The following is a 57,671-nucleotide window of genomic DNA, read 5'->3' as shown; positions in this document are numbered from 1 at the left end:
GAGTGTGAGCAGGGCAATATTGATCGTACTGGACAGCTTTGGCATTGGCGCCACAGCCGATGCGGCGCGTTTCGGCGACACCGGCGCCAACACCTTATTGCATATCGCCGAAGCCTGCGCCGCTGGCGTTTGCGATAGTCAAGGCAGAGCAGGGCCACTGCGGCTTCCCAACATGAATCGGCTGGGCCTGGGCAAGGCGGGGGAAGCCAGTTGCGGCGTTGCGGCGCCGGGGTTGGAGTCGACGCCCGCCATACTTGGCGCCTATGGCTTTGCGGAAGAGCTGAGCTCCGGCAAAGACACGCCTTCCGGTCATTGGGAAATCGCTGGCGTTCCCGTGCTTTTCGATTGGGGCTATTTCACCGATAAGCAGCAAAGTTTCCCACTGGAGTTGCTTGACGCCATTGTCGCAGAAGCCGGTCTGCCCGGCGTGCTGGGCAACGTTCATGCCTCCGGCACCCAGATTATTGTGGATCTGGGAAAGGAGCATATGGCGACGGGCAAGCCGATTTTTTATACCAGCGCGGATAGCGTGGTTCAGATCGCCTGTCATGAAGAATCCTTTGGCCTGCAACGCTTGTATGAGCTGTGCCGAATCACCCGCAAGCACATCGATCCCTATAATATCGCCCGCGTCATCGCGCGTCCGTTTGTGGGCGCCTCGCCGGAAAATTTTCGTCGCACCGGCGCTCGCCGTGATTTCGCCACGCCGCCCCATAAGCCGACGCTGCTGGATAAGCTGAGTGTTGCCGGAGGGGAGGTGGTCGCCATTGGCAAAATCTCCGATATCTATGCCGGCAAAGGCGTCAGTCGTTCGGTCAAGGCGGACGGGTTATGCGCGCTGGTGGAAGCGACCCTGACAGCGATGAACGAGACTGACGGCGCGACAAATGAGCAAGACACGATGATTTTCACCAATCTGGTGGACTTCGACATGCTTTACGGCCACCGTCGCGATGTCACTGGCTATGCGAAGGCGCTGGAAGATTTCGACACGATGTTGCCGGACATCCTGGGCGCCATGAAAGATGACGACCTGCTGATTCTGACGGCGGATCACGGCTGTGATCCTACCTGGCCCGGCAGCGATCATACACGGGAGCATATTCCCATCCTGATGTACGGTAAACGCGCGCCACATGGCTTTATCGGCGCCAGAAAGACGTTCGCCGACATCGGTCAGACACTGGCGGAATACTTTCATCTTGGCCAACTGGACTTTGGCGATTCCTTTCTCGCGCCAGCGGCCCAATAAATTATCCCCGGGCGCCGGGATGTGCGCCCATCTGTTTCACCTCATCACATAAGGAAGACGATTATGGCCACTCCTCATATCGCCGCTAATCCTGGCGACTTTGCAGATACCGTTTTGATGCCGGGCGATCCGCTTCGAGCCAAACACATCGCGGAGACTTATCTGGCGAAACCCGTGTTGGTGAACGATGTACGCGGCATGCTGGGGTACACCGGTGAATACCGTGGACGCAGACTTTCCGTCATGGGGTCAGGCATGGGCGTACCCTCCATCTCCATATACGCCCATGAGCTGTATACCCAGTTCAACGTGAAAAATATCGTTCGCATCGGCTCCTGCGGCTCTATTCGCGATGAAGTGAAAGTGCGCGACATCGTTATCGGAATGGGCGCGGGAACGGACTCCTTGGTGAACCGCGTGCGCCTCAATCATTACGATTTCGCCGCCATAGCCGACTACGATTTGCTGGAGCCGGTAGTAAACGCCGCCCGGCGTCGGGAGACGCGATATCATGTCGGCGCTTTGTTCACCACAGACCTGTTCTACGCCGCCGATCCCGGTCTAACCGAACGTCTCTCCGCACATGGCGTCAAGGCGGTGGAGATGGAGGCCGCCGGACTCTATGGCGTGGCCGCGGCGTGTGGCGGCAAAGCCCTGGCGCTTTGCACCGTCAGCGACCATCTGTTAAGCGGTGAAAGATTGAGCCCGGAAGAAAGACGCACCAGCTTCAACGACATGGTGGAAATCGCCCTGGAAGCAGCAGTTAGCTTCTAGTCGCCTAGTTAACAGGACACCCACTTTTACACCAATCGCACTAGTAGGACACCCACCACTAAGGTGCGATGGGCCCCCATGCTTGTGGGGGCTCAGCCATGGTGTTCTTAACAGGACACCCAAATTTTGAGTGTGACGGAACCCCAGGTTTTTGAAGGGGTTACGGTCTCAACGCCAATAACGCAACGTTAGCAAGACACCCATCGTAAACCCCGTCCGATCCGGTTTCCCAAGGCTTGCCTCCAATCCAGCTAATTGTCTATCCCTAAAAACTCAATCCCAAACCCACCCGTTCGCGCTGAGCTTGTCGAAGCGCTTTTACTGGGTGTCCTACTATCTCTTACTAACTCCTACTAACTCTACTACCTTCCGGTCATCATCAAAACCACTGAACGGACACCCACTTTTTGTGCGCGAAAGCATCACGGCGCGAACAGGCGAGCGCTTTAATGTTCTTCGGGTTTCAACATCCCCCTTGCTTCTGCTAAACAGAGAGGTAGCAGACAGGTAGGGAGAGCCGCATTGATGCTGAAATCGCTGAACTTTAAACATCTTTATTATTTCTGGGTGATTGCGCGGGAGGGCTCGCTGGTGGCCGCCAGCAAGGAACTCAATCTGGCGCCGCAGACTCTCAGTGGGCAATTATCCTCCCTTGAGGAGTCACTGGGCGGCTTGTTGTTCAATCGCAAGGGACGGCGCATGACGCTGACCCAGCTTGGCCGACTGGTCCTCAGTTACGCGGACGATATGTTCCGGGTGGCTGGCGAGCTGCAACAGGTTGCGTTGCTGGTGACCAGCGGACGCTCCATCAGTCTGGCGGTGGGTATTTCCGCTTCGATCCATAAACTGTTCGCCTATCGCATGTTGGAGCCGGCCTTGCATCTGGATCGGGAGGTCAAACTATCTTGCCGCTCTGGGACCGTTGAGCATTTGGTGCAGGAGCTGCTGAGTTATCGCCTGGATATTGTGCTGGCGGACCGCTTACCGCCCTTGCAACGCGACAGCCAGACCCACTGGCGCGAGTTGGAAAGCTCCAGCATCAGCCTGTTCGCCAGGCCTGATCTGGCGCGCACCTTGCGCAAAAACTTCCCCCTTAGCTTGGATGGACAGCCATTATTAGCGATGACTCTGGAGTCGCCGTATTTTCAGCAATTGATGCGATGGCTGGGCGATCATGGGGTCAAGCCGGTCATCAAGGCGGAAATTGACGACAGCGCATTGGTCAAAGTGTTCGGCGCTCGCGGCCTGGGCGTATTCGCCGCTCCGACCGTCATTTGTGAGGAAGTATTGCGGCAGTATCAAGTGGAGCTGGTGGGCAGCATCGAAGCGGTGACTGAACGGCTGTACGCCGTCACACGTAGCGCCCGCTCAGGTAATCCGGCGGTGGAGGCGATTTGTTTGCGTCGTTCGGCGTCTTGAGTATCTAAAAAGGCTTTGAGATCGAAAAAACCGTATTAAAACGACGTTTAAAACTGCTTTTCTCGATCTGTTAGCTTTGCCAGACTGAAACCGAAGCAAGCAACAGGTAAACGTTATGATGAAAGCTATCCACAAATATCGTCTTGAAGGGCCGCAAACCGCCAATCGTATCATGCTGCGAGAAGGCAGCCGGATTGTTCGCTCTGAATATCTGGTGACGGAGAAAGCGGTGTTTATCTGGGTAGAGGAACCCTTGGCGGTGGAAATACCTTCGCAACCCCGGCTGTTTTACGTGGTGATGTCAGGGGAACCGGTGCCAGAGAACTACTGCCACCTTGATACGGCGCTCGACCCCTTTGGACCTGAAGCGTATCACGTCTTTGAAGCGCCCGAAGCAAGTCGTAATTTGAGCGCAGCCTGAACCGTCACAAAGCGTAGAACGGACGGCTGAATGACGTTTAACTTGCGCGGCGATAGAGGAGAAGGTAGTACTGAACGCTTCGACTAATATGGGTGTCCTGGTAAGTGCTGGTAAGCATTAGTAAGCGAGATATAGTAAGCCGCTGTATCAATCCCAGGCGCCAGGAACACCGGGAAGGACGAGGCCGCTACGAACCTTATGAATCGCCGCAAGTTTATTCTCGCCTCGTCGCTGCTTGCGGCGGCGGGGCTGGGAGTCTGGAGCTGGCCGCGTCGCTGGCGCTATATCGTTATTCACCACAGCGGCGGCGCTTCTGGAGATATCGCGCTTCTGCAACGGGTGCATCGAGAGCGGCAGCCTCACGATCCCATTCATGCCATTCCTTATCACTACGTCATCGGCAACGGTCATGGACTCGCTATGGGAGAAGTGGCCAGCGACTGGCGACAGGAATATGACATCTGGGGCGGGCATCTGACGCTGAATAATCTGACGCGTAACTTTCTTGGCATTGGCGTCTGTTTGATTGGCGACTTTGAAAAACGCGACGTGCCTGAGCCTCAGTACCAGGCTTTAGTCAAGCTGACCCGGACATTGATGACCCGCTACGACATTCCCGCCGCGAATGTCACGGGCCATGGCATGACTCCGGGGGAGTCGACGCAATGCCCTGGCTCACGTTTTCCCATGAGCCGTTTCAAGCAGGATATCGCCTGAGGCTTGCGCGAGCATGGCGTCATTACGTTTTCCAACTATGCTTGAAGTATGTTTGTCCGCCGATTGATGCCGTTCTGCCTCATGCTCATATCTGGAAGCCGCGCATCCCGTCTATTGGCGTTGCGCCTGATGTTGCTCGGTTGTGTTCTCGCTCTCAGTACAACGTCCACCTATGCCGCCCGCAAAATGGTGCTGGTGGTGTCTTCTCAAGTGGCGGAAACCGAACAGGGTCGCCAGTACAAGCTGTTCTATACCGAAGTGTTTCGCCGCCTCAACTTGGAGTTTGAGATGAAAACCTTCCCCTCCAAGCGCTGTGGCGCGCTGGCTAACTCTGGCCTGGTGGACGGTTTGCCCAGCCGCGTGGCGGGGTATGAAGCGGCGCACCCGAACCTGATAAGAATCAACGCGCCTTTGTGGGAGGTGAGCTTTACCGCTTATGCGTTGTCTCCCGGTTTGCGGGTGAACGGCTGGCGTAGCCTCGCTGGACAGGGTTTGCGAGTGGATTGCCGCTTAGGCGTCAGGAACTGTGAGGAAGAACTTCCTAAAATCAAGCAGCTGGGCCCGGTGGAATTCGTCGCCAACGCCAACCTGGGCTTGCGCCGCCTGCAGGCGAGGCGGACGGATCTGTACATCGATCTCGACTTTGTGGTCGATCCGTTGCTGCACGCGGAGGAGTTTTATCACGCCAGCATTCACAAAGCCGGTGTGCTGGAAAGCGTCCCGACCTATTTGTATGTGCACAAGCGCAATCAGGACCTGGCGCCCGCTCTGGAGGCGACGTTGACGGCGATGCGGAAAGAAGGTCTGACCGCACAGTTCAATCCCATGGCTACATCACAACCCCCTGAGTCGCCATGATTTAGATAAACAGGTCTGGACTTAAGAAAGCCAGTTAGCGATCACAATCCTTATTTTTCCATATCTAAGCACTACCAAAGAGCAAAGGACTATCGTAGTCTGGCTTTTACTTTCCCTTCTAACTCTATGATATATATGGACTCCATATGAAAGAACTGTATGTCGTCACTCACACCGAATCCCAACATCATGTCGACAAACGGGTGGGAGGCTGGTACGACTCTGAGCTGACAGAAAAGGGCCGCAAGGATGCAGACGAGTTAGGACAGCGCCTGCAACTCTTGGATGCGCACAAGGCGGATATTTATTCATCGGACCTGAAACGAGCGGCGCAAACCGCAGATCGGATCGCTGCAGCGATCAACTCAACCGTTGAGCTGACTTCGCAACTGAGAGAAATGTCCTACGGCGTGGCCGAAGGGCGACCGCAACAATGGCTGGATGAGCGCATCGTTCCTGTGGCGGGAGACAATCGCTTGGATCATACCGTCATCGACGGCGGCGAAACCAAACGAGAATTCGTCTCCCGCATCTATGATTTTCTCGACGGCCTGACCCTAGGGGACAAAACTATCATCTCCACCCACGCATACGCCGCCACTTTCGTTATCGCCTGGTGGATCAAAATGCCGCTGGAGTCCGTTGGCTACGTCAATTTCAATGTCCAATCGGGCAAGATCTGCAAACTGGTTGAGGATGACGTGTTCAAGAATCGAACGGTGGCGGGCCTCAACCTGTAACCCCTGCTGCTTATCAGGACACCCATCTTAAGGTAACGATGATTAGTCGAGGCATACCAGCGATTAGCCAGAAAAAGGGGTCTCATCTATTGTTATAAATAGGTTTAAGCTATGTTGTTAATCTATTGAATATAAACAATTTAAACTGTCAAGTATGGTTCATTGAGCCTGATAGCTAAAATGCCGCTCTAACCAGGACACCCACTCTTTCAGCGGCGGCAATTCAAACTCTTCCGCCTTGCCTAACTCATCCAGTTCCCTCAGGCGAATGGCGTCATGAAAGGCGGGAGCAGCCTCAAACTTGCGGCATTGCTCTTCGGTGAACGGACCGCCTTGTTGAGACAAGGTGGCCTGGCTGGCGATGGATAATCCTTTGGCGTACTCAGGCCGGGTCGCCACCAGATAACGTTTCGCCTGCACATGCATACCGATAGGCCTGATCAGGCTGTCCGGCAGTCCGTATTCCCGCAGCCAGGACTCAGCGAGACTATCGTGATGGATATAGCCCCACTGATCCCGGCCGGGCAGATCGAGATCTTCCGCCAGCAGGTGTCCGACATCGTGTAGAAAGGCGGCTCCGATGAGCGCGTTTGAGCCGCCTTGTCGCTGCGCCCACCAGGCGCATTGCGCCATGTGTTCGTATTGAGTGCAGTGTTCGCCGTAGCTTCTGTTTCCATAAAGGCTGAACAGGCGCTCAAGTTCGGTCAGAAATTGATGACTTATCATGAATGCGCCTTGTCATCTCGTAGCGACAGGATTTCCCAGCTCCGCTCAGCGGCGATGCGTCGCAGCACCGGGTCGGGATCAACCGCTACCGGGCGGCGGACAGCCTCCAGCAGCGGCAGGTCGTTATGGGAATCGCTGTAAAACGCGGCGCTGTGATAGTCCCAGCCCTGCTGCGCCGCCCATGCCTGCACCCGGATGACTTTGCCTTCTCTAAAAGTGGGTGTCCCGATAAGGGCGCCGGTGATGACGCCGTCCCGAGTCTCAATGTCCACCGCCAGCACATGCTCCACGCCAAGGCGCGCGGCGATTGGCTCTACCAGATGCGCGCCGGTGGCGGAAACGATGGCGATAGGGTCGCCGGCGCGGCGGTGCTCTTCCAGAAGAGCGCGAGCGCGTGAGGGGATCATGGCGTTAATGAGGGTGTCCAGATAAGCGTGGATCAGCGTTTGCAGTTGCGCTGGCGGCATTCCCACCAGTGGCGCGAGGGTGTAGGACATGTAGGCGTTGAAATCCAGGGCCCCGGCTTCGTAGTCGTCCATAAAAGCCTGATTGCGCTCCAGGAAGTTGGGCGGCGTGGCGATGTCGTCCCGGGCGGCGAGAAATTCGGAAAAGGCTTGCGCGCTGTCACCGGCGAGCAGGGTGTTATCAAGATCAAAAAGCGCTAAGGGCATAGAAAAACCTAACATCGTGAGTCATAAAAAGAACAAATATTAGCCTGAGACTTTGCCTTCACGGGCTAAAGCGCAACGCAGTCGAAAGGCGGGATCAAATGGATTGACGTCGTGGGCGTCAAAACGATTCGGGTCATACAGGCTGGCGTTGGTAAAGGGCCTGGCGCCGCTGATGAGTTCGGCGATCAGACGTCCAAAGCCGCCGGATGCGCCAACACCGCCGCCGCAGCATCCGGACGTCAGCCACAATCCAGGGATTTCCAAGGCGCCGATCAGGAAACGTCCGTCCGGGGTGTAGCTGGATACGCCGCTGACATAGGCGGCGATCCTTAAATCGTCCAGCATGGGCAGCCAACCCTGGAGGCTTTCATAGCCGTCTTCCAGGGACGCGAGACCATCGCTGTCCTGATCAAAACTAAAGCGATGGATGTCCTCCGGCAGTTGCTCCGGCGAACAATGCACACGCTGGCGGTCACGCAGTCCGAATAAGAGTCCGCCAACTTCCGGGCGCGCATAGGCGTTGGCGTCAGGCAGAACCAGGACCGGCGTATCCGGCTGGATGCGTGCGTCCGGGGCGGAGATCCAATATTGACTGCGCACCGGCGCCATGGCGGGCGCCAGTCCTAAAGGGCGCAATAGCAGCGCGCTCCAGGGACCGCCCGTCACCACAATCTGTCGAGAATAATAGCTGACGCCATCAGCGCACCGTACGCCGCAGACGCCTTGACTGTCCGTCAGAATTTCCGCGACCTCGGCATTGAGCTGTAACCTGGCGCCGCAGCGACGAGCATGGCGCAGATAGGCGCTGGCCAGTTGATAGGGGTCGATATAGCCGTCTTCGGGGACGAATACCGCTACGGTGTCCTTAGGCGCCTGTAACCAGGGGAGGCGCGCCTGCAAATCATGGGTGTCCAGATAACGGGCGGCGCGGTGACGCTTGGTCGTCTCGTCCGCCAGGGCGTGAATTTTGGCGCTGGCGGCGGCGCTGACGCCTGCGTGCAGACTGCCGCAGGCGCGCAGGTCCAGGTCTTCCTTCAGGTTGGTTTGCAGACGTTCAATCGCACGCCAGGTTTCGTCGACCATATCCAGCCCTGTGGCGTCGCCGCGTGCGCGTCCCAACAAGGCGGCGGCCTGGCTGGTGGTGGCGCTGGCGGGCGCGCGTCGATCCAGCAACAGGACTTTCTGTCCTTGCGCGCTTAAATAGTCGGCGCTGGCGCATCCAAGGATACCGGCGCCGATGACAATGACGTCAAAATGTCTATTTGTTGTACTCATCATCTTTCATCAATCACGTTAACAGACCTTACCCAAGCGCCACGGCGACCAGCCCGCATACGGTGGTGAAGACGCCCGCGACTTTGGGGGGATAGAGTTTTTCCTTGAACCCCACCGCCGCCATTAGCACGCCCAAGGGAATGCTGACCTGACGAAACGCCACCACGTAGCTGACGTTGCTGGCGAACGCCATAGCCAGAATCACCAGCGCATAGGCCCCCGTCATAAAGGCGGCGGTACCCGCGCAACGCATCAAAGAGTGACGCAGTAACGGCTTCAAGCGCTTCCGTTCTTTGCTGACGACAGCGATCAACAAGGACATCCATAGCGCAGCGCTCAGGCACTGCAAGGTGACGTAGACCAAAGACACCTGGAGCGGGTCCGCCCAGGGCCGTCCGCTGATGGGATCGAGCAGTCCTCGCATCTGACTGGTGGCGGCGTCGTCGACAATGGAGTATCCGGCGGTGGCCAACGCCGCCAGCAGGGCGAAGGCGGTGGTGCGGTTGCCGTAGTTGGACCAGCGCAGGTCGCGGAAACGGGTCATGGGGATAAACAGACACCCACCTACAATCAACGCCACGCCGACTATCGCCTGCGCACTGATGCTGTCGCGTTGACCGAGAGCGAAGGCGGTCAGGCAGACGATAATCAGCGGCGACGAGCGCGCAATGGGGTACGCAATGGACATATCCCCGGCTTGATAAGCCGCCGCCAGAGCGCTCAAATACACGGCCTGACACAAGCCAGTCGCCAGCAACAGCAGCAGAATCCGGGCGTCAAAGGCGGCGATCAGTTGTGTATGCGCGAACAGAATCGGCGCAAACAGCAGAAAACCGAACAGGGTCACCAGAAAGAAAAAGGCGATGGTGGGGCTGGACTTCTTACCATAGAAGTTCCAGCCCGCATGGGCGACAGCGGAAATCAGCACCAAAACCAAAGCCGTCCATGTCACCTTAGGGAAACTCCCGCTGCGGTTAAGGTGACGCCCGCCAGACCGGTCGTGTCCGGGCCGTGGCCTTGCGCCAGCCAGCGTTCGATATACTCTACTGCGGCGGGCAGATCCGCCACGCTGCCGATAATGACGTGGGCGCCGCCGCGACGAAAACGCTCTTGCGCCTGTTCCCGCAGGACGGTTTTGCTGGCGCTGTCCAAGGCGGTCCAGTCTTCCTGGCTTAAGCCGACTTCATTGCCGGAGGTGGTGACGCCGATGGTCCACATGCCTGCGGCCAGGCCTTCTTCAATGCCGGGCAGGGTGTCGTCGACTTTGATGCAGGCGCGCACGTCGCCGACGCCCAGCTCCAACGCGTTCTTCAGACTCATGTGAGGATAAGGGCGTCCTCTGGGGACGTCCGTTGCGCACACATTGCTGCCGGGACGATAGCCCTGGGCTGCGGCGATGTCCGCCAGAACGTCCAGCATGTCGCGGTTATAGCCGGTATTCGCGCCGATTTTGATATTGCGTCGCTCCAGCCAGGCGACGGTTTCCATCAGGCCGGGGATAGGGCGGGCGCATTCGCGAATGGCCTCGATCTGCATGGGCACGAAGGCGTGATACAGGCGATCTATGTCCGCCTCGCTCGCCAGCGCGCCGTATTTTTCTCTCCAGGCTTCGCGCACTCGCGGCATGGTCAGGATTCGCGTGATGTGCTCACGCTTCTCCGTCCCCATCGGCTCACGGGCTTCCGCCAGAGTGATGGGAATTTCTTGCTCGGCGAACAGATTCTGAAAGGCGCGAATCGGCGCCATCGAGCCGAAATCGTAGGTGGTGCCGGCCCAGTCGAAAATGACGGCTTCAATGGGGCCGCGGTAAAAACGTTGATAGGCGTAACTCATGACAGTGAGATCTCCATAGCGATAAGGGTGTCTTTGACGGCTTGCAGCAGGCGCGCCACTTCCGGCGTGTCGATTTTGCCGATGCAGCCGATGCGGAAGCTTTCGGTCTGGGTCAGTTTGCCCGGATAGATCACGAAGCCCCGCTGCTTCAGTTCCTGATAGAAGCGTTTGAAATCAAAGTTGGGATCGTCAGGCGATAAAAAGGTGACGATGATGGGCGACAGCCAGCGTTCCTCCAGTAGGGGCTGGAAGCCCAGTTGGCGCATGCCGGCGACGAGTTGATCACGGTTACGGGTATAGCGGGCCAGACGTCCGGGGGCGTCGCCTTCCATCTCATATTCCCGCAGCGCCTGAGCGAACGCCGCTACCGTATGGGTCGGCGGGGTGTAGCGCCATTGACCGGTTTTCTCCATATAAGCCCACTGGTCATACAGGTCCATGCTCAGCGAGTGAGCGTTGCCTTTGGCCTGTTCCAGCAGGTCCTGGCGAATCAGCGCGAAGCCAAAACCGGGTACCCCTTCGAAGCATTTGTTGGCGGAGGAAATCAGCGCAGCGTAGCCCAGTCGCCTGGCGTCCGCGGGCAGGGCGCCAAAGGCGCTCATGGAGTCGATAATAAACTTGCGGCCGGCGGCGTTGACCACTTCCGCGATAGCCTCAACGGGATTCAAAATCCCGGAGCTGGTCTCGCAGTGCACCACCGCCACGGTGGTGATGCTGGCGTCCTGACGCAGCAATTCCGCCACGGCGTTCGGGTCGGGAGGCAGGTAGTCGCCGGTGTCGATGCAGACGTAGGGGCGCTTGAGGTAGTCGCAGATTTTGGCGATGCGTTGTCCATAGGCGCCGTTCATCAGCACCAGCAGCTTGTCCTGCGGACCAAGCAGGGTGCCCAAAGTCGCCTCCACGGCGAAAGTGCCGCTGCCCTGCAAAGGTACGCAAACATGGGTGTCCTGGGAATTGGCGACGGCCAGCAACTTATCCCGCACCGTCTGGGTGACCTGATTGAAGTCCTGATCCCAGGAGCCCCAGTCCGTCAGCATGGCTTCTTTTACCGTGCGTGAGGTGGTGATCGGCCCGGGGGTGAGCAGGTAATAATTGGGTTGGTTCATTAATGAGCCCTCAAAAAACGAAAGAGAAAATCCTGGGGACGCCATCGCGGTCTTCAGGCGCAGCGCCATTTTTGGGTGCGTCGCAGTAACAGGCCGCCCAGCAGCCATTGCAGAAGCTTGGCGACCAGACAGGTCAGCATGATCATGACCGCCATCGCCGCCGCAGGAGCAATGTCCCCGGCGTCGTCCATGTTCAGAACGGACACGGACGCCAGCATGGTGTTGTGGGAATACAGAAAGATGACGGCGGACACGGTGGTCATGGCGTTGACGAACAAATAACCGCCAATCTCCAATACCGCCGGCAGACATACCGGCAAAGACACGCGCCAGAACGTCAGTAATTGCGGCGCCTTCAACGAGGCGGACACGGCCTCGAACTCGGGATCGATTTGTTTCAAGGCGGTCACCGCAGTGAGATGACAGACGGTGTAAAAGTGCGCGATGGTGCAGATCACCAGGATCGCCATGGTGGCGTACAGGCCATTCAAAGGATTGGACGGCGCGTTGAAGAAAAAGATGTACGCCAGACCCAGCGCCATGCCGGGCACCGCAAGCGGCAGGATAGCGATAAAGTGGAACAGGGCGCGCAAGGGGCGGAAGCCTTGCAGCTTCTCCACCAGATAGGCATTGAAAAAGATGAAAATAGCGCCGAAAAATGCGGTATAGGTCGCCATTCGTATGGAATTCCAGTACGCCTCCCAACCGCCGCCGTCCATCAGGTCGAACTGATAGTTCTTCAACGACAGACTCAGGTTATAGGGCCAGAATGTCACCAGTGAGGCGTAGATCGCCATGGCGATGACGCCCAGAATGGTCGCAGTCAGCAGCAGCATAAAAAGCGTGCAGCCCCTATCCGCCCAAGGACGACAAGGCGGCGCCCAGGGGGCGGCTTTGGAGGTCAGCGCAGCGGATTGGCGTCGCTGCGCCCAGCGATCCGCCAGGAAAGTAAGAATCGCCGGCAGCAATAAAATCACGCTCACCACCGCGCCCATCTGAAAGTTCTGCTGACCGATCACCTGCTTATAGATGTCCGTGGCGAGCATGTTGTATTGGCCGCCAATGACCTTCGGTACCCCGAAATCCGTGATGACCAGGGTGAAAACCACGAAGGCGGCGCTGATCAGGCCGTATTTGGCGCCGGGCAGGGTAACAGTAAAAAACGTGCGAATGGGCGACGCGCCTAATGCGGAAGCGGATTCATACAGGCGTCCGTCGGTATTGGACAGCGCCGTCACCAGAATCATCAGGGCATGGGGAAAGGTCCAGAAACAGGAGCCGATGACAATGCCGATCGGACCATAGATGCTTTCTCCTAACAGCCAGGTTTTGATAACGCCCTGATTGCCGAACAGATACACCAGACTGATGGCGGGCAATAACGAAGGCGCCAGAATCGGCGCCGCCAGCGCCATACGGAACGCGCCTTTGCCGGGCAAGCGGGTGCGGGTCAGCGAATAGGCCGCCACAAACGCCAGGGTAATTACGATGACGGTGCTCAATAAGGCGATCGTCAGCGAGTTGCCGATAGACGCCACCAGCGAGGGGGTATTTGCGTAGGCGATGAAGTTTTCCAGGCCGATAAAATCTCCCGCCCGGTTTTGCAGACTTTTCGACAGCAGGGCGTACAAGGGGGCGGCCACCGCCGCCAGCAACGCCAGCAGACCAATCAGCATCGCGCCGCCAAGCGCCCATTCGTCGCGGCTGCGACGTAGTGTGATGGACGGCAGGATGACGCGGGGGCGGGCTGGCAGGCTCATGGTCGCTCTACTCATGACGCCTCCGCGAACAGGCGCAGGCGATCACGAGGCAATTGAAACTCCACGGACTGGCCCTGACGCAATCCCAGCTCCGCCATCTCATTCATGGAAATATCCGCCACCAGTACCGCGTTCTGGCTGTCCAGGGCGAGGCGCGAACGGACGCGGGAACCGAGAAACTGGATGTCCAGCACGCTACCGCTGAGCACATTGTGGCGGTCGCCGTTCAGACGCAGACGGATATCCTCGGGACGCACAGCGATTTTGACCGAGGAGGACTCCGACATATCCGCGGCGCGGGCGCACTGCAATGTCACCGGGCCCGCCTGCAGTGAGTGATTGGGGCCGACGCGGCCGGGCAAAAAATTCATTTCTCCCACAAACTCCGCCACAAAAGGCGTGCGGGGATGGATATAGATATCCTGAGGGGAGCCGACCTGCTCAATGCGGCCATGGTTCATCACCACAATGCGGTCCGCCATGGTCAACGCTTCCTCCTGATCATGGGTGACCATAATGGTAGTCACACCGAGCCGCGCATGCAGCTGCTTGATCTCTTGCCGCAAATGCGCACGCACGCGGGCGTCCAGCGCAGACAGGGGCTCATCAAGCAGCAATAAACCCGGGGAAGTGGCCAACGCCCGCGCGAGGGCGACCCGTTGTTGCTGCCCGCCAGACAGTTGCGAAGGATATTTCTCTTCACTGCCGTCCAGGCCCACTACGCTCAGCAGCTCACGCACCCGCTGGCGACGCTCATCCGCTTTCACGCCTTGGGACTTCAGGCCGTAGCCGACGTTATCCGCCACGGATAGATTGGGAAACAGGGCATAGGATTGAAACACAATGCCAAAATCACGCGCTTTCACCGGCGCGTGAGTGATGTCCCGTCCGCCCTGCTTCACTTGTCCCGCACTGAGGACATCCAGTCCAGCGATAATGCGTAGCAAACTGGTCTTACCGCAGCCTGAAGGTCCCAGAAAACAGACGAACTCGCCTTCATTCACGGACAGCGAAACAGATTTCAACGCCTGGAAATCGCCGAAGTATTGATCGATATCGGTCAACTGCAGATAAGTTGCGGGGGACTTGGACATCTTTAATTACTCTTGTTCTGTCTATCAAAATTTAACCGGCGTCCGCTGAAACTAAATGGACACCCACTTTTAATCCCAAACCCACCCGTTCGCGCTGAGCTTGTCGAAGCGCTCTTATGGGTGTCCTGCTAACTGCAGTCATCATCAAAGTCATTAAACGGACACCCACTTTACGCCGGGTTTGTCGGCCGTCCTTCGACAGGTTCAGGACGAGCGGCGGTGTTAAATGGACACCCACTTTTAATCCCAAACCCACCCGTTCGCGCTGAGCTTGTCAAAGCGCTCTTATGGGTGTCCTGCTAACTGCAGTCATCATCAAAATCATTAAACGGACACCCACTTTACGCTGGGGTTGTCGGCCGCCCTTCGACAGGCTCAGGACGAACGGTGGTGTTAAATAAACACCCGTTTTTAATCCTAAATTCAGCGCGAACGAGGTGAGCTTTTAAAGTGGATGTCCGGTTAAGAACACACCTTCGAAACAACTGTTTATCCCTAAAACTCAATCCCAAACTCGCCCGTTCGCGCTGAGCTTGTCGAAGCGCTCTTATGGGTGTCCTGCTAACTGCAGTCATCATCAAAATCATTAAACGGACACCCACTTTACGCCGGGTTTGTCGGCGGTCCTTCGACAGGCTCAGGACGAACGGTATTGGTGCTTAAAGTGGGTGTCCTGTTAGCTGTTAGCGCTGACTACTTGGCTTCGCTTTTGCCGTCGAAGCGTTTCTGCCATTCGGCCAGGATGCGTTCGCGGTTGGCGGCGGCCCAGGTGAAGTTGTTGTCGATCATCAGGGCTTCGGCGTTTTCCGGGAAGTACTGCACTGGCTTGGCGACACCGGGCATGGCGACGACAGCGTAGCCTTCGTTGTAGGTCTCATTGGCTTTGCGGGAGACGGTCCAGTCCACCAGGGTTTGGGCGGCGTCCATTTTCTTGGAGCCTTTCACGATGGCGGTGGCTTCCATGTCCCAGCCCAGGCCTTCCTGTGGGAAGATGATGTCCAGCGGCGCGCCGTCTTTCTTGGACTTTGCAGCGCGGAAGGCGAAGGAGATGCCGATGGGCGTTTCGCCGGCGGCGGCCATTTTGCAGGGTTTGGAACCGGAGTGGGTGTAGCGGCTGATGTTCTGGTGCAGGTCGCTCATATACTGCCAGCCTCTTTCTTCGCCGAACATCTGCAACCAGCTGCTCACGTCCAGGAAGCCGGTGCCGGAGGAGTTGGGGTTAGGCATGATGATATGGCCCTGATATTCCGGCTTGGTCAGGTCTTTCCAGGATGTAGGCTTGGGCAGATTGAGTTTCTCCGCTTCCACGGTGTTGAAACACACCGCCGCCATCCAGGCGTCCATGCCGGTCCATACCGGCGCCGCATTGTTATCGCGGAATTTTGGCGAGAGGGCGTCATAGCCTTTGGGCTTGTAGGACTGCAGCATGCCTTCGTCGTTGAGCAGCATCAGGCTGGTGGCGGCCAGGCCCCAGACTACGTCCGCCTGCGGGTTTTCTTTCTCCGCCAGCAGTTTGGCGGTGATGATGCCGGTGGAATCCCTCACCCAGTTGATTTTGATGTCAGGATGCTCTTCATTGAAGCGCGCCGCGTATTTCTTTAGGTCTTCCGCTTCGATTGCGGTATATACGGTCAATTCAGTGGTCGCCGCCTGGGCCGCCAGGGAACACAGAGCTGCGCCGGCCAGGACGCTCACACGCTTCAACAGATACTTCAACGTCATTTTCAGTCTCCTTGGTGAGGGTTGGAGGTTGCTTCTGGTCTATACCAGAAGTAACGGTAGCGACTGAATGTTGCAGAAAGGTGACGTTTTGAAGAACTTTGTGATTAACCGGCGTATGGATGCGCCAGAGCAGGGATTGGCCGCCATAGCGAGGCGGCTGGCTTTTCAGAATTTTTAGTCGATTACGTCAATTTGGATCGTCACAGCGTCGTGACGCCAGTATTCGTAGTCCAACTCCAATACCCGGCCGGAGGCGTCGTAATTGGTGCGCTCGATATGGAGGCCGGGCAGACCCGCCGCGGCGCCCAGTTCACGGGCGGCGTCTTCCTGCAGGGCGGTGGATTTAAACGTCAGGTTCATGCTGTGATAGGCCTGCCCATACTTGCTGCGCAGCAGGTGGGTTAGAGACTGTGACATGTCTTCTTTTTCGATGCCGGGCAGCAGCGCCGTGTTGATATAGATATGCTCGATCAACACGGGACGCCCGTCAATGGAGCGGCGGCGTTGCAAGAACAACAGGCGCGCGCCTTTGTCGACTTTCATCAGCTCCGCCATGCGCGCATCCGCAGGATTGACGGTGACGCCGATCAGGTCGGTGCTGGGCTCAAAGCCCTGACTGGACACGTACTCAATAAAACTCTGCCGCCGCGCCGGGTTGTACACCACCGCCGGCGGCGAGACGAACCAGCCGCGGCGATTCTGGCGATAGATCAATCCCTCGGCCTCCAGTGTCTGCAATCCCTGGCGTACGGTCATGCGAGTGAGATTGAAGCGTTCCCCGATATCCCGTTCAGAGGGCAGCTTCTCTCCGGGCAGGAGCGCTTGCTGGCGGATCAGATAGCTGAAGTGCTGTTGCAGGTAGCGGTAATGGTTGTCGATCTGCTTTTCCATCAAAGATTCTTCTGGTCTATTCCAAAAATACGACAAGGCTATTGAAGCTATATGACGATTCTATGACGGTCCGCCGAAGGTCAACGCCGCTAACCGGTGAGTCGACGTCGCTCTTTTCCGAATTCAGCGTTTCCGTCGCTTTTTGACTTTGTTTGCGAAGCTTAGCAGAAACCACGGGCTATCGTCGCAACCGGAAAAGAACGATCAGAAGGCGGTAAGGGAACTAGCGGCGCTGACGCCTGTCGGAAGTCTCAGCGTCGTTCCCAAGACGCGGTAACTCCAAGTGGAACGTTTTAATTTTCAAGGAAATAACGCATGACTGTTAATGCAGAACGAGTGGGCCAGGTGATCCGCAACGGCGGGCTGGTCTGGTACAACGCAGCCAACGAAAAACTGGTGTCCAAGCAAATCATTCAGGCCCCGCAACGGGACGGCATGATGGACAACTTCACCCACGCGAAAGTGGAGTTTGGCGACAATGAGGTGCTTCTGAAGTCTGTGCCGGGACCGGAAGGGGCGGATGCGGTGAACATCAAATATCGCGACCGCCAGGCGACCTTCGCCGACCTGGAGGCGCCCGGCTATATCTATTCCGACAGCTTCTCCGGCTGCGTGTTCTATCTGTTCCGGGGACCGCTGGGATACCTGCACGCGGTGCACGCCTATCGGGGCGGCGGCAGGCTTGCCGACCCCACCGAATACTTCAAGGCCCGAGGCGGTAAGCTGCTTTATAAATGGGACAGCCTGGGCAAGTTGACGCAGGACGAACTGATGAGTTACCAGACCGGCGCGGTGCTGGCCTGCGTCAGCCGCGACACCATCGACGTATTCGCCTTCGCCACCAAGAACCGCGAGGTGAAACGACTCATCGATCACACCACCATCCCTGGCTGGGTGGCCAGCGCCGGGCTGCCGGTCTGATCCCGCGTTGAATTGAACCTCACTTTTTGCGCCGCTGTGTTAGCGGCGCTTTTTTATCAGATTTCCCGCGCCAATTTCTCTGCGCCGCCCAGGCATTGTCTGACCTGGTGCGGTTCTTGCCCCTGTTCATGGTGAGTTAAGGGCGGTTTTGTTTAACCATTCCATCAGGTTACCGCCAAGTTCTTGCAACCCCCGTACTGATTACGATTCTCGTACTTAGGGACAGACTTCAGGAAAATGATCATGGCGACAAAAAAATCCACATCCGTTAAACCAGGTAAAAATTACAAAGAAAATGTAGGGAAGGGCGGAGAAATACATCAAGAGTCCCGAAGCGCGCCTGTGCTCAGGTCACCGCAAGGGACGCCGATTGCCGACAACCAAAACTCTCTGCGCGGCGGCGCGCGCGGACCGGGCTTGCTGGAAGACCGGCAACTGCGGGAAAAGCTGTTTCATTTCGATCATGAACGCATTCCTGAGCGGGTAGTCCATGCGCGGGGGTTCGGCGCTCACGGTTACTTTGAAACGCTGGATACCCTGGATGGCGTGACCTGCGCCAGTCTGTTCAAACGCAAAGGGCTCAAGACGCCGGTGTTCGCGCGTTTCTCCACGGTGGCGGGCAACAAAGGCTCCGCCGATCTGGCCCGCGATGTGCGCGGCTTCGCCGTGAAGTTTTATACCCTGGAAGGCAACTGGGATTTGGTGGGGAACAATATTCCCGTATTTTTCATTCAGGACGCGATGAAATTCCCCGATCTGATTCACGCGGCGAAAGCGGAGCCGGACCGGGGCTTTCCGCAGGCGCAAACAGCGCATGACAATTTCTGGGACTTTATTTCGCTGACCCCGGAAAGTATGCACATGGTGATGTGGATCATGTCCGACCGCACCATTCCCCGATCCCTGCGCTTTATGGAAGGCTTTGGCGTGCACACCTTCCGGTTTATCAACGCCGCAGGCAAATCCACCTTCGTTAAGTTTCACTGGAAGCCGGCGCAGGGAATGCAGTCCGTGACCTGGGACGAAGCGCTGCGCATTAACGGCGCCGATCCGGATTACCATCGGCGCGATATGTGGAATGCGATTCAGTCAGGCGACTATCCGACCTGGGAACTGGGTGTTCAGCTGTTTGATGAGGCGTTCGCCGAACAGTTCGAGTTTGACGTGCTGGACGCCACCAAACTGATCCCCGAAGAACAGGTTCCGGTGAAAATTGTCGGCAGAATGGTGCTCAATAAGGCGGTCGACAACTTCTTTGCGGAAACGGAACAGGTCGCCTTCTGCACCCAGAATTTGGTCCCCGGCATTGATCAAAGCAACGATCCGCTACTGCAGGGGCGCAACTTTTCTTATCTGGACACCCAACTTAAACGTCTGGGCGGGCCCAACTTCACCCATATCCCCATCAATGCGCCCAAGTGTCCGGTGCACAACTTCATGCAGGATGGACATATGGCCATGCACAACCGCGCGGGACGCGCCAACTACGAGCCGAATAGCTGGGGAGGCGAGCAGGGCGGGCCGCGCGAGGATAGCGAAACCGGCTACGTCAGCTATCCGGAACCGATGAAGGGGGAGAAAGTCCGACAGCGCAGCGAAACTTTCAGTGACCATTACAGCCAGGCCAACCAGTTTTACCGCAGTCAAACCGACGTGGAGCAGGCCCATATCGCTGACGCCCTGGTGTTTGAATTAAGCAAGGTGGAGCGTAGCGACATTCGGGAAAGAATGGTCTCACACTTGCTTAATATTGACCGGGGACTGGCGAAAAACGTCGCCAGCAAATTAGGGATCAGTACTATGCCTAAACCGGCCCCGGCGGCCAGGAAACCCATTATGGACTTACCTGTTTCAGATGCGTTGAGCATCAATAAAAGCTCACAGCCGACGCTGGCTGGGCGCACGTTTGGCGTTTTTCTGTCCAACGGCGCCGATAACAAGCTGCTGAAAAACTTAAAGCGTCTGCTTAAAAAAGAGGGCGCGGATTATGACTTGATCACTCCCGCCATTCAGGGGACGACATTAAGCGATGGCGAAGTCATCACCGGCGACGAAACCTACGAAGGCGGTCCCTCAGCTTTGTACGACGTCGTCGTAGTGATTGTCAGCGACGAGCAACGGAGTTTGTTCACCACGACGCCAGCAGCCAGACATTTCATCGAAGATGCATACCGGCACAGCAAATACATAGCGTACTCCAGCAATCTGCAAGAGACCGTGGAACAATTGCTAAACGGACGCGAATGCGACCGGGCCATGTTCAGCCTGTCAAAAAAAGCGGATATAGAAAACTTCCTGACCAGCGCCAGAGCCCTGCGTTATTGGGACAGGAACGACGGATAAACATACGGGGAGAAGGCGTTTAGCCTGGTCGCAGCAATGGGCCAGGCTTTTTTAATACGTGATGATGACGGCCGCTTGTCCCCAAGTAATGCGTAGAACGGGGAAAGTACTTTGTTACAAAACAAGCGATTAGTTAATGTATGGACCAGAGAGCGGAGAAATAGTCCAGTGGTGGTTATAGGTAGGTTAAATGCCTTCAATTAACTGTAAGTGTGGTGAAAAACTGGGATACGGTGACATACCAAACCCAATTGAATGGTTGGCGATTTCCGATGAAACCTATGATGGTTACGCGGGAATGATCGATTCCGAAACCTTATACCAAGAGATGAAAAGCATCCTGAAATGCTTCAAATGTGGACGATTATGGGTGTTTTGGGATGGATTCAAGTCAGAGCCTGTTTGCTATGCTCCAGAGTGACAATTTAATGTTGCAAAGAAATCAGGCGTTATCCAGAAAGTTCGCTCAAGAAAAAAAGCGCACACAGACTTCAAGAAATTCCCAAAAGCCTGTGTGCCGTGCGCTTATGCGGTGGCTATTTTGTCCGCATCAAATTGTTTGAACACGTCTTTGATCATGTCCTTGGTGTCGCTGGTGTAGCGGACGCCGACCAGGACAGCGCCTTTTTTGATGGCGTCTTCGTAGTATTTGATCTCGTGCTCAGGGATCGCCAGGCCGATGGCTCCGCCGATCAGGCCGCCCACAGCGCCGCCGGCTCCGCCCGCCGCCAGAGCAGCGACGAAGGGGCCCGCCGCCAACAGGCCTGCGCCCGCTGTAGCGACTGCGCCCACTGCGGTCAGGCCGCCTGCCACCGCCGCCAGTACGCCGCCGGTGGTTGCGCCAACCGCCACGCCTTCGGGCAGTTTGCTGTGCTCGGTCAGGGCGAAGCTGTCTTTGGTGAAGTTGCTGTTGGTCACCAGTGAGATGTCATCTGACTTGATCCCTTTGTATTCCAACATATGAATCGCCGCGCTGGCGTTAGTGGGAACTTTAAACATACCTGTAATTACGTCGCTCATGGTCATTTCCTCTAATCAATATCCTGTTTGAAGGTTTACTACTCATACTGTCAATAAGGCTTGAGCAATCGCTGGGCCAACCTCTTACAAACCTTGAATTCAAAGGGGTGAGGGCCGCACAGGGTATTTTTTTTGTCAGTAAAAAGAACCGGTTACAAAAGGTCCGAGCGTAAGCCTTGCAAAAACTGTTGAAAGAATTACGCATTTTTCCCGCTGGATCTTTTGATGCTTTAAGCGTCTTTTATTTGTCAGAAGGGGATCTGCAAATACCGGTGAAACGAGCCTGACTTATGCCGGTTATAGGCTTTTTGAGTGATTACCTTATCCGTAATGATTGAGTATGTTATGAAAGCGCTTGCATTGTCGCTCTCTCAATAAACTCGGGCGATCAGCAGAAATCAAAAGCTAATACTAAAACCGAAAAATACGCCGCAAGCGCCTTCCATCCGACCAGCACGACAAACATGACCTTAAAAGGACAGGTGATAATTATGGCTATCAAGCTCAAACACATTGTATCGGCAGTCGCGCTGACCACCGCCATGATCGCCGCGCCGGCGATGGCTGAATTCAAAGTTGTGGGATACTTTCCAACCTGGCAGGGGGACGTAAACAGCATCCCCTACGATAAAGTCACCCACATCAACTATTCCTTCGCCATACCCACCGCCAATGGCGGCTTGCAGCCTCTGGAAGGCGGGGAGCAGCGCTTGCGCACGCTGGTGCAGCGCGCCCATGGCGCCGGGGTGAAAGTGCAGATCGCCGTGGGCGGATGGAATAACGGCGATGATTCCGCTTTCGCCGCGCTTTCCGGCAACAGCGGCAGTCGCGCCAACTTTATCCGTAATCTGATGAACATGGTGGATGCCTACGGCCTGGATGGCGTGGATCTGGACTGGGAATACCCGGAAGCTGGCGCCGAAGCCAATAACTTCAAAATTCTGATGCGGGAGCTGGGCGCAGCGCTGCACAGCCGCAACAAGATTCTAACTGCGGCGGTCACTGCGTCGGACTTTCCCGGCAGCGTAGACGCAGACGTCATCAACAGCGTGGATTTCCTCAACCTGATGGTGTACGACCTGGGGTATCCGCATTCCACCTATCAACACGCGCAGAACGCGCTGACTCACTGGAAATTCAACGAAGGCCTGCCTCAGCACAAAGCGGTGCTGGGCGTGCCGTTTTATTCCCATAAAGACTGGGTGGCCTATAAAGACGTGATCGCCCGCTACGGCGCCGGCGCGGCGCAACGGGATGACGCTGGCGGCCTCGACTATAACGGACAGCCGACTATCCGGGCGAAGACTGAGCTGGCGCTGTCAGAAGCGGGCGGCGTCATGTTCTGGGAAATTTCCCAGGATACCCGTGACGATACCTCTTTGATGAAAACCATCTGGGAGACAGTCGACGGCGGTAACCCCCCGACCCCTGGCGGCATCACCGTTCAGGCGGAGAACTACTCCTATATGAGCGGCGTGCAGGTGGAACCCACCACCGATGCGGGCGGCGGCCAGAATGTCGGCTATATCGACGCCAATGACTGGATGTCCTACGCGGCGGTGAATATTCCCCAGGCGGGGACTTACACTGTGGAATACCGGGTAGCCAGCTTGAATGGCGGCGGCAGACTGCAACTGGAGAAAGCCGGAGGCAGTCCGGTGTATGGCAGCGTGTCGATTCCCGCCACCGGAGCCTGGCAGAACTGGCGTACGGTGCAGCACAAAGTGAACCTGCCCGCCGGACAATTGCAATTCGGTATCAAGGCGCTGTCCGGGGGCTGGAACATCAACTGGTTCAAGGTCAGCAAGAGCAATTAAGCCTGAGTTGTCCTGAGGCCTTGCAATAAAGGCCTCTAAACCTTGCGCGAGCGGCCGGTGGCGGCTCGCTCTTTCATATCAGACTGAATATACACGCGGTCGGTCGTGCCCATGCTGGCGTGACCGAGGTCGTCCGCCATGTGCTTGAGCGGACGGTTGGCGATGTCCTGGGACGCGCCAGTGTGGCGCAGCCAGTGGGTGGTGGCTTTGCGCAGCTCCTTGGCGTCATTTTCAAAGCCGTCTTTCATCATACGGTGATAGGCCAGCTCAAAGGCCTCCCGTACCAAACGGGCGATCTGTCGACTGGTGAGCCCGCCGCCGCCGCGCATTTTCTGTAGCAACGGCTCCTTGTCGCCGGGGGAAGGCGACGCAGTGAGGCCGCGATGCTCGCGGTAGCGACGGATGTACTCCCACATGGCGCTGGAAACAGAGACATCGCGGATCTTGAGGCCTTTGCCGAAGGCTTTGAACCACCAGTTACCGTCATGGTCCTTCCACACATGCTCCCACATGGGTGTCCATTTAGGGCGGTCGGAGAGTTCGGAGATACGCAGGTACAGAGATTTCAGGCAGGCGATAATGAAGATAGTGCGCTCATAGCTCGGCTGCTCCTCGGCTTTTTCCTTCAGGGTCTCCAGCACATATTCCCATTGCAGTTCAGACAGGCGCTTGATCTGTTTCACTTGCGCGTCCTTGATCAGGTAGGGCGAGGCTTTGCGGATACCAGGGATAGGGTTGCCGAGAACGATGTCCTCCTGCACCAGATGATCATAAAACACGCTGATGGCGGAATAGGCCAGGGCGGTGGCGCTGTTGCTCAGGCGGTAGCCTTTCTTTTCCGGCTGCAGAATGTCCTTTTTGTCCTTCTTATCGTTCTTCGCCGAAGCGACGGCGTCTTTGCTGTCCGGCTTGGGATCGTTGGTCGAACGCGCCGCCTCCCTTATCACGAAAGGCCGCCACAGCGGATTGCTGCGAAACAGGCCCTGTCCGCCAATAAACTCAAAACGGCGCACGCTGCCGGAGCCAATCCAGCCTGTTGGCGGGGCGTGCAGAAAGTCAAAGTAATTCTCGATATGAGAGCGACGAAGCTGGGACACCGCTTTACCTTCCACCGTCCAGGCCCACAACAGATAACGCTCCACCTCATTGCGGAAACTGGTGAAAGTCTTCTCGCTTTTGCGGGAGTAACTCTTCAGAAAACGCTGGGCGCTGATGAAGTCCTCGTTGACGCCGGGAATGGTTTCCTTAAGCCGAGCGAGGAATTGTCTGCTGTCCGGGTAGTCGTCCAGCATGGCGAGGCCAAGAGGCAGCTTGACGAACTCGCGGTGGGCGTCAAAGAGGGGGAAAGCTGGAAAGTCGGGAGCGGACATACGTATGGCTGACAACTAAGCTGATTTATGTTCAATAAAAACAATAATATAAAAGTTATATTTAATGTTGGTTATGACTTTTTGGCGAGGGGATGGCGCCGCAAGATTGGCGTTATTCTTTCATCACCTGCCACTCCACTTCCTGAATATCCAGGGTTCCCAGAGTAAGCTTGCACTTGGTGGACGGCTTGCCGCCATAACCACAGGCGGGAATCTTATAGGTCGCGCCATTGTCGTCCAGACGAAAAGCGGAGGCGGCCAGGAAGCGAACGCCGGGATTGGCGGCGATGATATTCTCTTCCGCGCAATAGGTGGCTTTTTCAGGGTTTATATCTAGAAAAGTTCTAAGTTCGTTCACTAAGTCACTGTATTCAGAACCAGAAAGTCGATAAACACTGACCAGCTTTTTGGACTTCGGGAGGATGCCCACCATCACCGCGCCGGTTTTATTGGGGTTTCTTTGCGCGCCCTTCGACATGGCTTTAGAGGTGGATTTAGTACTCTTTTTTTGGACGGTGACGAAGCCGTCATTCTCCGCGGCTTCCTGCTCCGCACTCTGAAAACTGCGCGCCGCCAACGATATTTGGCGGTTGAGCTCCTCGCGCAACAGGCCTTTTTGCTCGTCGGACAGGCTACTGAAGCCGTTTTTCGGTGTGTAGGTCTTTAAGAACAGATCTTCATCAAATGGCATAAATACTCCTTATCCATGCGCGGGAACGGTGATTGGGCGGGCTTAAGCGCCCCAGTGGCTATGCTTGCTTTCACGAAAGGGAAAGAGCAAGCATAGCGGAATGATGAAACGGCGACAATTCAAAGTTGGAAGATAACTGTTTTATAAACAGATAGATAAGCTGGAAACTTAAAGTATGAATGAAACTGGTGGTTAGGCGATTGGGTGTATAGTCGCCAACCTTGCTCTGTACAACTTATAAGCGTTTTCGTATTCCTCCACAGCTTCTTGTGTTGGCGATACGGCGGCGTCTTCATCCAGTTTCACAAAGCGCTGGCACAGGTCATGCAGGAGGATGTCGTCGCCTTGGGCGTGCGCGTCACACCAGGCCGCCTGAATCGCTCCGCCCAATGCCGCACTCTCGCCAACCTGGGGGCAAATGACGCGGGCGTTCATCATGTCCGCCACCATTTGACGCCATAACCGACTTTTCGAGCCCCCGCCGATCAGTCTGATTTCCTGGCAATGGATGCCGGATGTCCGCAAAAGGTCCAAACCGTAGCGCAACCCAAAGGTGACCCCTTCCAGCGCTGAGCGGCAAACATTGGCGGGGTGCAGGTTCTGCATATTCAGGCCCAGTAAACTGCCTGTCGCATCGGGGAGCGGCGGCACGCGCTCGCCATTGAGGAACGGCAGCAGGGTGACGCCCTGAGCGCCGATGGGCGCTTGCGCCGCTTCCTGATTGAAACGGTCCAGATCGTAACCGAACAGACCCCGCACCTGGTTAACCACCGCCGTCAGATTCATGGTGCATATCAGGGGCAGCCAGCCGTCGCTGGAGGAGCAGAACGCCGCCAGGGATGGGTGTCCTTGTTTTGGCGGCCGGTTTGAATGGGCGTAAAGCGCGCCGGAAGTGCCCAGGCTGAGGGTCACCACGCCTTCATCTATATTGCCTGTGCCAATGGCGCCCATCATGTTGTCGCCGCCTCCGCTGGCCACCAACACGTTATCCGACAGACCTAACAAGCGGGCAATGGCGGGGCTGACCTTGCCTACGGGCTGCTGCGCCTGCAGTAACGGCGGTAAGGCGCTGGCCAGGCGCCCATCGGGGGCGATGAGTTCGAGGGCTTCCGGGACCCAGCGCCGAGTGCGGATATCGAAATACCCGGTCCCCGAGCTGTCGCCGTATTCGGCGGCGATCTCGCCGGTCAGCCAGTAGTTGAGGTAGTCGTGAGGCAGCAGAATATGGGCGATGCGTTGAAAGGCGTCCGGTTCATGTTGACGCAGCCAGAGCAGCTTGGAGAGGGTGTAGCCGGTGGCGAGTGTGAGTCCCAGAAGTTCAAGAGAGCCTTGTTCCCCACCCATCTGCTCCAGCAACGCGGCGTTTTGCGGCGCGGTTTCCGTATCGCACCACAGCTTCGCCGGCCGAATCACCTCGCCCTGAGAGTCCAACGCTACCAGTCCGTGCTGCTGTCCGGATACGCTGATAGCGCGAATATGACGGCTGTCGACGCCAGAGCGCTCAAGCGCCTGCCGGTAGCTGTCGACGAAGGCCTGCGTCCACCAGTCGGGATGCTGCTCGCGGCGGCCATTGGCGTCGCTGATCAGCGCATGAGGCGCGTAACCCTCTCCCAGGATGACTTCCCGCTCCGGGTCCAGCACCACCACCTTGGTTCCCTGAGTCCCACAATCCACGCCTACGTACATACCTGATTCTCCTCGGTTTCCGGCTGCAAGCCATTGATCGGCCACGGACAATATGACAGGGAGTGTACGCCGAACCCGCCGGCAATTGCGAATGCGGGACGTAGTTGGGCGGCGGTTTGTTGGGTGGCAGTTTGTTGGATGGCTGTCTGTTGGGTAGCCGCTTGTTGGATGGCGCTGCGCTTATCCAACCTACAAAGAAGGAACAACCTATAGCCAGGTAGGTTGGAAAAGCGCAGCGCCTTCCGACGGCGAAGGTCCGCTCACCACAGCGCCTCGTATAAATACTGTACGGCTCACGGAAAGAGTTTCGCCGTTGGCCCCGCTCATCCGGCCTGCGCGAATGGGCAGCCTACCAAAGATGACGGTTTGTTCTATGATTGAAGTGTCCGCCGTTGCATACAAACTGAACGATAGGTCAATCATTTGAGGTATGGCGTTATATGTTCTCAACCAAGAAAAACAAACAGCAACAACACGACGCCCATAATCTGGCCAAAGCGTTGCAAGCTGAACTGGGCAGTATTGCGAAGTCCTGCGCCACCATCTATTTCACGCCCGTCGGGGAGGTTCTGGACGCCAGCGAACTGTTTCTGGCGAGTGTCGGATATAAGCTGGACGAGATCATTGGGCGACATCATCGCATTTTCTGCGCAGAGGACGTTGTCGATAGCCCGGAATATCGCCAGTTCTGGGCCGATCTGGCCAAGGGCGTTCCCAAGCGGGGGACATTCAGGCGCCGCCACAAGAACGGTTCGGACGTGTGGCTGGAAGCGACTTACATTCCTATCGTACAGGACGGACAGGTAATGCGCGTCATGAAGGTGGCCAACGACGTTACCAAAGATCATGAGCAGTCCGCGCATAATCAGGCTTTGATCAAGGCTATCGATCGCTCTAACGCTGTCATTGAGTTCAAGCCGGACGGGACTATATTGAACGCCAATAAAAACTTCATCAGAGCGTTAGGCTATAGCGACCTGAAGGAAATCAAGGGCAAGCACCATGAGATATTCTGCCCGGACGACTTCTACAGAGAAAATCCCAATTTCTGGCGCGAGCTGGCGAACGGCGAAATCAAAAGCGGCTTGTTCCTCCGCATCAGCAAGCAGGGGCGTTCCGTCTGGATAGAAGCGACCTATAACCCCGTATTCGATCATAGGGGCAAGGTGGTCAAAATCACCAAGGTCGCCAGCGACGTGACGGAAAGAATTGAACGCCAGTTAGCGGTTCAGAAAGCCGCTGAAGTCGCCCACAGCACTTCCGTGGAAACCGCACAGGTCTCCCAGAAAGGCGCGCGCATCCTCAGGGAAAACCTGGCCAACTCCGAGAAGATTTCCACGGATATCGGTCGTTCAGCCAAACTCGTCGAGGATCTGAATGAGCAGTCCAACCAGATCTCCAATATTGTCACCACCATCAAATCCATCGCGGAACAGACCAACCTGCTGGCCCTCAACGCCGCTATCGAAGCCGCGCGAGCAGGGGAGCATGGCCGGGGCTTCGCCGTGGTGGCGGATGAAGTGCGCTCTCTGGCGGGCAGAACGACCAAGTCGACGGAGGAAATCAACCAGATGGTGGATCGCAATAACCAACTGGTGCTGCAGGCGGGCGACAGCATGGTCGAAGTGACGAAACAGGCCGGCAAGAACGCGGACCTGATCGCGGAAGCCTCCCGAATCATCGAGGAAATTTTCAAAGGCGCGGAATACGTCTCCCAAGTAGTGGGTGATCTGGTGGACAACTCCAGCGAGTCATAAGTGAAACGTCCTGCTTCGTTGCGGGGACATCTTTGGAGCGACCTTGAAGTGCTGCGTGAGGCGTGAAAAGCCATGGCGAATACGGATGACAAATGGGCGGCGGCGTCGAGTTATGAAGCATTCATGGGGCGTTGGAGCCGACGCATCGCCTTAGAATACGTGTCCTGGCTGAATGCGCCGCCTGGACTGCACTGGCTGGATGTAGGCTGCGGTACGGGAGCCCTGACCCGTACGATTTGCAATGTCGCCCAACCTGCCTCTGTCCTCGGCTGCGATCCCGCAGAACCCTTTATCGCTTTCGCCCGAGAACAGACGTTGGAGGCACCGGCGTCATTTATAGCGGCGGGAGTAGGGAATCTGCCACATCGTCCTGAAGGATTTGACTGCGTCGCTTCCATGTTCGCACTGAACTTTTTCCCGGATACCGACGCCGCTATTCGCGAAATGCAGACCATCGCCGCCGCCGGCGCTATCGTCTCCGCCTGCGTATGGGACTACGCGCAGGGAATGGAGTTTCTACGCTACTTCTGGGATGCGGCGACAGCGCAAGATCACGCCGCGAAAGAACTGGACGAAGGCTACCGTTTCCCTCTCTGTCATCCCGAGAAACTCATCGAACTGTTCACCAAAGCCGGCCTTGATGACATCCAATGTGAAGCCGTGGAAATTCCCACCCTTTTCACCCACTTCGACGACTACTGGCTCCCCTTCCTCGGCGCAACCGGACCCGCACCGACCTACATCGCCTCCCTCTCAGACGATCTAAGAAACGCCATAGCGGACAAATTAAGAGAAACACTCCCCATACGGCCAGATGGAACCATCCTCTTAAAAGCAAAAGCCTGGGCGATCCGGGGTGTCGTGCATCGAGCCAGACAGGATGAAGGGTCGTAGGTTGGAAAAGCGCAGCGCCTTCCAACAAATGAGGTTACGTGGATTCAGCTGTCGGATGGCGCTGCGCTTATCCAACCTACATTTGAATTTTAATTGCGGCGTTTAGTCTGGAGACCTTGTCTGGAATATTATTTGGTTATGTCCAGGAGTATGTTCCTTTTGACTGGCAAGGTATTAAATAATTAAAAATCTATTTCATGTAGGCTGAAATCTCCTCGTTCCACATCACGGAAGAAAAGCTCCAGTACAACCTTAACTGTATGAAACGCAATGTTATCCAAAGGAATATCGCTTTTTTTGAATAGTTGAACTTCTGAGCTTTCGCTAGTTGGATGGAAGCGGCTGTCTTTTAGCTTTGCGAGGTAAAAGATATTTACGTGATTTGCATGAGGCGAGTTTGTAATTGCGAAAAGCTCTTCGGCGGAGATTCTTGCTCCAGTCTCCTCAAAGGTCTCTCTCTCGGCTGCATGCCTCGTCGTTTCTCCATTTTCCATAAAGCCTGCGGGTAGAGTCCAAAGCCCGGCCCGAGGTTCTATAGCTCTTTTGCAAAGTAGTACGGAGTCTTCTTTGTAAACAATGCAACCAGCGACGATGTTAGGGTTTTGATAGTGGATAAAATTACATTTATCACAAATAAAGCGGTTGCGATTATCTCCCTCGGGTGATCGCCATCTCATAGTTTCACCACACTGTGAGCAAAACTTAATCTCCATTACTTCATACCTGTTCGCGCAGAATCCCAGCATTGAGTCTGATACTTCATCAGCATGCCATTAAGTTCGTCTAGGCTGACGAGAGGAACCTTATACCCACATGTAACAGCTACAGCAATCTGTTTTCATTGGCGAAGTTGCTATTTTTTACCAGTTTGTGGGATTGCAGACGCATGACTCTAGCTCACCCATGCCCACTCAATGGCAGTGGCGGTTTGTTGGATAGCCGCTTGTTGGATGGCGCTGCGCTTATCCAACCTACAAAGAAGGAACAACCTATAAGCTAGGTAGGTTGGAAAAGCGCAGCGCCTTCCGACACCAGCTTTATGGAAGAGCAAGAAGCCGGATAGCGCTTTGCTTATCCGACTTGCTCAAATGCTCCTGCCGTTCTCTCCGTTAGGCCAACACGGCCGTTGTGATTTCATACCAGGGGTAAAGTTGTTTGCCTTGTTCGGAGATGTCCTGGTAGGCGAGGGTGAGGGTTCCGCCGCTTACCCGGCCGATGACCGTGGCGCGGGCGATGTCGGTCATGTATTTGGCGGGTTCGGCAGGGCGGGCTCTGCGCAAGAATGCGGGACCAGTGGTTTTTGCCGGGCGGGCGGGGACGGCGTCTTTGCGTCTTATGGAGCCGTATTGGGTGATATTGCTGTTCGCATTGGAGCGCACGCCGGCGCCTTGCGCCCAGGCGTCCAGGGTTAATCCGGTGGCGCTTTGCAGGGGACACAGGAAGTCGCTGGTCTGGCGTAAGTCGGCGGGTATGTCGCTGTAGCCGCCGTTGAGGTGAAAGACTTCGCCTTTGTTACGATCAAAACCAACAGAGCAACCGGACAACGCGGCGGTGACGAACCAATAGTCGGCGCCTTCCCGGTTCAGCTTCAATTTGGTGACGCCGCCTTCCTCCCATGGCAACCACTTTACGGTTCTGGAGTTGGCGCCATCGCCCAGCTCAAAATTGAAACGAAGCGGCGATTCCGAGGCCTCAATTTTGATGGCGCGCTGGCCCTTCGATGTAGAGCCGGGGATATCTACAAAGTAGGGTGTGGTATACAGAGGCGTTGTATTTCTAAGTGAGGCCATCACTCTTTCCAGTTCATTCCACATATTTTTTCCTTTCTTTTCCTTGTACCTATCAACGAAACATTTTGTCCTGTTTTGTTGAGTCTAGTTAATTTCTCATGGCGATTAATTTCAGGCTTTAAATAATGCGATTTATAAACCGTTCGCCGGCCAGTTCTTCGCATTACATTTTTGTAGGGTGATGAAGAATGCAATAGCTGAGTAAGTGTCATTTGTCCTTTTAAGATCAGTGGCTTATTGGCCGTGAGACTTCCGCTATCTCGTCCGTTCGGGCGATTGTTTGAGATATGGCGGGTTGTTAGCTTTGTCTTGTGCAAGCGTTTTCATGTCTAGGGCGTTCAAATACTGACTGGCGACGCAAGAGATGCCAAAAATATATTAATTTAAGCCGGTATTGTATTTGTTTTTTGTAGCGCTTGAGATCTAAATGAAAGCGTTGTCACTTGTTCGGCTATCACTTAACTACCGCTGTGAATTTTTATGCCCAGACTCAGACAACTTAGAAAAAAACAAAGAACGGGAGCGTTAAAAGGAGGTCAATATGTATACGAATGATTCGTGCCACAATGCGCTTCGGCACAAGCTCGCCAGAACACTTATCGGCGTCGCCGCTGCGGCGTCGTCATTTCCCGCCGCGCAGGCCGCCGTCAATCTGGCGGCGGGTAAAAACACGTTCGCCAGCACGGAGCTGCGCCAGGCGAGGTTGGCCGTGGATGCGGACAGCCGTTCCCGCTGGGAATCCAATCATGGCGTGTCGCCCAGTTGGCTGACCGTGGATCTGGGGCGGGCGAGCAGCCTGGAGCAGGTCGTCATCGACTGGGAGGCAGCGAACCCGGAAACCTACGAAATCCAGGGCTCCAACGACAACGAAAACTGGACCACGCTCTCCACCCAGAGCGGCGGCGTATTCGGTGATCGCACCGATACGGTGGATGTCAGCGGGGACTATCGCTACGTGCGAATCTTCGCCACTCAGCGCAGCCGCGGCAATGCCTGGGGGTATTCCATCTTCGACCTGGAGGTCTACGGAACGCCGCTGTCAGGGCCGGACGATCCAGATGAACCTGACGGGCCCGGTGATCCAAACAGTCCCAACGAGCCGGATGAACCTGATTTGCCGGATAACCTGCCGGCCGCCTTCGCGCCGCTGTATCCCAAAGGCACGGAGGTGCTGGAACGGATTCAGTATGTGGATGCGGACGGTACGCTGGTCACCCTGATGGGCGCCCGACCCACCGAGCGCCACGCCCGTGAGCGGGGCGAACCCTGGGATGCGCCGGATCAGGGGCCGGGGCGTTATCTCACATTCCCGCCTTTCTACTTCCAGAACCGCACCTTCGGATTGGAGATTCGCGACTCGGTTCCCGCTGGCGGCGATAAAATTGAAGTCTGGCTGCATGTGAACGCCAATACCTTCCGCGGCACCACCTTCAGTTTGTTCCGCAACATCGAAAATCCGAACGTGAAAGACTTCGGCTGGTCCCTCAACTACGGCTTCAACAATCCCAATGAGGGCGGACAGCCTATCTGTCATGCAGGTAAGCGCGAATGCATGATGGATTTTAATTCCAACTGGCGCACCTCGCCGCACAGCCCCTTGAAGGTTGGCGACAAGATCGAGCTGGCTCCGGCTCCGCGCTTGCTGACGCCCGTGATCGACGGCGGCGGAGAGCGCTATTACTCCTTCGAGCAGCTTTATGTGGTGGGCAAGGGCATGCGTCCCTGGTACGGAATCGCTCCTAATCTGGATTCCGAACCGCTGCCGCCGGACACCCTGTTGGGCGGTCAGGCGAGCGTGTCCTACAACTACTCAGAAGAACCCCATCGGATGTTCCAGCAGATGGCCAACAACATCGGCATCGAGAACAGCCAGCGCTTTGTTGAAGGACGACGCCTGTTCCACACCTCATTCTCATCTGGCAAACACTCTGAATTCTCCGACACCAACCCGGTGTTCAGCGCGCATGTCGGCCAGTTGGGACCCCGTTACAACAACGAGAGCTGCATCAGCTGCCACCAGAGCAATGGCCGCAGCCAACCCGCTCAGGCGGGACAGGCGCTGGAAGGTTATTCCGTGCTGACGGCGGCGTTTGGCTCTCAAGACGGCGCAGCGCCTGATCCATTCTATGGCTTCAATGTACTGCAGAAATCCAAAGACGCCGGGCAGGAGAATTACGCCGTCAATCTCAGCCACTATGAAGTGACCACAAAGGAACTGAATGGCGGTGAAGTGGTTGAATTGCGCAAACCTTACTACGCCTTCCAGGGACCGACGCCAGAGCTGTACTCCGTACGCCAGGCGCCGCAGGTTATCGGCATGGGGCTGCTGGAAGCCGTTTCAGAGGCGACGATTCTCGCGGGCGCGGATGAAAATGACGCGGACGGCGATGGCGTGCGCGGTCAGCCCAACTGGATCAAGAACCCCGAGACTGGCGCGGTGCAGCTGGGACGCTTTGGCTGGAAGGCTTCCAAACTGAGCCTGCGTCATCAGGTGGGAACCGCGTTCCTGCAGGACATGGGCGTCACCACGCCGACCTATCCATCACGCTCCTGTCAGAAGACCGAAACGGACTGCCATGACAACGCCGCCGACACCCATATCGACAACGCTGAGCTGGATCGCGTCGGTCAGTATCTGGCGTTGTTAGGCGTGCCGGCGCAGCGCAGTCTGCGCAGTGGTTATCCCGACGGGATTCGGGTCTCGCCAGAGCATGACATTGATCCAGAGCGCATCAGTCAGGGCAAAGACGTATTTGCGCAATCGGGCTGCGTCGCCTGTCACACCGCGACCCTGAAGACCGGTAACACGCATCCGATGGCGGAACTGCGCAACCAGACGATTCACCCTTATACGGATCTGTTGTTGCACGATATGGGCGCCGGCCTGGCCGACACCCTGCCGCAGGGCGACGCTGTGGCGTCCATGTGGCGCACGCCGCCGTTGTGGGGGCTGGGCAGCCTCAAGTTTGTGCAAGACGGTCAGGAAAACGTGCGCTACCTGCATGACGGCCGCGCCAGAACCCTGGACGAAGCGATTCTCTGGCATGACGGCGAAGCCGCTGGCAGCCGCCAGACTTACGAGGCGCTAAGTCCGTCTGATCGGGACGCCCTGAAACACTTCCTGAATTCGCTCTAGTCACGCTTTTGGAGAGGGCGACCTCTCCTAAAAAACACTGCGGTTTGGCAAGCCAGCTTGGCCGCAGTGTTTCCCCGTTTGGTTTTTATGGCTACGACTGGTCCCATAGAAAATCCCGCTATAGCCTTGGGCGTTTTATGCGCAATGCGTCTAATCGATGTGTGACGTGGCGAAGATGGGGAGGAGATAATAGAGCCTTGTTCACCCATCTATGAAAGGAGGTGAAACAGAGCGCGTCGCCTAGGACGACACGCCATTCCTAAAGATACAACCTCAAACACTCAATGGCAGGAAGAGGGAGTCATCATGAACAGGATGATAGGGATAAAACTACTCGCTGTTGTTGTTTTCTTGTGGAGCGGTCTCGCGCAGGCGGATGAAAATCCAGTTTGCTCGGAGCAGGGAAACATGTGTTGTTATGCGTCGGACTATAACTACAACTTGCCTTCCGCTATCGCTAATTGTTGCGCGGTGGGAGATTCGGTGAAGAAATTCGTCTTCATGGACGATCAGGACTCCAAAGTGGATGGCCAGGACGTGCCGATCCAGCTTTGCAGCAACCTGAACCTGTATATTCTGCATAAGCTGAAAGCGCCCTCCAAGGATGACTGGCCGCCAATACCCAAAGGCGAGAAGCGGTTTCCGCCTCTGTTTAAAGGGGAAAATCTGGAAAACGTGGTGATTGCCGGGGATGGCGAGATCGACGGTCGCAATAACACCTGGATGGGCGACAAGGACTGTGGCGACTATGACGGCAAAGTCAGGCCCATCATGATGGATCTGCAAGGCTCCAAGAATCTGTTAGTGAAGTCCATTACCTTGTCCCACGGGCCTGGATTCAACCTGCATGTCGAACACTCCCGCGGCGGCATCGAGATTGAGGACGTCACGGTCAACACGCACCATAACGGCTCAAAAAGCTCCTGCAACCTGGACGGCATGGATATCAGCGGGGACGACATCAGCATCAAAGACTCGGAAGTCCGTAGTCGCGACGATTGCATCGCCGTCAAGGCCAACTCGTCCAATGTGCGCATCTCCAACGTGACCTGTCACAACGGCCATGGGCTTTCAATCGGCTCCATTGCGATGAACGGCGTGGTCAAAGATGTAGAAGTCGAGAATGTAACGGTGATGGACTCACACTTCGGCTTGCGCATTAAAATGCAGAAATACGCTAACGGCAAAGTGGAAAACATCAAATTCAAAGACAGCTTAGTGAAGCGCATTTCCAGTAATCCGATCCAGATCAAAACGGACTACCACAACGATCACTGTGACGACCCTGGCAGCAGCAAATGCGATAAGAACGCCCGCTCCAGCATTGAAAACGTCACCTACAAGAAAATATCGGTGCATGGCGGCGAAATTGATCTGAACTGCAAATACGCCGACGTATGCACAGTGAAGCTGAGAAAACTGCACTGCAAAGACGGCGCAACCATCTCCTGCAAAGATGTGGACGTGGACGGAGAATGCAGCTGCGACTGAAGCGCGGTGAAAGAGCTTGATACCTCTTTTATACAACCGTTCCCAGGCGGATGCGCGTCGGCCTGGGAACAAATGCTAAAAATTACTTTGACAAAACAAAGCCGCTCCTGAAAAACTCTGCCTGTACGCTTGCGGAACACGGGAGATAAACCTTTGAAAATCCGATACGTCATGGAGGCCGACAAAGCCAACTGGCTGGCCTTACGTCAGGAACTCTGGCCGGAAACCCCGCCGCAGGAACATGAAGGGGAAATTCACGCCTACTTCAGCATGCCGGACCTCGCTACCTTTGTCGCCATCGACGATAACGGCGACATGCTGGGCTTTCTGGAAGCCGGTCTGCGTTCATACGGCGAAGGCTGCGCCAGTCATCCGGTCGCCTATGTGGAGGGCTGGTATGTGCTCCCTTCCCATCGTCGCCAGGGCGTCGGTCGCCGCCTGATGGACGCCGCCGAAGAATGGGCCCTGGATCGCGGCCTGCGGGAAATCGGCAGTGACATGCTGGTCAACAATGAAATCAGCCTGAAAGCGCACACGGCTCTGGGATATACCGAGGTGGAGCGCCTGATTCATGTGGTGAAGAAAATCGATCCCGCATGAGGCGCAGACGCCGCAACATTCATTGAATAGATCGTCAGGAGGACGTTGATGCTAAGACGGGATGCGTCAGAGCAAACGCAACTCATCGCAAAAGCCAAAACCCTGTTGCAGCAGGGCGCATTGGAAGAAGCCCGGGAACTGCTGCTGCAAGAGGGATTCGTCCAGGGCGACAACCCATTGCTGCAAAACGCCTACTACGAACTGATCCCGATAGACGAAGCGCTGGAAGCAAAGCTCAGCCCGCTCCAATCCGCGCTACAGCCGCCTTTTGACGACAGCGCCGTCAAAGCGGTCGCCGCCGTCGCCAAAGAAGCGGCGAGGGCGACGAATAAAGCGACTCACGCCTGGATTCGCGACCCGCGCGTCACTGACGTATTGATTGACGCGCTCAGCCACGGCAAAGCCAGACTTGTTAAAGAAACCGCTCTGGCGTTAGCGCACATCGTGCACCGCTACTTTGCCGACTATCGCGTTCGCGCCGCTTTTGTTCCGCTACTGAGTAACGCCAACAAAACAGTGCGCCGTGTCGCCTGCGGCGTAGTGGGACGCTGGCCGGATGAGGCCATCGTGGCGATGCTGGCTCCGCTGATGGAAGACAAGGAGGCAGAAGTGCGCCAGGAAGCGACCAAAACCCTGGCGGGATTGCCGCAAGAAAACATACCTGAGTTGGCGTCGGCGTTATTCGAAAGCGCGCTGATCGCCCGTCTTCAGGATACGGACCCAACTGTACGGGATATCGCCGCCTTTGGACTGGGCGAGCATCAGGTCAAGCAGGCGATTCCTGAACTGGAGGCCGCCTTGCGCGTTGAAGTCTCTCGATTAGCTGGAGAGTCTATCGAGGGCGCGCTTGGCAAATTGACTGCGTCCGCAAGGTAAATCTACGCCTCGACGAACAGGCTGAACTCCCCTTGATCCAGGTAGTGCGCGAACATAAATAGCGCATCTTCCAGTCCATCTGACTGTTCCTCACGTTCCAGGCAAACGCGGACAGCGTTGGCGAACATCAAAGCCGGTTCGTTGAGTTCACTTTGGCTGTCTCGCATCCAATCCAGGAAAAACTGTTGCGCTTCCTGGTATCGTCTGGCGTCGATCTCTCCATTAAAGCGGCCCAACAGGGCGCCCAGCGCCAGTTGCACGGCGGGTTCCGCAGTAATGGCGTTGGCGCGGATTATGTCTAACAGAGACAGCAGCATCCACTGGCGGGCTTCGTTTTCGCCGAGCTGGGCATAGCTGACGGCGGTTGTAATAAGAGATGTTTTCAAAGTGTTTCCTCCGCGATGAGTGACGGTCAGATATCGTATACCTGAGTTGAACAGGCGACTCGCCATTAAGGTAACGCGGATGAGTTCTGAGGGATTGTAAAAGGCCGACATCCGTTAAGGGAGCGGATGTCGGTGATTGTCTCTGGTTTAGGCTTGCGTCCTAAGTTTTTGAATAGCAGCGCTATAAAGCAAAACAAGGCAAAATTTATGACTGGCGTCGCTTACTCCAGAACTGTTTGGCGAGCTCCTGCAATGCGGAGGTGAGTTGCGCCACGTTTTCAGCCCGTTCGCGGTTGTACTGGCCGACGGTGGCGTTGGCGCTGGCGGTATCCCGGATGGCGACGACGCTGTTATTGATGCCTTCGCTGACCGCGCCTTGCTGTTCCACTGCGCTGGCGATCTGGGTGCTGATATCCGAAATCTGATTGACGCGGCGGCCGATAGCGGTCAATTTCTCCGCCGCCTGATGGGCGTGGTCGACGCTGTTATTGGCTTTCTCCCGACTTTTCTCCATGGCGGCCACCGCTGAGCGGGCGCCATCCTGCAGAGAATTGATCATTTTTTGGGTGTCCGTAGTGGATTGCTGCGTACGAGACGCAAGTTGTCTCACTTCATCTGCGACCACCGCAAAGCCGCGTCCCATTTCTCCCGCGCGGGCGGCTTCAATGGCGGCGTTCAGGGCCAGCAGATTGGTTTGCTCGGCGATGTCCTGAATAGCGTTGAGGATGGTGGAGATGTCTTTGCTGTGTTTGTCCAGATCGTGAATCACTTCCGCCGCCTGATGAATCTCATCCGCCAGCGAACTGATGATGCGTTTGGTGCTGGTGACCAGTTCCTGCCCCTGGGCTGTTTCCTGGTCTGCGTGGTCCGCTGCGCTTGCGGCTTCCTGTGTGGTGGCGGCCACTTGCTGAATGGTCGCCGTCATTTCGTTGATGGCTGCCGCCACCTGATCGGTTTCCGACTGCTGGCCATTGGTTTTGTTATTGCAGTCCTCGATTTCCGACACCAGCTCGTCCGTCAGGGATTCCAGCTGGTCCGCCGCGTTGGCCATGCGTCCGATCACGGCGGTGGTCTCCGCCTGCGCCATGGCCATAGCGAACTCAATTTCGCCAAACTCGTCGTGACGCCCAGTGTAAAGCACCTGGCTAAGCGGGTTATCGGAAATAGTGCGCGCTTTTAACACCAGCTTGTGCAATGGCGACAGCCACAAATAGATAAATAATACGTTCATCAAGCCCAGTGAGGCGCCCATGATGGCGGTGTCGGCGGCGCTGATCGTCAGCATATGCGAGAGGAACAGCAGCACCGGGATCAGGCTGAGCGTGGAAAATATGGAAATTTTCAGGCGCACATCCAATCGCGGCAGTTTCCAGGCCAAAGGCGTTTTGCCGGCGCGGATGTGGGCGTACAGCTCTTCCGCCGCCTCCACCTGCTTCTTGGAGGGCTTGGTGCGTACGGATTGATATTCCACCGTGCGCCCGTCTTTGGTGATGGGCGTGGCGTAGGCGCTGACCCAGTAGTGGTCGCCGTTCTTGCAGCGATTCTTCACCAGTCCCATCCACGAGCGACCGCTTTTCAACGTTTGCCACATGTGCTGGAACGCCATGGGGGGCATATCGGGGTGGCGCACGATGTTATGGGGCTGGCCAACCAGTTCTTCCTTTGAGAACCCGCTGATTTTGATGAAATCCGGGTTGACGTAGGTAATGTGGCTGTCCGGCGTAGTGGTGGACAGAATATTGGCGTCCGGCGGCAGCTCCAGGTTGCGACCTGTGACAGGCTGGTTGACCCGCATAATGAATCTTCCTCGTTCAGCATGAGTTGAGCGCGACAATTAAGTATATGCCTGTATTCGGATTTTGGGAGGTTAGGAGCGCTACGGAATTTTTTGCTGGAAACTACGTAGCGCTACGGAGTTAACCGCGTTACTTTTCCACTTTGGCGCCGCTGGCGGAGGTATGTTCGATCGTGCGTGTAGAGTCGTTTATTTCCTCCGCGCGCACCGGTCGGCTGAAGAAATATCCTTGCACATAATCACAGCCGAACTGCTTCAGCATCTCCAGCTGTTCAGCCGTTTCCACGCCTTCTGCGATGACGGTCAGGTCCAGGCTTTCCGCAAGGGAAATAATCGCCTTGATGATCTGCCTGTTGACGTCCAGGTCGTCCGTGCCGGACACAAAGCTGCGGTCGATCTTGAGCTGGTTGACCTGAAGTTCGCGCAATCTCACCAGCGAAGAGTAACCCGTGCCGAAGTCATCCAGAGAAATTTTGACGCCCAAATAGTGCAGCTCCTGCAGTTTCCTGCGATTGGACGAATGCTCAGACGAGGCGACGGTCTCTGTGATTTCCAGCTCCAGACGCTGTGGGGGGATTTGCGCTTCCTCTAAAATCTGGCGCACCTCGTCGACAAAGTCGTCCCGCTGAAGCTGACGGGCGGAAACGTTGACGGCGATCACCGCGTCCTTTCTGGCGGTCCAGGCTTTGCTTTCCGCCAGCGCCGTTTGCATGACCCAGCGTCCCAGCTCATGAATGAATCCGGTTTCTTCCGCTATTTTGATAAAGATATCCGGGGGAACATGATCACCTTGATGACGCCAGCGACAGAGGGCTTCATATCCGATCACTCGCCGCTGCCGCAGATCGATTTGCGGCTGATAGACGAGGTAGAGCTCCTTCTTCTGGATCGCGTGTTTCAGACCTTTTTCCAACTTATACCGTTCGGAGAGGCGGATGCCGATGTCGTCGCAGTAAAACTGCACTTGCCCCTTGCCGTCGCTTTTGGACTGGTACATGGCCATATCCGCCGCTTTCAACAGACTCTCCGGCGTATTGGCGTCCTTAGGGAACAGCGCCACGCCGACGCTGAAGCCGACAGTGACCTCAATGCCTCCCAGCAGGTGAGGCTGTTTCTGCGTTTTGACGATGCGCGATACAGTGGGGAGGATATCTCTATCTGAGATATCGAGGTCAATCAAGATCAGAAACTCATCGCCGCCCAGACGCGCCACAGTGTCGCCCTGGCGAACTTGCAGCGCCAGACGCTCGCCAACGCTTTTGATCAACATGTCGCCTTTGGCGTGACCGTGATTATCGTTGATGGCTTTGAAATTATCGAAATCCAGAAACAGCACCGCCACCTGCGAATCACGACGCTGGGCGCTGGCGAGCATTTGATTGAGCCTGTCGACGGCGAGCACGCGATTGGGCAGGCCGGTCACTATGTCGTAGTAGGCGTGAGAAGCGATTTCGTGGTTCAGGGTTCTGATATCGAGCAGGCGGCGTACGCCATACACCACGGCGACGATCCCGACCCAGCCCAGCGCAATGATGATTTCATCCAGTTCCCAGTCCTCGTGGGCGCGGGAGTATTCATAAAGGCCTTCGAGGAGATCAATCTGAAAGACGCTGGTCATGGCGGTTAACCCGGTGACTATCGCGACGCTTATCCCCAGATCGACGCGAGCGGAATGGCGCAGACGTTCAGACGTGTTGGTCTTTGACAACTCCTTTCGAGGCTTGATCATTAGTCGCAGCGCTCTCTACTTCGAACAATGGATATACCCGGAGAGAAGAACGGAAGAAACTGCCGTGTAACGGTAAAGTCTAGCACGGCGGGAGTCCCGCGCCAGTGGCTGGCGTAGCCTTTCTGGAACTAGATGAGGCGGTTGTTGATTATTCAAAGTCGCACAAATAGATTGTTATGTACTGGAAGTTAAAAAGGATTCAATGAGATGCGTTCGCTGAGAGAGATATTGATAGAAGAGGTCGAAAAAATATCAGGCGTAAAAGATCAGCCCTCGCCGGTGGCGGGCGGCTCGGCGCTGCACTACAACGGCAAAGAATTCGCGCATTTTCATCACGATCATGAGCTGGATCTGAAACTGACGAAAAAGCACATCAAAAAAGAAAAACTCATGCATCCGCAAGACTCGACCGTTCATCCCAAAAGATCGCTGAATTCGCAATGGATCGAGCTCAGGTTTCATACCCAGGACGAAGTAAACGAAGTGGCCAGATTAGTGAAGCTGGCCGTCAGCGAATTATGAAATTTTTACTTCAGAGACCTATCCTATACGTGTAAACCCCTTATGACGCAATAGGTTTCAGGCTTATGACGACGTTGCGACAAGCCTTCTCCGCAGAAATGAACGCCGCGCGGGATAACTGGCGCCAGGGCCGTCTCGACGTCGCGTTTGCACATCTGGAAAACGCCCACGTTCTGGGACAACGCCGCCTGGGCTGGCACTTTCACGTCCACCTCTGGATGCTGCGGGTAGGGTGGGCGAAACGAGATCAACGAGAAATCCTCGGCCAACTATGGCGCCTGCTCCTAACCCCACTCGGCCACCTGACCGGCCGCCTCCCCATCGGCAACACCGGCGGCGCCAACGTCAACGCGTTTAAGCCCATGCCGGTGCGGAAGGAGTTGGAGGAGGTGTTGCGTGGGGAGGGTATGGAGAATAAGGCTGACAAAGATCTGGGAGACTGACATGGGTATTGATATCGATGGTTGGGTGGAAGTTACCCATAGCGCGGACAGTAGTGAGCACTGGTTTGGGCTCCTGAATCTCTCGCCGTTAATAGACGTGTGCGACAGAGGGTCTGTTTTACTTTTCGGCATCGGAAATGGCTGGAAAGGCGACTGTCCCATTGCAATGGAAAGAGGGCTGCCCGCGAACCCCAGCTATCAAACCCTCAGAGATATTCAGGACATCAAAACGTTTGAAGATGAAGAGAAAGGCTGCGCTAACGAACACTTTGGCTACACACATTTGTATTACTCGGAACTACTGAGGCCAGCATTCGCTGAGGAATACGGGCGCCTCGCCGGGACTCAGTGGGGACCTGTTATTAAGTTGATTGAAGCGCTGATCGACAGCGGCCGTTATCAGCCGGAACAGGTCAGGTTCGTGGTGTGGGCCTGTATTTAGTTGATGTGACGATTATGCTCGATCAGTTAGTGACATCAATAAGCCCTCTAAAATTCACACTTACAAGATTCCAGAAAGCCATTCGCTGATCGCATTCAACGCCCTGGGATCAATCGTTATATCGATCAATATGTAGTCTTCTATTCGTCCTGTTTCCGAAGGTTGAAACAAGTGATTGAGCTTGTCTAATACGAGCACCTCAGATTCAGGATTAGTCAGGACAGACTTCATGATGGGCGCATTTTCAGCCGCTGATACTTGCAAGTCGCTGCCGCCAAACAGCGCCAGAACGGGGTTTTTAAAGCGTCTGAATGCAGGGAGCGGGTCGTAACTTGCGTAGTGACGTCCCCAATCCGAACCCCATACTTCCATGTTGGCTTTTATTTCCGCCCGCGTGAGGCCATGGGACTGCAAGCGTTTCTCTATTTGGCTTCTTGCATCCGCTACGGAAGGGCTTGTTCTCAGTATCTCCGTAAGGTCCCTGCATAAAGCCTGCTCCCGCTCTATGTCCTGTTGAGATTTACCCTGCGAGCGCGCGATATCCGCTACTTGCGTGGCCATCACATCAGGGAGTAAGGGAAGGGCGGGCGCAGCGAGAAAAATCATAAACGCGGCGGGAACAAACTCTGCGGCCGCGGAAGCGATATAGCCGCCTTCCGAGTGACCAAGAAAACCGATCTTCTGCACGTCGATTGCAGGGATGCTCTGCATGAACCGGTAGGCAGCGGCGGCGTCTTGTGCAAAATCTGATAGGGTGGGCTTCCACCTGTTCTCACTTGAGAAGGTACCGGTGCTTTCGCCAACGCCTCTGTCATCATAACGAAGCACCGCGAATCCATTGCGGGTAAGGTAATCCGACAAAACCAGAAAGGGCTTATGGCCGGCGATCGCCTCATTGCGATCCTGAGGGCCTGAGCCTGTAATCAATATAATCGCCGGGAACGGCCCTTGCCCTAGAGGTATGGTTAACTCCCCCGCCAGCGTGACATCCGCGTCGCCGCCCTGAAATCGCACCTGCTCAACTCGATAGTTCCTGTCTTTAGGATCTTGTGGCCTGGATAACCAGCCAAGAGAGTCAGCGCATGCCGTTAGAAACATGAGAACACTGGTTAGCAGAGAGAATTTTTTCAACGTTATGCCCCGATTGTTCTTTTGTTGTCGAGTGTGGTTGAGGTGGCCGATTCCTGGCTCGGTAAACGGTATTAAACGCCACTGGGCATTAAGACCGTCTTAAGATGGAGCTGGAAAATGGCCGATCTGGTGATATGAATAAGAGATTGACCTGGCGAATGAACTTCCCTTAGTCTGGCCGACTGGCCAAAAAACGGCTGGTAGCATTACGTAGGGTGTAATGCTCACTTCGCAGAGATTAGCTATACATGAGAAACCTGACGCCCGCCGAGAGAACGATAGTCCACCAGATCTACGCCGCAGCCCAACCAACTCAACCAACCCAACCAAAAAGGAAGCTGAGAACATTCTTCACCGGGAACAACACACCGCCTGCTGAAATCAATTCGGCCATGTTTAGTCAACTGGAGAGCCCTGGAGCCATTGCTGCACTGGCGCCATTAGTGGCGCATCCCGATATCACAATAAGCACTATGGCGCTTGAGCAAATGGCCCGCATTCTGGACGGCCATGACAGTCTAAACCTGCATTGGCTGGATCAAAGCATTCGCTCGGCTTATTACGACCCTGATTGTAAAAGCTGGCTGGAAAACTGGTTTCAGGCAACCGTATCAACGGTAGATAATCTCCCCTTTGAGGGAAGACTCCTCGTTACGGCGCTCACGCTTTTCTGTTGTCACAATAACGGTTATGTCCGTATGCGGGCGCTTGAGCGACTGGCGTTGGCGGACATGGAGACTGCGATAAGAGTCTCCTTTGTGCGAGCCAACGACTGGGTGTCACAGGTCAGCCAGATTGCGTTTGACGTCACTGCCGTAAATCTTCCGCGGCTTCAGGAAAGTCAGCTCATCCAGTATTTGCACCTTGTGGATCAGCTCACCAACAAGACACGACGTGATTTGAGCGCTATCCAACGCGCGGTGAAAGACCGCCTTGATTCAGATAAAGGACACGAGGCGCTGGCCACAGCAGTCAAAGACGCGGATTACAAACTGGCGCGGCTGGCCTTCAAGGTATTAACGGAATTTTCATACGATCCAGGCGCACTGCTACAGCTCTCGACAGCGAGCAAAGACGTGGTGATCCGGGGCAAGTCGTTTAATCTCATTCACAGACTGGAGAGTCCACAGTCTCAATATGCGCTTCTGGAAACCTTAGCCGCGGATCGACAGCCTTTAATATGTAAAAGGGCGTTGTACGCAGTTGTGGAGGCTTTTCCAAATGACGCCGAACCGCTCCTGCTCGCCAACCTGCTCCATCAAAGCAAAGGCATCCGAAATACCTGCAAGTATTATCTTCAGCGTTTGTCAGCCGTTAATTTCGCGGATTTCTACATAAATCATCTGCAATCTGATAACCCCAGAAAACTCGTTTCGGCAATACTAGGTTTGTCTGAAGTCGGCAATGCTGGCGATTGGGCGCACGTGAGCCACTTCGAAAGCTCAAATGATCCGCGAGTTCGCAGCGCCGTCGTCAGGGCGGCGGGGAACCTTGGTTGTATGCCTCCCGCCTGGTTTGAAGACAAGATGATTGCCGGCTCAGAATCAGAGGCGCGCATAGCGAGTGAGATTTTGGCGGCGGAAGAAGACTACAGCGCCCAGGATGTTGTCAGCTTGTTGTGGAAGAGCAATGATACAGGGCGGCATAGACGTATCGTCAAGATAGCCAGGAAGAAAAGCAAATGGGACTATCTGGTCATTCTTCTAAATGTCCATCTAAAGAATCCTGAGTCCGACCTGCCAGAAAGTGCGCTAAGAGAATGGTTCGAACTTCACTATCAATCTTATTGGTTTGTTAAGCCAAATCAGGAAACCCTGGACAACCTTATTTCTCTTATCGACAAGGCGAAAACGGTTAAATCCATGAAGATACTCGACGCTATAGAGAAATATGTTTTTTCACTGAATGCGTCGGAGGTATAAGACGGACGAAAAAGCTTAGAGGGCGCTGCAAAACGCCTCTAAGCACTCAAGAAAGGCGACATGGATTAACATGTCGCCGCGGTTTGAGTTAGAACTATTTTTTATTCACTCAGATACAGAGGCCAGGATTGTGAGGCTGGGCTTTGACAGGAGCGATCATAGGGTTCGGTTAAAATTGCGCCGCGCTTTAGTGACGGATGGAATATAAATCCATCCGCCGAGGCTTCTCGCGCCATGTTAATCATGTCGCCCTCGGACACATTGCTTTTCAGTGAACCGTAGCTGATCGGGCAACCATTGAAGCCATAATCCATCTTTTGGAACTGAACCTGCGGAAGCTTCTTCAAGTAAAGCGGCCAGGACTGGTTGGCGGGGCTCTGGCAGGAGCGGTCATACGCTTCGGTCAACACTGCGCCCCGTTTAAGGCTGGGGTGGTAGACAAAGCCGTCGGCATTAGCTTCCCGGGCCAGCTTGATCATGCCTTCCTCAGTGATGTTGGTTTGCGTGGCGCCGTAGCTGATTGAGCAGCCGTTGAAACCATACTCCATTTTTTCATAGATCAAACTGGAAAGCAGGGTGGGTTGCAGGGGCGGGCGGCCGACCCAGGCCCAGCCAAAGCCGCCATGCACATTGCTATGAACCACGCCTGAAGAAGGAAGCCCTACAGGCACGCCGTTCGCATTGAAGCTGGCGTGAGGAGTGAAGTAGATGCTATTCCAGTCCACAGTATTGGTCTGAGTTCGGGTGTGTCTCAAGTCAACAAACAGCGACAGTCCATTGCCCCCGGTCCAGATGTCAACGCCGAAGGTTTTGTCATGGCCAATTTCCCGCTGTGTAATCGCATTTATATGCTTGTCAGGGGAGAGGTAGTAGTGCTTGGTCTCAGCGATATTAGGGTCAAACTGACCATTGTTTTGCTGGAATGTAACCCATACCGGCGTCAAGCCGTTCATATAGGGTTCTGCTGTAGCTTGTAATATCCCGCTCATCTTGTAAGGGGAAAAGCTGGCGGGGGTTAATTTACAGAGTTGGTCGTAAGGCAGTTGCTCGATGTTGTAAATAGCGCTCGATATTTTTGTCTGAATGTCCTTCAGATCACTGCCGTCTTTCTGCGCCACAAACTCGCCACGATCCAGGAAGTCTTTGACATCCGCTTTCAGTTTATCCAGCGCCTGCATTTCTTCGCTGATCGCCTCAACAACCGCGGCGCTGGGCGTCGTCAAAAGCTGAATGCCATCGACATGAACCGGCTCACTGTTGATTTGCACCCACCCATGCTCTGTAAACTTCATCACTTTGCCTTCGGCGAGCATTTGTATCTGGTACAGAGAAGACCAGGGGTAGGCCGTCATCGCTTGCTTGTTAAGCAGCTCAGGGTCGTTGTCGGCGTTGGCGGCAAGCGTATTAATAAAATCGGCTTTGAGGGCATACAATCCACCATCATCATCTGATGACGGATCGGTGCTGGGTTTTTCTCCGGCGGTTCTAGGGTTTGCGCCGAAGCTGATCCAGCTGGAGCTCAATGAAACCTGACTTCCAAACTCTCGGGTTTCCCGCTTCAACTCATTACTGAAACCTACAGCCTGATTACCATTGGACCAGTTGCCGCTAAATGTATTGATAAACTCATTTTTCTTTTCACTGGAGGAAAAGCTCAGGTTGTATTGCCCCAAAAATGAGCCGCCTAAATTAATGCGTTTAATGAAGTGAGTTCCATAGAGATCAAGAAACTTCTGGCCGCCATTCTGTTGCAGATAGTCAAGCGCGGCGTCGGTCAGTCGAATGGGATTGGATTGCTCATTCTTCGCTTCAAGTTTTTTTAACGTCGCCATATATCGAACGTTAAATATGAGGTGCTCCTCATTGTACTCCTGGCTTTGCAGGAAGTTGTTGGTTGTAGACACGCTCCAGCCCACGCCGCTGCCGGTTACTTTCGCTGTGTCGGTCAGAAGTTTGGTGTATTGAGAGCGAGTTTTAATGGTGTCGTCATGATTCTCTGTCAACGACACGCCTTTTTCTTCAATTTCAAGAGCGGTCGTATCAATGGCGGACTCCAGGGTGGCTTTGCCAGTGATATAGGAAATACCATCGCCTACTTTGGCGCCTTCCGCTCCGGGATAGAGCAATGGCGTGCCGGTTTCGGAAACACTCGTCGCAACGCCGCCGTGTTGCTTGAGTAGATTGGCGGCGTCCGATTTCTCTTTTAGCAGTGCAATATCGAGAGGCGTCATCAACACGGTCGGCGCATTGGCGTCTCCAACCGCGACGCTGGCTTCCATTGAATTAGGGTCGGCGCCCTGATCCAAAAGCATCTTCATGATGGGCGTTAAACCATAGTGAGACGCCATGCCCAACGGGGTTCTTTTATCCAGATGGCTGCCAGTCTGGTTTAAAATTTCTGAGGCGTCGCTAACACGGGCGCCTTTGTTGATGAGCAGCTCAATGATTTCTTCATCAAGCGCCAATACAGCAATGGTTAAAGCAGTGAGTCTGGTTGGCGTCAGGCTGTTATCTTCAACGACGACCACTTCGTTGGGGTCCACGCCGCTATCGAGTAAGCTTTGGACAGTGCCTATTTCACCTTTTTTAATAGCGTCTAATAGTGGACTGGCCGATAAGTCGACATGAGCGATAGAGTCAATGGGAGACTGGTTATATATAACAAAGCCATTGTAATAGGCCAGGGAGTAACTGCCGTAAGTATAGTCATATACAACCGGAGAGACTTGAGCATAATACAGGGCCCAATTATAAGCGCTCGTATAAAAAGCGCCGTTATATATATATGGTATTCTCGATTTTGGCGCATAGGTCAGGTGCACCGCATTACCGGGTTCATTATAACAATGCAGGTGGGGATCGTCCTGGACACTGGAGTTTAGGCGATCAGTAGGCCCTAGTGTGGGACTGACATATTCTTTGTAGTCGCAGAATGCTCTGTAATCAAAAGCGTGGACACTGGATGCCGCTAAGGCGCCAGTTATGGCTGCGCAGGAGAGCCAAATAGTTTTATTCCTGACTTTATTCATGATTGGTTTTTACTCCATTTTTAACCTGATTCCGGCATCGTAGTACTACGAATATCGGATGATTATTTTTGGCGGCCTCTGATATACCCTTGAGATCGCCGTATGGATTAAAGTGAATAAAGAGTTACGTTCATATCCTATGCATGTAGGAGTTGACACTATTGGAGTAGAAATTAGGCGAGACCAAAATTCTGCATGACAGGAACTTCCCCATGGAAAAAGATCCACGCGACACGTACCCCATTAACGTCATCAACCTGAGAGACAAGCCGCTGCTTGAGGCGTTGTTCGAAGTCGAAAAAAGGCCTTGGTTGTGGCTTCAGAATCACGATCTGCCTTGCTTGATGTCGTTCGTAAACGGTTGGGTTGTGGGGCGGAATGATGCGAAGGATGATAAGCTGCTGACTGCGTTTGATCTCTTTGTCGCCAAGGAGTTGCACGAGGGGAGTTCAACTGTTGGCTGGTGTAACATGATTCTGAAGCACTTCGGGGAACAGGATGCGATGGCTGCATTTTTTCGGCTGTTGCGCCAGTTTCAATCCGCACCTCTCACTCAGGAGTCTTCTTAACTAGAGCCTGAGGGGGGCAGGATCAGCTAGCTTACTGCGCCCCTTGCTCCAATCGCTCCCGGTTCTTCTCCATGGCTTCTTCAATCTGCTTCTGGGCCTGATCGATCTGCTGTTCGGCTTTCTCTTTCTGGCGCTCCGCTTCTTCGCTGTGTTCGACGGACAGGTAAGCGACGTAGAGGAGCGCCAGTAGGATGCTGATGATGCCGATTGCTTTCATAAGGGGGCCGCTGGAATGCCGATTTGTTGTGTCGGGTTGATAAGGAAAATCTTTCTGCACAGTTAGTGTAGCGTGAATTAACCGGTTTGGTTTTTCTGCGACTCAACCCGGAAAACAGATAAAAACAATGCACAAAAATGTACAGGTAATTCCCTTGGTTAGTATTTGAGCCAGATAGGCGTCCGTTGTCTAATGATTACACTCTCAGGCTCTCCCGCGAGCGTCAGTATCGGCGCTTGATGTAAGGGGCAGGCTGGTTGTTAACAGAATAACTACAACAAAGGCGCTGTCATGAAAGTCAAAACAGACGTTTTCTTTGTCTTCAGTTTCCATCTTGGCGTTCAGTCCCTGTCATCATCACGGATAAGCCCGTTTCCCCTTGTTGTTATAGCAATGGACCAAACTTTGCGACGTCAAAAACCGAACTGACGACGCTCCCTGTTTTCCTGATATCTGAATCTTCTATCTGACAAGTTAACCCGCCCAAAGCCGTCGCGTTTTTGGGCCAGGGCTTCTTGTCGCCTGCAGAAAGGTCGCGTCGCTGTGGAAGTAAATYGCCGCAGCGGTGAGGAGCTGCTTTAACCAGAGAGAAACGCCATGAAGCACCGCGGTAACTATAACTATCCGTTTGTAACCTTGTTGATGTTAAGTCTGGCGACGCTGTTCGCAAGCGTTCCAAGTCAGGCGGTCGAGATTGTCGTCGCCACTGTCGACAATGCGGATATGTTGAACATGAAGTCGCTGTCGCACCATTTCGAAGAGCAGAATCAGGACATTCAAATTAGCTGGAAAATCGTGGATGAGTCCGTGTTGCGACGTATGCAGGCCAGCGACAGTAAACAAAAGCGCGCCCAATACGATGTCTATACCCTGGGCTTGTTTGAAGCGCCCATATGGGGAAGCAAAGGGCGTTTGTCGCCGTTGCCGGCGGCCTATCAATCCGATGGCGAAATGAAGAAGTGGATTCCCGAGATTATCGAAGGGTTTCGCTACGACGGCGAGTATTACGCCTTGCCGTATTATGGTGAAAGTTCTATTACCTATTACCGCAAGGATGTACTGAGTCGCTATGGCCTGCAGATGCCGCCGCAGCCGACTTGGCGCGGCATTGAATCAGCCCTGGCGCAGTTGCGGCAGAAGTCGCAAGGGGAGCATGGGCGATTGTGTCTGCGCGGCAAACCGGGGTGGGGGGAGAACGTCGTTATCCTGGCGACCATGTTGAACGGTTTTGGCGGTCGCTGGTTTGATGAAAAATGGCGTTCGGCGCTGGCGGAGCCGGCCTGGAATCAGACCATCGAATTCTACTTATCCATGATGGCGGAGTACGGCCTGGCGTCTTCCTGGAACAACGGCTATTCCGAAAACCTGCAGGCCTTTGTCGCGGGCCAGTGCGACATCTGGGTGGATTCCACCGCCGCTGGCGGCGCCATCGCCCAGGCCTCCTTTTATCCTCAGGTGGGATACGCCGCCGCGCCTTCGCAGGTCACCGACAGGGGAACCAATTGGCTGTGGTCCTGGGGTTTCGCCGTGCCGAAAGGGTCTCTCCATAAAGACGCGGCCTGGCGTTTCGTGAGCTGGGCGACCTCTGATGACTATCATCGGCTGGTAGAGAGCAATTTCGGTATCTCGCAGACGCCGCCGGGAACCCGCCACGCATTGTATGAAAACCCCTCGTACCGCGAGTACGCCAGCTTTGCGGATATTACGCTGAAGGCCATCAAAAGCGCGGATTTCGAACGCCCCAGCATTCAGCCCGTGCCATACCGGGGCATTCAGTTTATCCAGATGGAGGAATTTCAGCAGATTGGCGACTTTATCGGTAAAAAGCTGTCCGTCCTGCTGGAGCGAAAACTCACTGGCAAGCCGATTAATCTGGAGCAGGAATTGTCCCATATGTCTGAGTTCGTGCAGGCGTCGCACAATATTGCGGAAAGGTTGCGTCAGAAAGGCGTTGACGCGTATTGATGAAAAATGGCGTAGTGGAGAGGGAGTAATAAGGAATGTTGGGCAATGTCGTTAGACGCGACGCCGGAGGAATCAGCTATGGCCTTGCATAGGGTAATAAAGCGCTGTTTATGCCTGCTTCTTTGCGGGTGGATGTCGGCGCAGGGAGCGGAGCCGGTAGTCGAGCTGGTGAGCGGGGAGAAAGAGCCCTACATTGGCGTGAATTTATGGAAGAACGGCTATGCCCATGAGGTGGTGACGGAGGCGTTCAAGCGCTCCGGCGTGACCGTTCATATCTCGTTTCATCCCTGGGCGAGAGCCAATGCGATGGCGCAGCGCGGCAAGGTCGATGGCATTGTGCCGGTTTATGCGGGCGCCTTTTCGCAGCAGGAGTTTCGGTTGAGCGATCCTTTCCCGGGGGACTCCATCGGGATTCTGAAACGCAAGGACAATTACTTTCAATATTCCGTGCCGCCCTCCGTGAATTTAATGCAGGCGCTAAGCGGCTTGTCCGGCGGCGTTATCGGGCAAGTCCGGGGCGAATCCACATTGCAGGAGTTGCGCAGCATTCCCGGCATTCAAATCGAGGAAGTCACCAGCGAACTGCAAAACATCGACAAGCTGGCGATCAACCGCATCCAGTTCGTGCTGATCGATAAGTTCACGGCGGCGGATCTGATCGTCGGTTACCGCCCGCACTACATCGGGAAGCTGGATTTTGTCTATCCGCCCCTCGCCGACAAACAATTTCATATCGCCTTTGCAAACAATCGCGTGTCCGCTGACAAGTGGGTGACCGCGTTCAATCAAGGCCTCAGAAAAATGCGCGAGGATGGGACGCTGGACCGGCTGCGCTTTGAATACGGCCTGCTGCCCAATGTGGATCGCGGCGATGACAAAATCAGACTGGTTATCGGCACCGTGAATAATCCCGACATGGTGATCATGCAGGGGCTGGCGAAGGCGTTTGAAGTGCAAAATCCGGATATCGAACTCGACTGGCGAATCATCAACGAAAGCACTTTACGACGACGTCTGCTGGGCGATCTCGCCATTTCCGACGGCCAGTTTGATGTGATGACCATCGGCATCTATGAAATCCCCCTATGGGCGGGCAATGGGTGGATATCTCCTCTCGATCCGCTGCCGACGGCCTATCGTCTTGATGACATCTTACCAACGGTCAGGCAATCGCTTGCCTACAAAGATCAGCTCTATGCGCTGCCGTTTTATGGCGAGAGCATCATGACCTATTACCGCAAGGATCTGCTGAAAAAAGCCGGACTGGAGATGCCCGAGCATCCAACTTTCGCGAATATTGAGCTGATTGCGCGATCTCTGCATGACCCTGACAATCAGGTTTACGGGCTATGTCTGAGAGGGAAGCCTGGGTGGGGAGAAAACGTAGCGCTGTTATCTTCTCTGTCGCATGCCTTTGGTGCGCGCTGGTTTGATATGAACTGGGCGCCGCAACTGGATTCAAAAGAGTGGCGTCAGACCCTGGATTATTATGTGGATATGATTACCACTCAAGGCCCGCCGAACCCTACCAGTCTGGGATATCGGGAAAGCCTGGATTTGTTCGCGCAAGGCCATTGCGCCGTCTGGATCGACGCCACCGTAGCGGCGAGTTTTCTCTATAATCCAGAGTTCTCCCAGGTGAGCGATAAAACAGGGTTTGCGCCTGCGCCGAGAGGCAAGGTGGATCAAAGCTGGCTGTGGGCCTGGTCGCTGGCGATTCCCGCCGCGTCCAAACACAAAGCGGCGGCGAAGAAATTTATCACCTGGGCCACTTCGAAGGAATACATTGACCTCGTTGCGAAAACCAAAGGCTGGGTGGCGGTTCCGCCGGGAACACGCCGCTCCACCTATGAAAACCCGGCCTACCATGAGGCGGCGCCGTTCTCTGATCTGGTGCTGAACGCCATTGAACGCTCGGACGCCAGCAACGTCTCCGCACTCCCAGTACCATACACCGGCGCGCAATACGTCAGCATCAACGAGTTCTCCTCATTCGGCGCGCAAATCAGCCTCAACTTCGCCAATGTGCTGGAAAACAAAATGAGCATCGATGAAGCCCTGAAGCAGTCCCAGGCGCTCATTAAACATCAGATGATCAACTCGGGTTACTTGAAGGAAACAAGACACTAACGGACCCGAAGACATTCACCCCCCCAATTCCCCAAATTGATATTTTCTTGACGTAATTTTGATAATCCGTTGTTGCGGCCCTGATTAGTATGTAAGGAAAAAAATCGGATCGCAGTCCTATCGTGAACGAACCCCTGTCACACAGCGCTCGATGATGGTTGTCGACGGACACTGTCTTCGGGAGCGTCAGCAATATGATCGCCGGCATTGCAGGCGCGGCGTGAGGCGCCCTTATTGTCGCGACTTATGCATTTGTCTCCCCGCCGGGGGCGTTGCTCGTGCTTGTGCCGATATAAAAATGAATTTGTACGTTGGAAATGGAATCAGGATTTTTAAATAAACCGGTATGACATCTATCGCGAACAGGATCAGAAAAACCTACATATTAATGAGCTTTTACACCATCAGTGTGATGGTTGCTATCGTGCTGCTGTTAAACGAAGAGTTGGAGAAAGCGACGCTGGACCGAAACTTTTCCGAAGAGAAGGAGTTTGTCGCCAGCCACTATGGTTTAGAAAGCCCTTACGCCTGGGAAGCGGGGGATATCGATATTGTGTTTGTGCCCGCCAATTACAGCGACAGCGTCGCGCTGCCCAGCATCTTTGACGGCCTGGGCTTTCCGTTTATGGGGGAAGTGGAAAAGAACGATCATACCTATCTGGTGAATATTGGCGGCGAGTCCGCCGGCAAGTTCTATATCGCTAAGGATATCTCTCGACTGGAAGCGAGGGAGATGATATTCGACGGCGTTTTATTGCTGGTCAGTCTGCTGACCTTGGGCGGCAGTCTGATTCTGTCGCAAGTCAGCAGTCGTCGCATCATCCGCCCGCTGCGGGACTTGGCCAGAAGCATCAAAGGCACGGCGGTGAAAGAAAATATGCCGCGTCTGCAGACCAAATATTCAGACTGCGAACTACAGGCGATCGCCGATGTCTTCAATCAATTCCTGAATGAACTGGAAACCTTTATCAAGCGGGAGCAGGCGTTCGTAAACCTGGCCAGTCACGAACTGCGCACGCCGATAGCCGTCATCACCGGCGCGCTTGATGTGTTAGAAAGGCGGGCGCAGTTGCAGGAGAAAGACGCCGCCACCTTGATGCGCATTCGTCAGGCCAATAAGGAAATGGAGCGCAACGTTAAGGTGCTGTTGATGATGGCGCAAAAGTCCGAGGAAGGGGAGGGTCGACAGGTCGTGTCCATTCCCGGCCTGGTGGAAGAGGTGCTGGAGGACTTGTATGAAGACTATCCCGTCTATACCCGCGTGGATCTGGAAATCACCCGGAAAGTCACGCTTTCCACCAACAGCGTCATGGCCAAAATGATCATCCGCAATATTGTGCAGAACGCCTTGCAGCACACCGACGACAACATCGTCATTCACATCACCCCTGAAAAGATAGCCGTGACGGACGCGGGTTCAGGCCTGGCGCCGGAACTGCTCGACGCCCTTTCCAATGGTCGCGAACTCACCCATTATCGCTCCGGCTTGAACGGCTTTGGGCTGTATATCGTCTCCATCATGTGCAGTCGTCTTGGCTGGCGGTTGACCGCGGAGAACCACTCAGACGCAGGATCGACCATGAGCGTGATTTACGCGTAAGCAGAGGTTTCAAATCGCCGTTAAATCAGAAGATGTCGACGAAGTGGGACACACGCATTCAAACCGACGGCGTTGAGCTTCGCGGCTGCAGCCGCAAGCGGATCTCCTGTCCGTACAACAGCAGCAGTCCGAAGCAAAAATAGGCGACATGTACGGCCCAAAGGCCAAGCCACTCCGGCAGTGACTGCTTCGCGACGGCCTTTTTGCAGTAGATCAGTAATCCCAGATAACTGACGTACACCAGCAATGCCGTAAGGAGGCGGTGGAAGCGTCCCTGTCTGGGGTTCACTCGGCTCAAGGACACCGCCAGCAGGGCGACGATAGGCGCGAGCATCGGCAGCGACAGACGCCATTGCAGCAGCGCCGACGCTTGGGGCGAATCGCTCTGCCATAGCGCGGCGGTGGGGATGGTCTCGTCGAAGGCTTCGCGCTCCAGGTTCGGCTCATCAAGCCGGATGCCGTAGGTATCGAACGTGACCGAGCGATAATCCGCCTGTCCTGGCGTTCCCACATAGCTAGCCCCGTTATTGATCACCAGAAAGCGGTTACCTGTGGCGGCGTCATAAAACAAATGCCCGGACTCGCCAGTCAGCACTGCGGTTTGTCCTTTCTCCTTGTCGGTTTCCGCCATAAAAACGTTGCGCATCTCGCGGTCATCGTTGCTGAGCGACTCCACATAAGACACCCGGCCATCCTCTCCCTCGGAGAAACGTTGAAAACGTCCGGGAGTAACGAGTTCAAAACGGGAGCGCTTGGCTTGCTCCAATAAAATCCGTTCCGTCTGCTGCCGCCCGAGCGGGTTCAGATAAAGACTCATCGACCCCACCACCAGAGCGATTGTAAACCCCGACCCCATGGTCACGGCGACAAGCCTGGACTTGCTCACCCCGCTGGCGAAAATGGCGGTCATCTCCGCATCCAGATACATGCGCCCGTAGCTAAGCAAAATCGACAGGAAAAGCGCCAACGGCAATATCAACTGCAGAAAACCGGGAAGACGATAAGCCATGATCGGCGCCAGCACATCCGCAGAAATCTGCCCCGTCGCCGCCTCAGTCAGATACTGAGCGAAACGCGTACTGGTGAACACAAACAGCAGCAGAAACGTCAATCCAAAAAGCGACGTCAGAATCTGACGATTAAGATAACGAAACAACACCCACATCCGACCGCCTCCAACCCCCTCGTATAGCCAAACCGCCTTGTTTGATAAGCCTTTTAAGGAATTGTAGAAAAGCAGGGACCAAGCAAAAATCAAGGAGATATCAATTAAATATCAAGGGGGTGGAGTACAGAGGAGCAAAAGGCTGATGGGGACGCGGCTGGGCAGATGCTAAGATGCTCAGCTTAAACACCTCCATATCCGCCTTAACGCGTCCATGCCGAAAAACTTTCAGAAACTTGTGAAGGATGAAACGTGAAAATCGAAATAGATGACGAAATAGCCCAAAAGCTGCAACTCACAGAGAAAGAAGCGCTGGAACTACTGGCAATCGCCTTGTACAAAGACCGTGGCATTCACGGCGCATTAGCTGGAAAAGTCGCGGGGATTTCCGAATTCGAATTTCACGGCCTACTGGCCAAAAAGGGTTTTAGCGTGAACTACGATGTCAGTGACTTTCTTGAGGATATTGAACGTAATGATTTGTGATGTTGTACAAACTCAAAGAAAGTTCGCGCCGCGCCAGATATAGCGGGAAGTGTTGTTCGGGTTAATAACAGCATTTAAACGCGCCGCAGTTATCAATCATTATAAGTTCTTAGTTTTTATGTGTTTGATTTTATTGAACTTAGATTGAATGTCTTTAATGTGAATACCCGCTTTCTGAATGGATGCCCAAAACTGCGTTGAGAGATTAGGAGCATGGCGCCACGGATTCTGATACTCAATTGGCGAAGCCCTCCTACTGAACTAACTTAGGGTTTGCCCTATCAGTCAATCGGCCTCGGTCAAGCGGGTAATTGGCATGGTGGTGAATATTGATCCTACCCACCAATGATAGACACCCTGTTAAGCGAGTACACTACGCTACAGAGGTGAACTATGACCAAACAGAAAACATCAAACTCCAAATCTCGCCAACGTTATTCCGACGAGTACAAGGCGGAAGCCCTGGCGCTAGTTCAAGCGCTAGTTCAA

The 57,671-nt window shown here is 55.0% G+C and carries 48 protein-coding genes; 25 read left to right on the top strand and 23 right to left on the bottom strand.

The features are described 5' to 3' along the window. Positions 1 to 4 precede the first annotated feature (4 nt). The 7 genes from KP814_RS18420 to KP814_RS18390 all read left to right on the top strand — a co-directional run bounded on the left by KP814_RS18420 (position 5) and on the right by KP814_RS18390 (position 6,181). A complete protein-coding gene (locus KP814_RS18420) occupies positions 5 to 1,252 on the top strand; it encodes a phosphopentomutase (protein ID WP_216738128.1) in 1,248 nt (415 codons plus the stop codon). Positions 1,253 to 1,315: 63 nt separating this feature from the next. Next, on the top strand, positions 1,316 to 2,026 hold the full coding sequence (gene deoD, locus KP814_RS18415; RefSeq protein ID WP_216738127.1) for a purine-nucleoside phosphorylase: 711 nt from the start codon (positions 1,316 to 1,318) through the stop codon (positions 2,024 to 2,026). A 525-nt stretch (positions 2,027 to 2,551) separates the two neighbouring features. Continuing rightward, positions 2,552 to 3,445 carry a LysR family transcriptional regulator gene (locus tag KP814_RS18410; protein WP_216738126.1) on the top strand — a complete coding sequence of 298 codons (894 nt, stop codon included), beginning with the start codon at positions 2,552 to 2,554 and terminating at the stop codon, positions 3,443 to 3,445. Positions 3,446 to 3,560: 115 nt separating this feature from the next. Further along, positions 3,561 to 3,866 (top strand): hypothetical protein, encoded by a 306-nt coding sequence (locus KP814_RS18405; protein ID WP_253938468.1) that lies wholly within the window; start codon positions 3,561 to 3,563, stop codon positions 3,864 to 3,866. A gap of 198 nt (positions 3,867 to 4,064) precedes the next feature. After that, a complete protein-coding gene (locus KP814_RS18400; protein ID WP_216738125.1) occupies positions 4,065 to 4,583 on the top strand; it encodes a peptidoglycan recognition family protein in 519 nt (172 codons plus the stop codon). An 81-nt stretch (positions 4,584 to 4,664) separates the two neighbouring features. Then, complete coding sequence (locus tag KP814_RS18395; protein WP_216738124.1) at positions 4,665 to 5,441, top strand: hypothetical protein; 777 nt, start codon at positions 4,665 to 4,667, stop codon at positions 5,439 to 5,441. A gap of 146 nt (positions 5,442 to 5,587) precedes the next feature. Continuing rightward, positions 5,588 to 6,181, top strand: a complete 594-nt coding sequence (locus KP814_RS18390) for a histidine phosphatase family protein (protein ID WP_216738123.1) — start codon at positions 5,588 to 5,590, stop codon at positions 6,179 to 6,181. 159 nt (positions 6,182 to 6,340) lie between these two features. On the opposite strand, the gene KP814_RS18385 is transcribed toward KP814_RS18390, so the two are convergent. The 10 genes from KP814_RS18385 to phnR form a co-directional block, all read right to left on the bottom strand. Beyond that, positions 6,341 to 6,907: a phosphonate degradation HD-domain oxygenase gene (locus tag KP814_RS18385; protein WP_216738122.1), complete on the bottom strand. Its 567-nt coding sequence runs from the start codon at positions 6,905 to 6,907 to the stop codon at positions 6,341 to 6,343. Then, positions 6,904 to 7,578, bottom strand: a complete 675-nt coding sequence (locus KP814_RS18380) for an HAD family phosphatase (protein WP_216738121.1) — start codon at positions 7,576 to 7,578, stop codon at positions 6,904 to 6,906. Before KP814_RS18380 ends, KP814_RS18385 begins: the two co-directional genes overlap by 4 nt. 39 nt (positions 7,579 to 7,617) lie before the next feature. Next, positions 7,618 to 8,853, bottom strand: coding sequence for an FAD-binding oxidoreductase (locus KP814_RS18375; protein ID WP_216738120.1), 1,236 nt, complete (start codon positions 8,851 to 8,853; stop codon positions 7,618 to 7,620). A 28-nt stretch (positions 8,854 to 8,881) separates the two neighbouring features. After that, positions 8,882 to 9,805, bottom strand: a complete 924-nt coding sequence (locus KP814_RS18370; RefSeq protein WP_216738119.1) for an EamA family transporter — start codon at positions 9,803 to 9,805, stop codon at positions 8,882 to 8,884. After that, positions 9,802 to 10,686, bottom strand: coding sequence for a phosphonoacetaldehyde hydrolase (gene phnX, locus KP814_RS18365; RefSeq protein ID WP_216738118.1), 885 nt, complete (start codon positions 10,684 to 10,686; stop codon positions 9,802 to 9,804). Before phnX ends, KP814_RS18370 begins: the two co-directional genes overlap by 4 nt. After that, the gene (locus KP814_RS18360) at positions 10,683 to 11,792 is read right to left on the bottom strand and encodes a 2-aminoethylphosphonate--pyruvate transaminase (protein WP_216738117.1); all 1,110 of its coding nucleotides are present in this window, start codon (positions 11,790 to 11,792) and stop codon (positions 10,683 to 10,685) included. The genes phnX and KP814_RS18360 overlap by 4 nt, the downstream gene beginning before the upstream one ends. A 53-nt stretch (positions 11,793 to 11,845) precedes the next feature. Continuing rightward, on the bottom strand, positions 11,846 to 13,567 hold the full coding sequence (locus KP814_RS18355) for a putative 2-aminoethylphosphonate ABC transporter permease subunit (RefSeq protein WP_216738116.1): 1,722 nt from the start codon (positions 13,565 to 13,567) through the stop codon (positions 11,846 to 11,848). Beyond that, positions 13,564 to 14,646: a putative 2-aminoethylphosphonate ABC transporter ATP-binding protein gene (locus KP814_RS18350; protein ID WP_216738115.1), complete on the bottom strand. Its 1,083-nt coding sequence runs from the start codon at positions 14,644 to 14,646 to the stop codon at positions 13,564 to 13,566. Before KP814_RS18350 ends, KP814_RS18355 begins: the two co-directional genes overlap by 4 nt. A 693-nt stretch (positions 14,647 to 15,339) precedes the next feature. Further along, on the bottom strand, positions 15,340 to 16,368 hold the full coding sequence (locus tag KP814_RS18345; protein ID WP_216738114.1) for a putative 2-aminoethylphosphonate ABC transporter substrate-binding protein: 1,029 nt from the start codon (positions 16,366 to 16,368) through the stop codon (positions 15,340 to 15,342). Between the two features lie 174 nt (positions 16,369 to 16,542). Next, positions 16,543 to 17,259: a phosphonate utilization transcriptional regulator PhnR gene (phnR, locus tag KP814_RS18340; RefSeq protein WP_216738113.1), complete on the bottom strand. Its 717-nt coding sequence runs from the start codon at positions 17,257 to 17,259 to the stop codon at positions 16,543 to 16,545. A gap of 315 nt (positions 17,260 to 17,574) precedes the next feature. On the opposite strand from phnR, the gene KP814_RS18335 reads away from it, so the two are divergent. Together KP814_RS18335 and KP814_RS18330 are read left to right on the top strand one after the other, a co-directional pair. After that, the gene (locus KP814_RS18335) at positions 17,575 to 18,180 is read left to right on the top strand and encodes a hypothetical protein (protein ID WP_216738112.1); all 606 of its coding nucleotides are present in this window, start codon (positions 17,575 to 17,577) and stop codon (positions 18,178 to 18,180) included. Positions 18,181 to 18,423: 243 nt separating this feature from the next. Next, entirely contained in the window at positions 18,424 to 20,523 is a 2,100-nt protein-coding gene (locus KP814_RS18330; RefSeq protein WP_253938467.1) for a catalase, read from the top strand. 525 nt (positions 20,524 to 21,048) lie between these two features. On the opposite strand, the gene KP814_RS18325 is transcribed toward KP814_RS18330, so the two are convergent. Further along, complete coding sequence (locus KP814_RS18325; protein WP_216738110.1) at positions 21,049 to 21,543, bottom strand: hypothetical protein; 495 nt, start codon at positions 21,541 to 21,543, stop codon at positions 21,049 to 21,051. Between the two features lie 491 nt (positions 21,544 to 22,034). On the opposite strand from KP814_RS18325, the gene KP814_RS18320 reads away from it, so the two are divergent. Beyond that, positions 22,035 to 23,360 (top strand): glycosyl hydrolase family 18 protein, encoded by a 1,326-nt coding sequence (locus KP814_RS18320; RefSeq protein ID WP_216738109.1) that lies wholly within the window; start codon positions 22,035 to 22,037, stop codon positions 23,358 to 23,360. A 35-nt stretch (positions 23,361 to 23,395) separates the two neighbouring features. On the opposite strand, the gene KP814_RS18315 is transcribed toward KP814_RS18320, so the two are convergent. From KP814_RS18315 to xylB, 3 genes are all read right to left on the bottom strand, one after another. Next, the gene (locus KP814_RS18315) at positions 23,396 to 24,730 is read right to left on the bottom strand and encodes a site-specific integrase (protein ID WP_216738108.1); all 1,335 of its coding nucleotides are present in this window, start codon (positions 24,728 to 24,730) and stop codon (positions 23,396 to 23,398) included. Between the two features lie 112 nt (positions 24,731 to 24,842). Beyond that, positions 24,843 to 25,421, bottom strand: a complete 579-nt coding sequence (locus tag KP814_RS18310) for a hypothetical protein (protein WP_216738107.1) — start codon at positions 25,419 to 25,421, stop codon at positions 24,843 to 24,845. 192 nt (positions 25,422 to 25,613) lie between these two features. Continuing rightward, positions 25,614 to 27,107 carry a xylulokinase gene (gene xylB / locus KP814_RS18305; protein WP_216738106.1) on the bottom strand — a complete coding sequence of 498 codons (1,494 nt, stop codon included), beginning with the start codon at positions 27,105 to 27,107 and terminating at the stop codon, positions 25,614 to 25,616. A gap of 440 nt (positions 27,108 to 27,547) precedes the next feature. On the opposite strand from xylB, the gene KP814_RS33260 reads away from it, so the two are divergent. Beyond that, positions 27,548 to 28,864 carry a PAS domain-containing methyl-accepting chemotaxis protein gene (locus KP814_RS33260; protein WP_216738105.1) on the top strand — a complete coding sequence of 439 codons (1,317 nt, stop codon included), beginning with the start codon at positions 27,548 to 27,550 and terminating at the stop codon, positions 28,862 to 28,864. Between the two features lie 72 nt (positions 28,865 to 28,936). Continuing rightward, complete coding sequence (locus KP814_RS18295; RefSeq protein WP_216738104.1) at positions 28,937 to 29,758, top strand: class I SAM-dependent methyltransferase; 822 nt, start codon at positions 28,937 to 28,939, stop codon at positions 29,756 to 29,758. A gap of 182 nt (positions 29,759 to 29,940) precedes the next feature. Here KP814_RS18295 and KP814_RS18290 read toward each other — a convergent pair whose 3' ends face one another. Together KP814_RS18290 and KP814_RS18285 are read right to left on the bottom strand one after the other, a co-directional pair. After that, a complete protein-coding gene (locus tag KP814_RS18290) occupies positions 29,941 to 30,465 on the bottom strand; it encodes an NUDIX hydrolase (protein ID WP_371824068.1) in 525 nt (174 codons plus the stop codon). A gap of 402 nt (positions 30,466 to 30,867) precedes the next feature. Beyond that, on the bottom strand, positions 30,868 to 31,572 hold the full coding sequence (locus tag KP814_RS18285; protein ID WP_216738102.1) for a hypothetical protein: 705 nt from the start codon (positions 31,570 to 31,572) through the stop codon (positions 30,868 to 30,870). Between the two features lie 517 nt (positions 31,573 to 32,089). Here KP814_RS18285 and KP814_RS18280 point away from each other — a divergent pair. From KP814_RS18280 to KP814_RS18265, 4 genes are all read left to right on the top strand, one after another. Further along, on the top strand, positions 32,090 to 34,684 hold the full coding sequence (locus KP814_RS18280) for a di-heme oxidoredictase family protein (RefSeq protein WP_216738101.1): 2,595 nt from the start codon (positions 32,090 to 32,092) through the stop codon (positions 34,682 to 34,684). 306 nt (positions 34,685 to 34,990) lie between these two features. Continuing rightward, on the top strand, positions 34,991 to 36,175 hold the full coding sequence (locus tag KP814_RS18275) for a glycosyl hydrolase family 28 protein (protein WP_216738100.1): 1,185 nt from the start codon (positions 34,991 to 34,993) through the stop codon (positions 36,173 to 36,175). A gap of 153 nt (positions 36,176 to 36,328) precedes the next feature. After that, positions 36,329 to 36,775, top strand: a complete 447-nt coding sequence (locus KP814_RS18270) for a GNAT family N-acetyltransferase (protein ID WP_216738099.1) — start codon at positions 36,329 to 36,331, stop codon at positions 36,773 to 36,775. Between the two features lie 48 nt (positions 36,776 to 36,823). Beyond that, the gene (locus KP814_RS18265) at positions 36,824 to 37,651 is read left to right on the top strand and encodes a HEAT repeat domain-containing protein (protein ID WP_216738098.1); all 828 of its coding nucleotides are present in this window, start codon (positions 36,824 to 36,826) and stop codon (positions 37,649 to 37,651) included. 2 nt (positions 37,652 to 37,653) lie between these two features. On the opposite strand, the gene KP814_RS18260 is transcribed toward KP814_RS18265, so the two are convergent. From KP814_RS18260 to KP814_RS18250, 3 genes are all read right to left on the bottom strand, one after another. Then, positions 37,654 to 38,037: a hypothetical protein gene (locus KP814_RS18260; RefSeq protein ID WP_216738097.1), complete on the bottom strand. Its 384-nt coding sequence runs from the start codon at positions 38,035 to 38,037 to the stop codon at positions 37,654 to 37,656. A gap of 205 nt (positions 38,038 to 38,242) precedes the next feature. After that, positions 38,243 to 39,832, bottom strand: coding sequence for a PAS domain-containing methyl-accepting chemotaxis protein (locus KP814_RS18255; RefSeq protein WP_216738096.1), 1,590 nt, complete (start codon positions 39,830 to 39,832; stop codon positions 38,243 to 38,245). Between the two features lie 130 nt (positions 39,833 to 39,962). Continuing rightward, the gene (locus tag KP814_RS18250; protein WP_216738095.1) at positions 39,963 to 41,561 is read right to left on the bottom strand and encodes a bifunctional diguanylate cyclase/phosphodiesterase; all 1,599 of its coding nucleotides are present in this window, start codon (positions 41,559 to 41,561) and stop codon (positions 39,963 to 39,965) included. 207 nt (positions 41,562 to 41,768) lie between these two features. Between KP814_RS18250 and KP814_RS18245 the strand changes: the two genes are divergently transcribed. The 3 genes from KP814_RS18245 (at position 41,769) to KP814_RS18235 (ending at position 42,968) form a co-directional block, all read left to right on the top strand. Further along, the gene (locus tag KP814_RS18245) at positions 41,769 to 42,083 is read left to right on the top strand and encodes a luciferase family protein (RefSeq protein WP_216738094.1); all 315 of its coding nucleotides are present in this window, start codon (positions 41,769 to 41,771) and stop codon (positions 42,081 to 42,083) included. A 65-nt stretch (positions 42,084 to 42,148) separates the two neighbouring features. Beyond that, positions 42,149 to 42,526 carry a DUF3703 domain-containing protein gene (locus KP814_RS18240; RefSeq protein ID WP_216738093.1) on the top strand — a complete coding sequence of 126 codons (378 nt, stop codon included), beginning with the start codon at positions 42,149 to 42,151 and terminating at the stop codon, positions 42,524 to 42,526. Between the two features lies 1 nt (position 42,527). After that, positions 42,528 to 42,968 carry a hypothetical protein gene (locus tag KP814_RS18235; protein ID WP_216738092.1) on the top strand — a complete coding sequence of 147 codons (441 nt, stop codon included), beginning with the start codon at positions 42,528 to 42,530 and terminating at the stop codon, positions 42,966 to 42,968. Positions 42,969 to 43,028: 60 nt separating this feature from the next. Here KP814_RS18235 and KP814_RS18230 read toward each other — a convergent pair whose 3' ends face one another. Further along, the gene (locus tag KP814_RS18230) at positions 43,029 to 44,066 is read right to left on the bottom strand and encodes a S9 family peptidase (protein WP_216738091.1); all 1,038 of its coding nucleotides are present in this window, start codon (positions 44,064 to 44,066) and stop codon (positions 43,029 to 43,031) included. Positions 44,067 to 44,347: 281 nt separating this feature from the next. Between KP814_RS18230 and KP814_RS18225 the strand changes: the two genes are divergently transcribed. Beyond that, complete coding sequence (locus KP814_RS18225; RefSeq protein ID WP_216738090.1) at positions 44,348 to 46,021, top strand: HEAT repeat domain-containing protein; 1,674 nt, start codon at positions 44,348 to 44,350, stop codon at positions 46,019 to 46,021. A gap of 101 nt (positions 46,022 to 46,122) precedes the next feature. Here KP814_RS18225 and KP814_RS18220 read toward each other — a convergent pair whose 3' ends face one another. Then, positions 46,123 to 49,050, bottom strand: coding sequence for an ankyrin repeat domain-containing protein (locus KP814_RS18220; RefSeq protein ID WP_216738089.1), 2,928 nt, complete (start codon positions 49,048 to 49,050; stop codon positions 46,123 to 46,125). Positions 49,051 to 49,262: 212 nt separating this feature from the next. Here KP814_RS18220 and KP814_RS18215 point away from each other — a divergent pair, with 212 nt between their 5' ends. Further along, positions 49,263 to 49,619, top strand: coding sequence for a hypothetical protein (locus KP814_RS18215; RefSeq protein ID WP_216738088.1), 357 nt, complete (start codon positions 49,263 to 49,265; stop codon positions 49,617 to 49,619). Positions 49,620 to 49,650: 31 nt separating this feature from the next. Here the strand turns inward: KP814_RS18215 and KP814_RS18210 are convergent, their stop codons facing one another. Continuing rightward, a complete protein-coding gene (locus KP814_RS18210) occupies positions 49,651 to 49,836 on the bottom strand; it encodes a hypothetical protein (RefSeq protein WP_216738087.1) in 186 nt (61 codons plus the stop codon). Positions 49,837 to 50,433: 597 nt separating this feature from the next. Here KP814_RS18210 and KP814_RS18205 point away from each other — a divergent pair. From KP814_RS18205 to KP814_RS18195, 3 genes are all read left to right on the top strand, one after another. After that, positions 50,434 to 51,801 carry an ABC transporter substrate-binding protein gene (locus KP814_RS18205; protein WP_216738086.1) on the top strand — a complete coding sequence of 456 codons (1,368 nt, stop codon included), beginning with the start codon at positions 50,434 to 50,436 and terminating at the stop codon, positions 51,799 to 51,801. A gap of 45 nt (positions 51,802 to 51,846) precedes the next feature. Beyond that, the gene (locus KP814_RS18200; protein ID WP_216738085.1) at positions 51,847 to 53,931 is read left to right on the top strand and encodes an extracellular solute-binding protein; all 2,085 of its coding nucleotides are present in this window, start codon (positions 51,847 to 51,849) and stop codon (positions 53,929 to 53,931) included. Positions 53,932 to 54,319: 388 nt separating this feature from the next. Next, positions 54,320 to 55,531: a HAMP domain-containing sensor histidine kinase gene (locus tag KP814_RS18195; RefSeq protein ID WP_216738084.1), complete on the top strand. Its 1,212-nt coding sequence runs from the start codon at positions 54,320 to 54,322 to the stop codon at positions 55,529 to 55,531. Positions 55,532 to 55,589: 58 nt separating this feature from the next. Here KP814_RS18195 and lptF read toward each other — a convergent pair whose 3' ends face one another. Next, complete coding sequence (gene lptF / locus KP814_RS18190) at positions 55,590 to 56,696, bottom strand: LPS export ABC transporter permease LptF (RefSeq protein ID WP_216738083.1); 1,107 nt, start codon at positions 56,694 to 56,696, stop codon at positions 55,590 to 55,592. Positions 56,697 to 56,948: 252 nt separating this feature from the next. Here lptF and KP814_RS18185 point away from each other — a divergent pair, with 252 nt between their 5' ends. Then, on the top strand, positions 56,949 to 57,182 hold the full coding sequence (locus KP814_RS18185; protein ID WP_216738082.1) for a UPF0175 family protein: 234 nt from the start codon (positions 56,949 to 56,951) through the stop codon (positions 57,180 to 57,182). Positions 57,183 to 57,671 lie beyond the last annotated feature (489 nt).

The sequence above is a fragment of the Hahella sp. HN01 genome (assembly GCF_018986435.1).
Classification (GTDB): Bacteria; Pseudomonadota; Gammaproteobacteria; order Pseudomonadales; family Oleiphilaceae; genus Hahella.
This window is presented reverse-complemented; position numbering and strand designations above follow the sequence as displayed.

Coding starts and splice junctions, on each gene's coding strand:
- KP814_RS18325 (WP_216738110.1), bottom strand. CDS start 21,543: ATGAGCGACGTAATTACAGGTATGTTTAAAGTTCCCACTAACGCCAGC.
- KP814_RS18275 (WP_216738100.1), top strand. CDS start 34,991: ATGAACAGGATGATAGGGATAAAACTACTCGCTGTTGTTGTTTTCTTG.
- deoD (WP_216738127.1), top strand. CDS start 1,316: ATGGCCACTCCTCATATCGCCGCTAATCCTGGCGACTTTGCAGATACC.
- KP814_RS18225 (WP_216738090.1), top strand. CDS start 44,348: ATGAGAAACCTGACGCCCGCCGAGAGAACGATAGTCCACCAGATCTAC.
- KP814_RS18385 (WP_216738122.1), bottom strand. CDS start 6,907: ATGATAAGTCATCAATTTCTGACCGAACTTGAGCGCCTGTTCAGCCTT.
- KP814_RS18265 (WP_216738098.1), top strand. CDS start 36,824: ATGCTAAGACGGGATGCGTCAGAGCAAACGCAACTCATCGCAAAAGCC.
- KP814_RS18360 (WP_216738117.1), bottom strand. CDS start 11,792: ATGAACCAACCCAATTATTACCTGCTCACCCCCGGGCCGATCACCACC.
- KP814_RS18210 (WP_216738087.1), bottom strand. CDS start 49,836: ATGAAAGCAATCGGCATCATCAGCATCCTACTGGCGCTCCTCTACGTC.
- KP814_RS18400 (WP_216738125.1), top strand. CDS start 4,065: ATGAATCGCCGCAAGTTTATTCTCGCCTCGTCGCTGCTTGCGGCGGCG.
- KP814_RS18405 (WP_253938468.1), top strand. CDS start 3,561: ATGATGAAAGCTATCCACAAATATCGTCTTGAAGGGCCGCAAACCGCC.
- KP814_RS18345 (WP_216738114.1), bottom strand. CDS start 16,368: ATGACGTTGAAGTATCTGTTGAAGCGTGTGAGCGTCCTGGCCGGCGCA.
- KP814_RS18320 (WP_216738109.1), top strand. CDS start 22,035: ATGGCTATCAAGCTCAAACACATTGTATCGGCAGTCGCGCTGACCACC.
- KP814_RS18205 (WP_216738086.1), top strand. CDS start 50,434: ATGAAGCACCGCGGTAACTATAACTATCCGTTTGTAACCTTGTTGATG.
- KP814_RS18395 (WP_216738124.1), top strand. CDS start 4,665: ATGCTCATATCTGGAAGCCGCGCATCCCGTCTATTGGCGTTGCGCCTG.
- KP814_RS18245 (WP_216738094.1), top strand. CDS start 41,769: ATGCGTTCGCTGAGAGAGATATTGATAGAAGAGGTCGAAAAAATATCA.
- phnR (WP_216738113.1), bottom strand. CDS start 17,259: ATGGAAAAGCAGATCGACAACCATTACCGCTACCTGCAACAGCACTTC.
- KP814_RS18280 (WP_216738101.1), top strand. CDS start 32,090: ATGTATACGAATGATTCGTGCCACAATGCGCTTCGGCACAAGCTCGCC.
- KP814_RS18215 (WP_216738088.1), top strand. CDS start 49,263: ATGGAAAAAGATCCACGCGACACGTACCCCATTAACGTCATCAACCTG.
- KP814_RS18240 (WP_216738093.1), top strand. CDS start 42,149: ATGACGACGTTGCGACAAGCCTTCTCCGCAGAAATGAACGCCGCGCGG.
- KP814_RS18295 (WP_216738104.1), top strand. CDS start 28,937: ATGGCGAATACGGATGACAAATGGGCGGCGGCGTCGAGTTATGAAGCA.
- KP814_RS18310 (WP_216738107.1), bottom strand. CDS start 25,421: ATGCCATTTGATGAAGATCTGTTCTTAAAGACCTACACACCGAAAAAC.
- KP814_RS33260 (WP_216738105.1), top strand. CDS start 27,548: ATGTTCTCAACCAAGAAAAACAAACAGCAACAACACGACGCCCATAAT.
- KP814_RS18200 (WP_216738085.1), top strand. CDS start 51,847: ATGTCGTTAGACGCGACGCCGGAGGAATCAGCTATGGCCTTGCATAGG.
- KP814_RS18235 (WP_216738092.1), top strand. CDS start 42,528: ATGGGTATTGATATCGATGGTTGGGTGGAAGTTACCCATAGCGCGGAC.
- KP814_RS18375 (WP_216738120.1), bottom strand. CDS start 8,853: ATGAGTACAACAAATAGACATTTTGACGTCATTGTCATCGGCGCCGGT.
- KP814_RS18255 (WP_216738096.1), bottom strand. CDS start 39,832: ATGCGGGTCAACCAGCCTGTCACAGGTCGCAACCTGGAGCTGCCGCCG.
- KP814_RS18285 (WP_216738102.1), bottom strand. CDS start 31,572: ATGTGGAATGAACTGGAAAGAGTGATGGCCTCACTTAGAAATACAACG.
- KP814_RS18390 (WP_216738123.1), top strand. CDS start 5,588: ATGAAAGAACTGTATGTCGTCACTCACACCGAATCCCAACATCATGTC.
- KP814_RS18315 (WP_216738108.1), bottom strand. CDS start 24,730: ATGTCCGCTCCCGACTTTCCAGCTTTCCCCCTCTTTGACGCCCACCGC.
- xylB (WP_216738106.1), bottom strand. CDS start 27,107: ATGTACGTAGGCGTGGATTGTGGGACTCAGGGAACCAAGGTGGTGGTG.
- KP814_RS18350 (WP_216738115.1), bottom strand. CDS start 14,646: ATGTCCAAGTCCCCCGCAACTTATCTGCAGTTGACCGATATCGATCAA.
- phnX (WP_216738118.1), bottom strand. CDS start 10,686: ATGAGTTACGCCTATCAACGTTTTTACCGCGGCCCCATTGAAGCCGTC.
- KP814_RS18195 (WP_216738084.1), top strand. CDS start 54,320: ATGAGCTTTTACACCATCAGTGTGATGGTTGCTATCGTGCTGCTGTTA.
- KP814_RS18355 (WP_216738116.1), bottom strand. CDS start 13,567: ATGAGTAGAGCGACCATGAGCCTGCCAGCCCGCCCCCGCGTCATCCTG.
- KP814_RS18330 (WP_253938467.1), top strand. CDS start 18,424: ATGGCGACAAAAAAATCCACATCCGTTAAACCAGGTAAAAATTACAAA.
- KP814_RS18380 (WP_216738121.1), bottom strand. CDS start 7,578: ATGCCCTTAGCGCTTTTTGATCTTGATAACACCCTGCTCGCCGGTGAC.
- KP814_RS18250 (WP_216738095.1), bottom strand. CDS start 41,561: ATGATCAAGCCTCGAAAGGAGTTGTCAAAGACCAACACGTCTGAACGT.
- KP814_RS18335 (WP_216738112.1), top strand. CDS start 17,575: ATGACTGTTAATGCAGAACGAGTGGGCCAGGTGATCCGCAACGGCGGG.
- lptF (WP_216738083.1), bottom strand. CDS start 56,696: ATGTGGGTGTTGTTTCGTTATCTTAATCGTCAGATTCTGACGTCGCTT.
- KP814_RS18230 (WP_216738091.1), bottom strand. CDS start 44,066: ATGTTTCTAACGGCATGCGCTGACTCTCTTGGCTGGTTATCCAGGCCA.
- KP814_RS18410 (WP_216738126.1), top strand. CDS start 2,552: ATGCTGAAATCGCTGAACTTTAAACATCTTTATTATTTCTGGGTGATT.
- KP814_RS18220 (WP_216738089.1), bottom strand. CDS start 49,050: ATGAATAAAGTCAGGAATAAAACTATTTGGCTCTCCTGCGCAGCCATA.